The sequence below is a fragment of the Lysinibacillus sp. G1-3 genome (assembly GCF_056322905.1).
The window spans coordinates 1-57671 of sequence record NZ_JBWHYQ010000023.1 but is presented as its reverse complement, the minus strand read 5'-3'; the positions used below and the strand labels follow the sequence as shown (position 1 = coordinate 57671).

Here is a 57671-nt window from a genome sequence, read left to right as displayed (position 1 = left end):
CTTTCGTTTTCGAGCTTTTATCGATGCGATGATATTCTGATATTTGAATGACCCGAACATGTCTTGCATGCAGCTCATGATACATCCCTCTACTATCGGTAAAAGATATATATTGATCTCGTTCACTTCGAACTAATGCCTCTGCTTTTTCTTGTGATTCTATATGGATAAATCTCCGTACATAATGCATTTCATCAAAAAAATAAGTAATTTTAAATTCTTTCATAATAACTCCTCAATTACTGGATATGGTTGTTTACTGCTTATCCTATCCAACTAACTACAATTGCTATTCTCATGAAAAAATATAAAGGTATTTTCTATATCTACGGCATAACCTGTAGTAAAGCAACCACTTTATAGGAGGTGATGATTTTGATCCATACAGTTAAAGTAGGAGAAACCTTGTCCCAAATAGCTAGAAATTATCGTACACCGTTATCGTCCATAATTGCTGCTAATCCAGGGATAGATCCGAATGTACTTTATATAGGACAACAAATTGTTATTCCTGGCTTTCCTAACCCTAATACGATCCCTTATAGAATAGATATTTCTACTAAAAATCGATGGCTACGGTTATATAAGGATAATGCTCTTCAAAAGCAATACCCAATTGCGGTTGGAAGGATGTTACATGATACACCTACTGGCGATTTTATAATCATTAATAAGGCTCCGAATCCCGGTGGACCTTTTGGAACAATGTGGATGAGTTTATCTAAAGAGCACTACGGTATTCATGGAACTAATGATCCTAGCTCTATTGGTCATGCTGTTTCACGTGGCTGTATTCGTATGCATAATAAGGATGTCGAAGAGCTTGCAAGTATTGTCCCAATTGGCACTGGCGTTTTTATTCATCCATAAAAAGCCTCCAGACTAAAAACATTCCTAAAATTTTATCGGAATGTTTTTTAGTTTTATCGGAATGTTTTCCAAGTTTATCGGTACAATATGCTGATTTATCGGAATTCGGAATAAAAAAGCAACCTGAAATCAAACCTAACCTCAGATTGCCATCACTTTTTTTAGTGCAAATTAACCTTCACCTCTAGATTGCGCAAGTTTCGATAAATAGTATTGCTCCTCTCTTAGCATATGATCCGCCATTAGAGCTGTAAACGTTCCTAATACTTCTGCACTTAACTCCATTTCCTCTAACTCGCGTAAAAACGTTTTGAATAATTTCATTTCGAGATCTACATCCTGATTAAAGCGACTTAATGCAGGGAAAGAGTCTATATTTGAACGTAAATATCCTGTAAGCTCAACTGCTTTTAAATAAAACTGTTCAAAATGTTGGGCAAAGGTAGTACTTTTTTGTCTCAATCTTCTTTCTACGCTATCCAAATCGTCATGAATAATACCTGCATGCCCTGAGGCATCTAAAAGCCAGAGTAAGTGATGATGTAGCTCATGAAATATTGGTGGGACTTCTCCCTTCTTCAGATAGCTAAGTACATTTTGATATTCCTCTAGTTCATTCACCATGTGATTAATAAAGGTAGGTGATAAATGGATATTAATATTTCCCGATAATTGCTTTCGAAGGATATAAAATTTAAATTGCTTTAATTGCGTTACAGCTTCATCAACAGTAAGAGAAAATGAAACCGCATTATTGGCATCAATCGAATTTACATAGGCAAGAAGCTGAGAAAATTTTTGAATAAATGAATTTGCTCTTTTTATATCCTCTGTTTCCGATGGATACAATGAATCATGAATAAATTGAGAATGGTCTTTTAATATCCTTAGCCAAAACCTATGTTCAAACATCGAATGCTGTAAGTAATTCGACAACCTGCCACATCCCCTTTATTCTCTACGTTGCTCTATTCTATTCTTCTTGAAAAGCTAATATTATTGCCAAATGTTCTTTTCGTATAGGATGAAACACTTAAAGCTATACTACATAATGCGAAAAAAAATTCATTGACATCCAAGACACTTGAAAATTAGGAGGGGATATACTTGTCCACAAAAGACAATACACTATCGATTTTCGCCTTAGGTGGCATTAATGAGATTGGTAAAAATATGTATGTAGTACAGTATGGGAATGATATTTTAATTATCGACTGTGGTGCTAAATTTCCAGACGAAAGCTTATTAGGCATTGATTTAATCATTCCTGATATTACGTACTTACAGGAAAATAAAGAGAAAATAAAAGCGTTAATTGTGACACATGGTCACGAAGATCATATTGGCGGTATCCCTTATCTGCTAAAAAAAATAAATGTCCCTATTTATGCAACACGCTTTACGCTTGGATTAATCCAGCTAAAGTTGAAAGAGCATAAGCTTTTAAGGGAGACAGAATTAATTGAAATTAATTCCGATTCATCTTTAAATTTTGGACAGGTTGATGTTAGTTTCTTTAGAACAAACCATAGTATACCTGATTGCTTAGGAATCGTTATGAATACACCTGAAGGAAATGTTGTACACACTGGCGATTTTAAATTTGATTTAACGCCTGTCAATGATCAGTTTGCAGATATTCATAAGATGTCCGAGATTGGATCAGAAGGTGTACTATTACTTATTTCTGAAAGTACAAATGCAGAACGACCTGGTCTAACGCCTTCCGAGAAGCTTGTCGGTAATCATATTGAAGATGCTTTTTTACATGCCGACCGTAAAATCGTTATTTCTACTTTCGCTTCTAATGTTAATCGCATACAGCAAATTGTAAATGCAACGATTGCTACAAATAGAAAACTTGCATTGCTCGGCCGTAGTATGGTGAATGTTGTAGATGTCGCACTTGAACGAGGCTATTTAGACGTTCCAGAGGATTTGTTACTTGATGCACGCGAGGTGAAATATCTCCCCCCTGAAGAAGTTGTTGTGCTATGTACGGGAAGTCAGGGAGAGCCATTAGCTGCACTCTCTCGCTTAGCAAGTGGCAATCATCGCGAAGTGAAAATTTTACCTGATGACACAGTTATTTTAGCTTCATCCCCTATTCCAGGGAATGAGAAAGGTGTTTCACGGATCGTTGATAATTTATTCCAGCTAGGTGCGAAAGTTATTTATGGTTCTTCTAGTCATACAGGTATGCACGTTTCAGGTCATGGTCATCAGGAAGATTTAAAACTAATGCTGACATTAATGAAACCTAAATTTTTCATACCAATTCATGGTGAATTCCGTATGTTACATCAGCATCGTTTACTAGCTGAATCCGTTGGTGTCAAAAGAGGGCATACGTTTATTATGAAAAACGGGGATGTTGTTGATATTGAAAACTCCACGGCTAGACAAACACGTAAAATCCCTTCAGGGGATACGTATGTCGACGGTATCGGTATCGGTGAAGTCGAAGGTATAGTTTTACGCGATCGTAAACAGCTTTCTGAAGACGGCATGCTTGTTATCGTAATCACACTTAATAAAGTAGATGGAGCCTTTATTTCAGAACCAGATACAATTTCTCGAGGCTTTGTTTATGCCAAAGACTTTGAGGAGCTTTTAACGAAAGTAAATATTCTCGTTGAAGAAACGGTAAATGAGCTTCAAGAAGAAAATAAGCAGCAAATACATGTTTTAAAAAGAGAAATCAAAAGAGCTGTCGGCCAGTATCTATTTTCACAAACAAAAAGGAAACCAATGATTTTACCTATAATCATTGAAATTTAAAAAAGTCGGTGTAAAGGCACAAGCCCAAACACCGACTTTTCTTATCCCGTAAATTAAGGCTGTAATGGATTTATTTATGCTCACTATTAAAAATTTTATATAACATATGATTGTAAAGATACTGAGCCTGTTGAAACCCCTGATGTAAACTTTTTGAGTGATGTTCAATTTGCACAGAAACATTGTCAAAATGCCGCGGTAGCCCCTCTACTACTGTCAGCAATGGCTCTTTACTTTTTAATAAAAGCTGAATCGTTTTTAAAGTTTGCACCATTTTATGTTGAATATCTATCATCGGAATATCTATCGGTATATGGTACAAATGCTGCCATTCTCTATTCATTTTATACACTCTAAGAAAATGTAATAAATAATCACTTAAAATAATTGTTTCATTTGGAATAATTGCAACGACATCGCTTGCAATATATAGTTCAGTTTCACTCTGATATATATATTTATTAGAGTCCTTCAAATTAGCCTTAGTAAGAATGATGGTTTTAGCTGGTACTGGTGCACATTTACAATGTTTTTCAAAGGTAATATTAACTTTTGGTAATTGCTCAATATCACCGTCGAGCATTAACTTTTTTAAATTATCTGCTGTAATGAGAGGGACACCGATGTTTGTAAAATACTTTTTGCTCGGAATTATTTTTCCCTCTTCTATTTTAGCAACCTCATCTAATCGATAACGCTTTACCATGCCTGAATCCTCCAATCCTTCACTTAATTAGGTATACTCTAAAACAAGCTACTGAAGAATCATCCACACTGTTTTACACAAGTCTTTTCTCATAATAAAAATCCCTACTAACCATTGTACCATTTTACTATAACATTTTGTCTATTATACCACTATAATGGTATAGGCATTTTTAATGTTTTTCACTAGCTTTTTACATAGAGGTGAATCATATGTCAGACTTTTTAAAGCTAGTAGGTGAACAACTCCGTATTATTAGAGTTTCCAAGGGGCTTAGTCAGGAAGAAGTAGCAGAAAAAACGGGGAAACTAGGTTTTAGTAAAGGACGAATCTCAAACATTGAACACGGACAATCTAATATCACATTAAGCACTTTAGAAACGCTAATGAAAGCATTAGATATTGCACCTGAGGAGCTTTTTAATTTTCAAAAATTATCTGGTGTCACTGATATTGAAGAAAAGAACATTGTGCTTGACATACATCGATCAGTTTTAAGGGAGCGCAATTTAGACGAAGTGAAATATGTAGTACGTATTACGAATGATTTTTTAAATACTATTGATTCACAATCAAAGAAAAATAGCTCCAATAATCAATAACGTTGGAGCTATTTTAGCGAACTATAATTTAATTGCTGTGGAATCACTCGTTTTCTATTTGCTTGAATAGAGTAAAATCCACTATACAAAAAAATCCATTTAGTCTGAAACCAAATGGATCTATTTATTACATTCCAAATTTTTGGCGATAGCCGCATTTTCTACATAGCTCTTCAACTGCTTCTCTACGTGAAAATCCTTCGACAATATTATTTGCACGTTCTCCTTGAACAATGTCTGTGAAGGATTTCTCGTTCACATTCCCCAAATTAATGACACCCTCACCGTCAAGACAGCAAGGCACTACTGTACCATCCACTAAAATAGCAGCTTGACTTCTAAGCGCATGGCAAAAGCCTTTTCCTTCATCCTCAGACTCCAATAAGCTTGGCCACTTAAATTCATGATCCTGATTTAAATAAATATTATTAGCAATCTTTACACCTTTACCAGGCTGTACTTTTTCTTCGATGCGATAATCCAGATTATATTCATTTTCTAGAATTTCGAGTGTTTCTCGATTTCTTCGTGCCGCAATATCTGTCACATTATCCTTTTGTAAATTCCATAAACGATATGAAATAATCGTATTATAGTCTTTTGAATCACGCACAAAGTCTAATATATCCCCTAAGTATTTCTCACGATTTTCCGATCCCTCATGACCGTCGAAACTATGCAATGAAAAATTGATTTGGCGTAATGCTGGTTTCCCCAATATCTTTTCACGATTCTTTTTAATCAGTGTACCGTTCGTTGTAATATTAACTTTAAAACCTTTCTCATGCGCTGCGTCAAGCAACTGATCAATACGCGGGTGTAAAAGCGGCTCTCCTTTTACGTGCAAATAAATATATTTCGTATGAGGTCGTATTTCATCTAATATTTTATTAAATTGTTCTACTTTAATAAGTCCCTTTGCACGAGCAGTTGGAGGACAAAAGCTACATGCTAAATTACAGACACTCGTTATTTCTATATAAACCTTTTTAAATGTTCTCAACGTTGATTCACCGTTCCAGTTCTTCATATATTCAAATCCTATTCATTTTAACAAATTTTACGATAAGGAACAGTTTTTCAGTCTCCATCCCCTCACATTAAAGTAAACTTGAGAAAAATTAATAACTAATAGTAATGATGAAATAATAGAGGTGAAGGCTATGTCTAACTATAAAGGTGATAATAAACGTTTAAAAGATCCTTCAAAAAATCATATTACTATTAACATTGACAATACAGATATCCATGTTGAGCAAAGGGCTGAAGAATCATAGTGAATGTGGTGAAGATGAAAATGAATCCCCTCCATTGTTAGATGAAGATAAAAACGAATAAAGTTTATTAGGGCAAAGCACCATAATTGTTATAAGTTGATCTTCGTTACGGCTGGGCGACTCCTTGGGGATCAGCGCCAAAACTTCTGTCGCCCCCTGGGAAGCGCTCTGTCAAAAATTAAAACTTCTATCCGCTGGAATATTTTATACCAACAGATAGAAGTTTTTTGTTACACATTACGCTTATAATTTTTTGTTCCATCATATGAGTAAAGCATTGGCTTTCCATCCACATATGTTTCTAAATGAACAGGACGACCCCATAGCTGATAAATATATGGCAAAACGTTCTCTAAATAGTGCGGATCAAGCTCTATTCCCTCAAAACCATGCGATAAATAGAGTTCTCCATTGCGAAGGTAATCGCCATTTTTAACGACGATATACGGGAATCCCCCGTTTACACGCATCGATACGAGCTGATCACGTACCATTTCATGATCCTTATCAGTAATACGGTATTCATTCCCCTTTTTCTGGAACAAATAAAGATCCTCTCGCTTTGCTAAATCCTTCGTTAAATAGTTTCGTATAAAGGATATGTCCGACTCTATCTCTCTTACCTCAAACATTTTCTCTCGACCTGAGTTAGGTTGAACGCCTAGTTTTCTCATCTCTTCTGTCGGATTATTATAGCGGTTTTCAATATCCTCGAAAATTTTCACACCAAGGTAATAAGGATTAATCGTTGTTTTTGAAGGCTGTACAACACCTGCATTTAATTTCGCATACTCAATTGTTTCAGCTGTTGTTAGCTTGAGCTCACGCATTATACGTTGATGCCAAAAGGAAGCCCAACCCTCATTCATAATTTTTGTCTCTAATTGTGGCCAAAAATAAAGCATTTCCTCACGCATCATCGTTAATATATCTCGCTGCCAGTCCTCGAGCTCTCGACTATGCTCCTCTAAAAATAGCAATAAATCTTTTTCTGGTTTTGGGGGGAAGTGCTTTATTTTTCGCCTGATTGATTTATACTCTTTTTCCTTGTCATCTAAATTCCATAAATCATCATACGGCGATTTTGATTGAGAAATCTCCTCTTCAAATTCATCATCCGTATTCCAAGCCAATTTTGGTCGTAAAAGGGATGGGTCGATATGCTCCTGAATCGCTAAAATCGCATCTAAAAACTGCTCGACTTCCTCCTTTCCATATTCTCTTTCATAACCAGCTATCCTTTCAGCTGTTGCCGTCATGCTCTCCACCATATCTCTTCTAGTATTGGAGAAGCGTACATTATTTTTAAAGAAATCGCAGTGCGCCAATACATGCGCAATAATTAATTTATTTTGTGTTAACGTATTTGTATCAAGTAAAAATGCATAACATGGGTTTGAGTTAATCACTAGCTCATAGATTTGACTTAGCCCTAAATCATATTGAAGCTTCATTTTATGGAATTGTTTACCGAAGCTCCAATGTGAAAATCGAGTAGGCATACCATATGCGCCAAACGTATAAATAATATCTGCCGGACAAATTTCATAACGCATCGGAAAGAAATCTAAGCCAAAGCTTGAGGCAATTTCTGTAATTTCATCAATCGCTCGTTCAAGCTCTTTCATCTCCACTTTTTAGTCCCCTCCTTTGAACATGGTTTATGATTCACTTTTTTTGAAAAAGCTCTTTAGGGCATCGTATACATCGCCTTTTTTTCTCAAAATATGATACCTAAACTTAGGATCATCTACTTTTTTATAGGTGTACATAAGTGTAGAGAAGCGATTATGCTGATTGACTTCCCCATATCCAAACATGCTCGATACTTCCATCAACTCTCCCACTAGCTTCAAGCACTTTTCATTATCCATTGATATATTTTCACCATCTGAAAAATGTACTGGATAAATATTGTAGCGAGAAGGATTATACTTTTCCCGAATTAACTCCAATGCCTTTATATAAGCAGATGAACAAATCGTTCCTCCACTTTCTCCCTTTGTGAAAAATTCTTCCTCTGTCACAACTTTTGCCTCTGTATGATGTGCAATAAACTCAATTTCCACGGTTTCATACTTGGAGCGCAAAAATTTTGTCATCCAAAAGAAGAAGCTCCTAGCACAATATTTTTCAAAGGAACCCATCGAGCCACTTGTATCCATCATGGCAAGAACTACTGCCTTCGATTCAGGTTTTTCCAATTCATCCCACGTTTTAAAACGCAAATCATCATTATGAATCGGCGTAATTTCTGGTTTTCCTTTCATCGCATTACGCTTTAGCGCATTAAGGATTGTGCGCTTTTTATCGACATTTCCCATTAAACCTTTTTTTCGAATATCGTTAAACTCGATTTTTTCCGTTTTAATATCCGCTTTTTCTTTTTGCTGTAGGTTCGGTAGCTCAAGCTCGTTAAATAACACATTTTGAACCTCTTCAATACTTACTTCAGCTTCATAATAATCATGGCCTGGCTTGTCACCAGCTTCTTTTCCTTTACCATTAGCCTGATTGCCTTTGCTAGCATCACGCGCAACCACATCACCTACATTACTGTCTCCTTGCCCTTGCCCAACATGCTTGGAGTTATCATAGTTATATCGAATTTTATATTCATCAAGTGAGCGTATAGGGATTTTTATAACTTCGCGACCATTGGACATGACAATACTTTCTTCACTAACTAAATCAGGTAAATTATTTTTAATAGCATCTTTTACTTTTTCCATATGCCGTTGCTGGTCCTGGTGCCCTTTACGATGGAGGGACCAATTTTCCTGAGAAATGGCAAAACGTTTATTTTCGTTTTCAGTCATTTTTATCCTCACCCATCTATCAAATTCGGTTTTTCTATACTATGCTAGTGATTCACTTTCTTGAACTTTTTTAGAAAAATCAATTACACTTCGTGGTTACTTCACCTATGGCAAAAACTAAGTGAATGAAGATCAATTTCGCCTTGACGTAATTGTTGTTGTCGCTGTCGCACAGATAAAACCTTGTTGTTGCTGTCGCTTCGCTTTCGCACAGATAAACTCGTTGTTGCTGCCGCTTCGCTTTCGCACAGATAAACTTGTTACCGTCGCACAGAAATTTGCCACAGGACATGGCGAGTTCCTCTATTTCAGTAGTATTTGGACACCCACTGAATGAAGATAAAAGGAGTGCCCTTAAATGGACACTCCTATTCACTCCTATCAATAGTCTTATGATTTCCTCTGAATAGGTCAAAATTATTAACGATTTAACAGACTTCCTACATACTGCAATAATTCATTAGCAGATGTTGGATTATAGCCATGTTCATCAACAAGTCTCGCTACAACTTCATTAATCTTCTTCAGCTGTGATTCATCTGGCATTTTTGAAGATGTTGTAATTTTCACGACATCCTTGAGATCCGCAAATAGTTTCTTCTGTATTGCCTCTCGTAATCTTTCATGAGAATTATAGTCAAAACGCTTACCTTTTCGAGCATAAGCAGAAATACGAATGAGTATCTCCTCACGGAATGCTTTTTTCGCATTTTCCGAAATACCAATTTGCTCCTCGATAGAGCGCATTAATTTTTCATCTGGATTCATTTCCTCACCAGTCAATGGATCTAAAATTTTATTTTTATTACAAAACGCTTCTACATTATCAAGATAATTATTCATTAATGTTTTTGCAGACTCTTCATATGAATAAACGAAAGCTTTTTGCACTTCGTTCTTCGCAATTTCATCATACTCTCTTCGAGCAACGGCAATATAGTTCATATATTTTTCTCGATCTTCCTGAGAAATCGAAGCATGCTGGTCAAGCCCATCTTTTAGTGCACGCAGAACATCTAACGCATTAATGGATGGTACCTCTTTTCGGATAATAGCAGAAGAAATACGATTAATAATATACCGTGGATCAATACCGTTCATGCCTTCGTTAGGAAACTCTTTTTTAAGTTCCTCTAAGTCAACGGAATTAAATCCCTCCACATTTTCTCCGTCGTACAGTCGCATTTTTTTAATAAGATCCACACCTTGTTTTTTCGGTACTTCCAGTCTTGTTAGAACCGAAAAGATTGCTGCGGCCTTTAATGCATGTGGTGCAATATGAACATGGGACATATCACTTTCTTTAATCATTTTTTCGTAAATCAATTCTTCCTGACTAACTTTTAAGTTATACGGAATCGGCATCACAATAATACGTGAATGTAATGCTTCATTCTTTTTATTTGAAATAAATGAGCGATACTCCGTCTCGTTTGTATGCGCAACAATTAACTCATCTGCACTAATTAACGCAAATCGACCTGCTTTAAAATTACCCTCCTGCGTTAAAGATAATAAATTCCACAAGAATTTTTCATCAAGCTTTAACATTTCTTGGAATTCCATCATACCTCTATTTGCCTTATTCAGCTCACCATCAAAACGATAAGCACGAGGGTCAGATTCTGAACCAAATTCGCCAATTGTTGAAAAATCGATACTACCTGTTAAATCAGCAATATCTTGCGATTTAGGATCTGATGGTGTAAATGTTCCTATGCCTACACGTTTGTCTTCTGAAAAAGTAATACGTTCAATCATCACATTTTCAATGCGTCCATCATATTCCTTTTCAAGACGCATCGTATTTAAAGGCGATAAACTTCCTTCAATTCGTATACCATACTCCTCGTAAAATTCATTACGCAAATGATGTGGAATTAAATGTAGAGGATCTTCATGCATTGGACATCCTTTAATTGCGAAAACCGCGCCTTCATCTGTTCGCGAAAATTGCTCAAGTCCGCGTTTCAACAAGGTCACTATTGTTGATTTACCACCACTTACTGGTCCCATTAATAACAAAATACGTTTTCTAACATCCAATCTTCGTGCTGCTGGATGGAAATATTCCTCCACCAGTCTTTCAATTGCTGTTTCAAGCCCAAAAATTTCTTGCCCAAAAAATTCGTACATTTTTTGCCCATCGCGTTCCTCTACACCACTATTCTTTATCATATTGTAGACGCGTGAATGGGCTGTTTGAGCGACTTCAGGTCTTTCCTTGATGATGTTTAAGTAATCTGCAAATGTACCTTCCCACTTTAGCCGATTTTCTTCTTCGCGATAGCTTTTCACTTTATCTAAAATGTTAATAGCCTTCCCTCCATTCAGGGCTTGATTTATAACATAGTATGAAGGAAATGACATTATGATACCCAATACTTTTTTGCATTCTTTAAAGATTTCTATGTAAAATGCCTAATTACACCATTTACTAAGGGGTTTTAAAAGGGCTTTACTTTGAAAAATCAACTTATTGCCCAGAATGAAGATAAAAAAATCCACCTACATTATATCCAGTAGATGGATTAAAATTATTTAGTTTTAACGCTTTCTCCTAATTCGTTCTAATAATAATCCATCCGACTGATTATTTTCGCCTATGACAAAATCCTTCATATAATAAGTTAAATAATTACCAAACTGATTTGTTGTGTTTTTCAATAGTTCATCAACATAATAAGCACCTTTTTCAATTTCATCCATTAGTACGACAGCTAAAGATGCATAGACACCACATGCAACTTGAAAATACGTAGCATTCGTTTGATACTGAGAAAAGATCTCTTCGTTTTTCATAACATTGTACATAAATTTCTCACGATCTTTATAGACAAGCAGAACACCGCATAAATCCTCTCCTTCTAATGGAGCATTATGTGGATCAAGCACCTCCATTTTAAAATCCCATAAATTATCTAAATCATCGATATTAGATACTATTAACTCTGTCGTATGGTCATTGACTTTATATAGGAACCCACTTTCCACATTCAACATTTTCCCTAAGCTATACACCTCTTCATGAGGCATTAAACAGCCAAAAAATTGTTTATCCCCTAGATTCACCTTAAATTCTAAATCATATACTTTTTCATAAAGAAAAAGTGGAGTTCTTTGACTCATGAACATAGGATAGCTCATTATGGCTTCATCTAAGAAACATTCAGGTGACCAAGTTGTATAAATAACATTTTTCTTGGCTTTGCTTTTATCCTTAAAGAAAGAAGTATCATGCTCAACAATATAGCAGGCCAATAATGAATCATCGTTTACTTCCTTTTGTAATTCAAATGTCATCCATTGTACAACACCAGGATTCATGCCAGAGCAAACTATTGCAACAGCATTTGAAATTTCATCTTTGTATTTTTCTAAATGCCTAATCCTTTCAATTAAACCAAAGCCCTCATACAATTCCTCATTTTCATCTATAAATGGATTTTCTAAAGCTGTATTTATATAATTAATACCCAGATTATTACAACATTGCATCATTTCCACTGTATCCGCCCAAGAAACGTCAATGACAACAGTAGTATTTGTTTTTTTCAGATGTTCCATTAATATCGGTTGATCAATTAAATCAAATTGATGAACGACAAGCTGATTTCTTAAATTTGGATATAGATGCGCAAGAGACTTCTGATCAATTTCCCTCTTGTCTACTAAATGAATTAAGCTTTTTTCGATGATTGGATTAATAGAATCAGACTTGTCTTGAACTGTTTTATTTAATATCGTAAGTACTGCTTTTGCAACACCTCCACAACTACCTAGAATCGTAATAGAGTTGTTATATACTACCATTCTATAACCTCGCTTTCGTATAAATAGCATATGTATTAGAAAGCATTTGCCTTAGGTAGTAATCTATTAAATAAGCGTTAATAGATTGACATTTTATGATTATTTACAGTGTACAAACTGACTTATGAAAAAATTTTTTTCGGTTATTCTAACTGTAGAAAGGAGGTCCACTATTGAATCGCCATTTTATATTCCTTTTATCATGGATGTTATTATGGAGTTTTACTCTCCCCACTGTTGCGTTCGCAAAAGAAGAGCCCACACAAGAAGAAATTGTGCAGCAACGTATGGCCCATTACGTACAATTTGACGAATTACTTATCCCGTGGCATTTCTTAGCAGCAATTGACCAATATGAACGCAATTTGCAATCAGTTCGTAAAGATATTCCGAAACGGGATGGTATTATTTCCATTCAATTTTCTGATGAATATTGGTCAGGTGCTTTAAATCCCGTCAGAGATGATACTCGTCCAGAAACCATTAGTTACTTTGGTGGGATGGGGCTAGATGGCAACGGTGATGGAGTTGCCAGTCCAAAGGATGATATCGATACAATATTCTCCATGGCTACTTTTTTAAGCAAATTTGGAACAACTGATGAAGACTTTAAATTAGCTTTATGGGAGTATTACGGAAGCGAACAGGCCGTAAATCAAATCTTTACCATTTCCAAAATGTATAGTCATTTCAAAACAACAGAGCTTGACGATCACACTTTCCCACTCCCTACTAATTACGATTACAGCTATCGAAGTACATGGGGTGACAATAGGGGCTGGGGTGGACGCCGTATTCATGAAGGCACAGATGTTTTCGCTAGCTATGGTACTCCAGTGCTATCTACCTCTTATGGAGTAGTGGAAATAAAGGGCTGGAACCAATTCGGTGGTTGGCGTATAGGAATTCGAGATAATCATAACTCCTATCATTATTATGCCCATCTCGGTAGTTATAATAAGAAAATTAAAGTAGGAGACCTTGTCGAACCTGGAACTGTTCTCGGTACTGTTGGTAGTTCTGGTTACGGTAAAGAAGGAACGTCTGGAAAATTCCCGCCTCATCTTCACTACGGCATCTATAAATTCAACGGACGTACAGAATGGGCATTTGATCCATATCCATCATTACTACAATGGGAAAGACAAGCAAAAAAAGCAAAGCAAAAACAGTAATTAAAAAAAGAAGGATAGATAAAATTGACTTTATCCATCCTTCTTTTAGTTACATATATCCGATAATTTCTAAAGCTTCTGTGAGCTTCAGTCGCTAATTTACCACAATCTTTCTACCTCTGATCCGTTCGTTTCTCCCCTTCAATTTGTAGAACTAGGTTGTAGCTATTATCCGGATGGATTTTTCCCAGCTCCGTATCTTTGCCCTGAGCGTCTACAATTCCATAAGTGAATAAGCCAGCCATATACTCGTTCAAGAAATAAACATAGCTTTTAAAGGCTGGTTTCGCTCCCCACTCTCGTTCAGCCACATCATCCTTCTGCCATTTAATGACTGCCAGACCTTCATTATTCACTTCATAATAAGCATCGCTATAGCCGGCGAGATTCAGCGTGAAACGCAATGCTTCTCCTTCTGGAAACGTGTAATAAGAGTAATTATACCCTTCTCCAGCATGTAAAGGCGGCGCTTCATCTGTTAGTTTTTCTAGTCCGAGCACAATATGACGCGCCTTCGTGAGATCCCCGCGCATCAGTGTCTCGTATTCTTCCTGACCCGCAGGTGTACGGACAATGACCCGTTTATCTTTATTATTGTAATAAACATAACCGCCAAGTGTCTCGCTAATGAAACGAATTGGCACATAAGTGCTACCGTTTTTATTTACTACTGCAGCATCTAATTTTATTGTTTTCCCATTAACTGTAGCTGTCTTTTTTCCTGCCACAAGCTGTACTTTCTTACTCTTATCTTTATTTTGAATCGTGACGACACCGGTCTTAGGATTATAAGCGAGCACAGGCCATGATGGGTCGCTCAGAGACCTTAGTTTAACCATTGTTCTTCCTTCAAGCGTAATAAAGTCATACTCAGCTTTACCGTTGACAAAAAGAGAAGTAGAGGAAGTTGCATATGCTGAAGTATTGCCAATACAGCTCACAAATATCACGAAGCCTATTATTTTGAACCATTTGTTCATACCATATCCCTCCTATAATCGCATTGTTTTTCGGAACAATTATACCATTCAAACTAAAATATGGATAATAATAACAGCGATTTAAAAGAAGCTCCTCAGTTAGGTATAAATACATAAAAGCATTAAAAAAACATCAGAATTTCTATTTAGACGTATATATTTAACTATCTATCATTCATAACTAGGATTTGTTATTGTACTAAAAAACCATTTTTAAATTTTTCCATTAAAAGGGCTTATGTATATATCTAATTAGTTATAAAATATATTTGTACTATAACAATTATTATTTCAATTTTTTACAGTTCTACATTGAAAATGAACAATAAAGGGATGGGAAAAGATGAAGGGAATTTATCAGTTTAAAACACTTAAAGCACGAATTTTAAGTGCATTTCTTCTTTTGATCGTATTAGTTGTTTGTTTTACAGCCTATACGTATATTTCTAATAATAAGATGGAAAAACAAGCAGAAGGTTTAGTAAAAGAAGATTTACAAGTCTTAACGGCAAGTAAAGATTTAGCAATGTCTATGAGTGTTCGTCTCTCTGCAGCTTTAAGTTATGTTGTAACTGGTGATGAAAAATACATAGAAATGTTTAATGAATATCGTAAAATCGCAGAGGAAAATAACGAGATTGTAGAGAAATACGAAAATACACATGAGCGTGAGGCTCTAGTAGAAATGGCACGTACATGGAGCAATCGCGTAAATACCGAAGTATTCGACGTTTATAAAAAAGGGGATAGAGAATTAGCATTAAAAAATTTAACAGCTATCAATAATCTTGTAATCGATGTTCGTGTTGGTTATGAAGAATTGGCCGATAAACGCTCAGTCGCCATTACTAAGGTAGGGGATGACGTAGTATCAACAAGTTTAAGCAATAAAACAGTTGGACTAATTGTTAGCATTGTATTGACAATCGCGGGTATCCTAGTCGCCATTGTTACTGCTAGCAATATTTCTAAACCTATTACAACTGTCTCAAAACGCATGAGCGAATTAGCAGATGGCAATCTACAACATGAACCACTTCCAATAACTCATCGAGATGAGATTGGTCAATTAATGCTTTCCGCAAATAATATGAATGAAAAGTTAAAGCAAACGATAAGCTCCATCCATACTGTTTCCGAAACTGTAGCAGCTAGTAGCGAAGAGCTGGCCCAATCGGCTAATGAAGTACAATCAGGTACAGAGCAAATTACCGTAACAATGCAGGAGCTAGCCTCTGGCACTGAAACACAAGCATCTACTGCCGGTGATTTAGCCGAAACAATGACTTCTTTCCAACGTAGTATTCATGAAACAACACAAGAAGGCATTGAATTAAAAACGCATTCAAATCATGTACAAGAACTAACAACTACAGGTAAAGGCTTAATGGTACAATCAACACAACAAATGACAACCATTAATGAAATTGTTTTAGATTCAGTGAAAAAAGTTGAAGGCTTAAATGTGCAGTCTGCGGAAATTTCCAAGCTTGTTTCTGTCATTGATGATATTTCAAATCAAACAAATTTACTGGCCTTAAACGCTGCCATCGAAGCAGCTCGCGCAGGTGAGCACGGAAAAGGTTTTGCAGTTGTAGCCGATGAAGTTCGGAAGCTTGCAGAAGAAGTACAGTTCTCTGTCACAGATATTTCAACAATCGTCAACCGAATACAAGGTGAAACTGGCAATGTAACAACCGCTCTACAATCCGGCTACGAGGAAGTAAAAAGAGGAACCGTACAACTAAATCAAACAAATGAAACATTTGAACAAATTTCGGAAGCTGTTGAGGAAATGATTCTTAACATAAATACTATTTCAAGCAATTTAAATAAAGTCGCTCAAAATTCCGAATCCATCAATGTCTCCATCGATGAAATGGCTTCTATTTCACAAGAGTCTGCAGCTGGTGTAGAACAAACAACAGCTACTGTAGAGGAAACAGCTGCTACTATGGAGGAAATTTCAAGGGGTGCAAATCATCTCGCTAATATGGCTGAAGAACTAAATAGCCAATTACAGCAATTTAAAATTTAAGGTTCAAGGTGATACCTGATCACTTCAGGGCGATTCCACTTAAAAAAGCTATCTCGACATTACGGTCGAGATAGCTTTTTTTACATTAATACTAATGCCTAATTGGTACCCTCTCCAGCTCATAGCGATTAATTATCACGCTAATCTTCTGAAACCATTCCTCACATAGCTCCAGCACTTCTTGATACTCATCCTCTTCTCTTGATAGAGGTTCACTGTTATCCATAAAAACAAATTCTAAAATGGGGTCAGATAAATTATCTGCTACAATTTTCAACGTCAGCGAAGACATAGTGTCAGACTCAGAGTCCTCTTCGCCTAATTCCTCTTCTTCTATATCCATATCTTCACCAAGTAATAAACCACTTATGAAGTTATTGCTCGTCCTAGCAATGTACATGTCGTCCTCTACTATAGCTACTTCATATATTTTTCCGAATGGAATTTCTTTTTTTATCAAATCTTCTTCTAAATCTTCTCTACTTGCTAGGATAAGTGTATTTGTAGGTTCATTTAATAATAAAGCACTTAAACAATCATTTGAGATGATGCACTGTGTATGAGGGATAGCCATAAGCTCCTCCTCACTCGCCTCTTTCATTTCATTTAATGTATTGATATAAATAAATCGTTCTTTCACATACCGAAAAATTCCCGCTATTACTAACCCTAAGCCAATTAAAAAATATACCTTACTAAAGGTATCCGTTTCGACTGAATTTGCTAGTAATATATAGATCATCCCAAGAAATAAAATAAAAAAGGTTTTCATCCATCTCCCACCCTCAAAAAGATAATCGATAGGATTATTTCATCCATATTAATAGAAATTTTATTCTAACGATTATCTTTTCATTCTTAATTTCTATAGGAATTATTTGCGCTACTATCATGAAACGGATTTTTCATCCATGCTTTCGTGTCAGCTTGTCGACATAAAAATAAAGATAAAATAATGTAAATCAATAAGCAAAGGTTGATTTCTACTCCGAGGCGACGCATTGCTTTCGCTACAAAAGATATTTCCTTAAAAAGTTAAAACAGCTACAACATAATATTGTAGCTGTTACTATAATTTAAAATAATCAATTACCCCTAAATGATTATTCATATTAAAAATACTTATCCGTTTAGTGTCATGACTAAAACTGCCGGTATAAATGACACCGCAAACATACTCGCATACCACATCGATGTACGGCGTAATGAAAAACGAACTTGTTTCTTTTCTGCATAAAAAATGTCTATCATAATTGCAGCAACAACAAGTGGGATAGTAACACATGCGATAGCAACTAATAAAATTTTTAAACTGAACATAAAAGCACCCCTCTGTTCGTGAACATTTATTTTCCATCTTTGTGACAACTTTATGTCAATTTCAGTGTACACAATTCCGCCACAAATTGTCAACTACATTCGACTAAGAAAAACGTGCTTTTTACAGAAATTTTTAGCCTTATTATAGATATTTGCGTAAAAACCTCATAAATAAAGCAGCTACAAAATTGCAGCTGCATTGTTCATGAATAATTCATTGGCTATTCACTTAAATTTCCACTTGACTAAAATCAATAGAGCGTTGCGAACTTCACGCTTCTTTTTAATCAACAATATATTTTAGTTCGAGCCATTTCAGTCTCTATATTTATATGTTAACCCTCTTAAAAAATTCCTTACAAAGCGATCGCCACATTCTTTATAGTTACGATGGCTTGGATTTCTTAAAATGGCGCCTAATTCGCCTTTCGAGACGTTAACGCCACCATCATATAAAATATCGAGCATCTCCTCACTCGTTAAGGCTAACGCTATCTTCACTTTCTTTAATAGCATATTATTAGGGCTTTCTTTTCCTGAAACAGGCGGTGGTCCTTCTGGCTGACCAGATTTAGGCTTTTGCGGACCTCGTTTAAATGTAATAAATCCATTTAAAAAAGCCTCTACCATTTTATTATTACATTTGATGTATTCTTCTGGTGCTTCTTCCTCATCATTAACTTTAATAAGCATGTTCAATACTTCTTCCTTCGTAAAGTCCATACCACCTAGCTTAAAAATTTCAACCATATCTTTATTTTTGATATCTAATGCATATCTTAAACGAATTAAAATATCATTGTTCGTCATTTAAAAAACCTCCATTTTAACTGTAAAGCGCTTCTAACAATCGTATATTCAAGATTGAAGCATTACTTTATTATAGCAGAGACATTCACAATTTTAGTTAGCTTTCCAAAAGTTACTTTACTATAGTATTTAGAATGCGCATTTTACTTTTTTAAATGTATGATTAGCCAACTCTCGACCATTCTAATCACAAGGAGGTGAGAAAAATGGCTAATCGTAGTTCAAATAAACTTCTAGTTCCTGGTGTACATGAAGCTGTTACTCAATTGAAGTATGAAATCGCACAAGAATTTAATGTACAATTAGGGCCAGAAGCCTCTTCTCGTGCAAACGGTTCAGTCGGAGGAGAAATTACAAAACGCCTTGTAGAAATGGCTGAAAAACGTTCAAAAGGTTTATTATAATAATAATTTCAAAAAGAACGAATCCCTTTTATTTAATTGGAATTCGTTCTTTCATGTTTTTGCTATTACATCAGTCTACCCTTACATCTCAATCAACATTGTTTGATTCAAAATTATCAAGCAATGCACGCACTTCATCTGTTGATTTCGTGTTCATCAATTGATTTCTTAATTCACCAGCTCCACGGAATCCTTTTACGTAAATTTTGAAAAATCGATGAAGCCCAGAGATTGAACGTGGTAGTACTTCTGCATATTGATCTTGAAGATCCAGCTGCAGTCTTAAAAGATCAAGGTACTCTTTACTACTATGCTCTTTCGGCTCTTTTTCAAAAGCAAAAGGATTTTTAAAAATACCTCGCCCGATCATAACGCCATCAATGCCATATTGTTCAGCAAGCTGCAGCCCAGTTTGACGGTCAGGAATGTCTCCATTGATTGTTAGCAACGTATTTGGTGCGATACGGTCACGTAATTTTTTGATTTCCGGAATTAGCTCCCAATGTGCATCTACTTGGCTCATTTCCTTTCTTGTACGTAAATGAATAGAAAGGTTCGCAATATCTTGTTTTAAAATATGCGTCAGCCACTCCTCCCACTCATTTACCTCTTTAAAGCCAAGTCGTGTTTTCACGCTGACAGGTAGTCCTCCTGCTTTTGCCGCTTGAATAAGCTCTGCCGCAACGTCTGGACGCAAAATAAGGCCACTACCTTTCCCTCTCGATGCTACATTCGGGACAGGACAACCCATATTTATATCGATGCCTTTAAAACCTAGCTCCGCCATACCAATACTCATTTGACGGAAATATTCGGGATTGTCTCCCCAAATATGTGCCACCATTGGCTGTTCATCTTCTGTAAAAATCAAACGGCCTCTCACACTTTTCATGCCCTCTGGATGACAATAGCTATCCGAGTTTGTAAACTCTGTGAAAAATACGTCCGGTTTACCGGCTTCACTTACTACATGACGAAAAACAACATCCGTCACATCTTCCATTGGTGCAAGTACAAAAAATGGTCGTGGTAAATCACGCCAAAAATTATCTATCATTTCAAACTCAATTCCTCTCAATATGGATACAACTTTAAACTCTCGGTCATAAAATATAAAGCCGAATGTTCCACTTCTTTTACACTTATATCATGCTCAATAACTGATTATCAAACACAAATACATATGACATTTATAATTTGTAAAAATCAGCTATGTTTATTTTAACGAAAATCGGTCCTTATAAACAAAAAGGCAGATGGCATAGTTTTTTGAACTGAACCCCGAATAGTGGACACTTTATTCCAAAAACATAAAAAAGCAATTCAAGAAAACGGTTAATTTATCATAAAGCAATCGAATTATAACCCTTTGATATCAAACCCACGTTCTTGAACTGCCTATTATAATGTTCTGATACCAATTATGAGGTGTATAATTTTCATCACATATATCAAAAGTAACCTCTTCTATTCAAGCATAAGATTCAACCAAAACCCTTCCATGCTTACACAAAAAGGATGGAATATTCACTCCATCCTTTCAGAGTTCTATCATTCACTAATCAATTACCCGAGCAACATCCCTACCACAAGTCTTGCACTTCCCCTTCAATACAGGGGCATATTCCCCCTCTTGTATCGTGTACTTCACAATTGTCGTTACACCACAATTGCCACAAAATACGTTTTTCACGAGCATTTCTCTGATATCTTTCGGGATAGAGAGCCATTTTTTTGCTGCGTCCATTATGATCGCTCCTTTAGAGTTAGTTTCGTAACAACCTCCACATGCGTCGAATGCGGGAACATATCCACAGGTTGAATCTCCTGTGTTTGATAGCCCCCATCCTCCAAAATTCGAAGGTCACGTGCAAGTGTAGCTGGATTACAGGACACATAAACAACACGCTTAGGACGTTGCTCTAAAATCGTCTGAAGAAGCGCCTCATCGCAGCCTTTGCGTGGTGGATCAACTACTAAAACATCCGCTTCTTTGCCTTCCTTATACCAACGTGGAATGACTTCTTCTGCTGGCCCAGCCTCGAAATACGTATTTGTAAACCCATTTAGTGCTGCATTGCGTTTTGCATCTTCAATCGCTTGTGGGACAATTTCTACACCCATAACAGCCTTTGCTTGTTGTGCAAGGAATAATGAAATTGTGCCGATACCACAGTAAGCATCAATTACTCGTTCATCGCCTTGTAAGTTAGCGTAGTCTAATGCTTGTTTGTATAGAACTTCCGTTTGCTCAGGGTTTACTTGATAAAATGAACGGGCTGAAATTTCAAAGCGAACATCGCCAATTGTATCAATAATAACGTCCTTGCCCCACAAATTTACGGTTTCATCACCGAAAATAACGTTCGTTTTGTCGCTATTAACGTTTTGCATAATCGATGTGACATTCGGGACAAGCTTCTGAATTGTCGCAACAGCAGCATCTTTTTGCGGGAATTTTTTCTTTTTAGTTACGAGAACAACCATCACTTCACCAGTTGCTCGTGCCTTACGAACAACTACGTGGCGCAGCATTCCCTCATGCGATAATTCGTTGTATGGTCGAACTCCGATTGCCGCTAGTTCCTTTTTCAAACCTGCAAGAATAGCATCGGCTTCCCCAGTCTGAATTAAGCATCGCTCCATATCCACAATGCTATGAGACTTCGTTTTGTAGAAACCAGCAATTGCTTGTCCTGCTTCATTTGAGGAGAAAGGTATTTGCGCTTTATTACGGTAATGCCAAGGCTCTTCCATGCCCTTCACTGGTAGAACAGGCGCATCAATTTTTCCAATGCGCTGCATAACATTACGCACCATGTTTTCTTTCCATTTTAACTGTCCTTCATAAGACAGGTGCTGTAATTGGCAGCCACCACATTGTTTAAAATATTCACAAGGCGCATCTACACGATCTGATGATGGTTCGAGAATTTCTACGACCTTTGCAAAGCCATAGTTTTTTAACGTTTTTACAACATGTACTTCCGCCGTTTCACTAGGAAGTGCACCTTGGATAAATAATGGATAGCCATCGACCTTTGCGACGCCATTGCCATCATGTGTTAAATCTTCTATATAAACTGTTAGTCGGTCATTCTTTTTCACGGGTGCTGACATTCGTACATCCTCCATTTCAATCTCTTTATTGTAGCATGTTGAGGCGGATGAAAAAAGAACTTGGCTTCATATTAGGCTCAAATGTGGTCGGCTCTCCTTCTAGACTGATCAGGTAAGACAAGCTCTCTTCAAACTGATCACCTTTACATGAGTAGAAAAAAGAGCCGCTATTCGCGACTCTTCCCCTCTTTCCTTACTGTATGGTAATCTCTAGGTGCCCACCAGAAAGCAGCAACTACACCTAGAATGACGACTATAAATGGTGCATAAAAAATCAAAAAACTTGTCATAGTTGTATCCCTCCTATGCGTGATTGTCTTCTTTTCCTGTCACATAATTTTTGTTGAAAAGGAATAATTTCAACAATAAGAACAGTGATGGAATAAGCAGACATAGTCCCAAAACAAATGCAATAACGAGCGCAATCGCCATTTGTGTACTTGTAAAGCTATCGTAAATTGTTAAATACGGATACAGTAAATATGGATATTGGGCAATTCCATATGCAAAGAATGCCACTGCAAATTGGGCAATTAATAGACTAACCGCTAGACCGTAATTTTTTCGCATCCATATTAACACTACAGTAATAATAAACAGCACGGCAGATATGGCAAACATCCACCATAAATTAACCATGTTATTGTAACTTTCACGGTTAATAAATTTCATTTCGTACATAATACCGAGCGCACTCACCATTAACGGTATTGCCCAAGCAAGTGCGTATTTTCGCATTAAATTTGTAGCTTCTCGATCCTTTGCTTTATGTGCATACCAAGTTAAAAACACGGCTGAAATATAAAGTACAGCTGCAATGCTCAACACGACAATACTCCAAGCAAACGGGCTCTTATACAACGTCCAATAATTCAAGACTGGTTGCCCGTCAACAAGATCAACATAGCCACCAGCAGCAATCGCGAATACAACAGAGAGTGAGGCAGGAATGAGTAATCCTGATATACCATACGTTAACGTGTAACCGATATGTCCACGCGCGCCATATGATTCAAATGCATAGTAGGAGCCTCGTATCGCAAGAAGCACTAGCGAAATACTAACTGGAACAAGTAAAATCGTTCCATAATAGAAAGCTGTTTGTGGGAAAAATCCAACAATCCCAACAAAGAAGAATACTAAAAAGACATTAGTAACTTCCCAAACTGGTGATAAATAGCGTTTAATAATATTCGTTAAAATGTGATTTTTTCCGATGAGTAAGCTGTAGGCATTAAAAAAGCCTGCACCAAAATCGATTGAAGCTACGATGACATAACCAAATAGGAAAATCCATAGAACTGAAATACCTAAAATTTCTAATGTCATAAGATGTCACCGCCTTTTTCTTCATGGCGATCTTCTATTTCACGCTCAATTGGATTCTTTTTGAACATACGAACTAAAACTACAATACTTCCTATTCCCAATACAATATACACACCTGCAAACAACACCAGCATTAAATCCACATGGTTACTCGTTGTGGCTCCTTCTGGTGTTCGCATTAATCCACGTAATATCCAAGGCTGCCGTCCCACTTCTGCAAGCCACCACCCTGCTTCAATTGCAATAATGGAAAGTGGTCCACCTGCCACAACAATCCATCTAAACCAACGCGTATGAATAAACTGCCAATCACGTGCTTTCCCGGTTACGTAAAGCAGTGAAACGAGTGCCATGAACATGCCAATAAACACCATGATATTGAAGAGGTAATGAATATATAGTGGTGGTCGATCTTCTTTTGCAAATTGATCTAATCCAATTACCTCTGCATTTGGATTATTATGTGCTAAAACACTCAAAGCATAAGGTACTTTAATAGCATATTTTACTTCTTCACCATTTAATACACCAAAGAGTATAAGGGAAGCTTTGTCTCCCGTTTCAAAATGCCACTCAGCTGCAGCTAATTTCTCAGGCTGATATTCAGCTAAATATTTTCCTGAAAAGTCTCCAATAATCGCCGCTGCAATAGAGAAAATCAAACCAATCTTCATAAGTAGTAGTAAAGATTTTTTATGGTATATATGCTTAGAACCTCTAAGTAGACGGTATCCTGCAATAGATGCTAATACGAACGCGGACGTCATGTAGGCTGTAACGAGAACATGTGCTACCTTTGTCGGCATCGCTGGATTAAACATCGCTAAAAAAGGTTGAATATTTACAAGCTGTCCGTCTACAATGTCAAATCCTTGTGGTGCATTCATAAACGCATTGACAATTGTAATAAACACAGCTGACATCGATGCACCAACAGCAACCGGAATTAATAGTAGCATATGCTTTTTCTGACTATCGAAGCGATCCCAAGTATATAAGTAGATGCCTAGGAAGATGGCTTCAAAGAAAAATGCGAACGTTTCCATGAAAAGTGGTAATGCAATCGTTTGGCCAGCAAGCTGCATAAAATTCGGCCATAGTAAAGACAACTGTAAGCCAATTGCTGTCCCTGTTACAACTCCGACGGCAACTGTAATAACAAAGCCGCGCGCCCAACGTCTTGCCATTAAAATATAGTGCTCATCATTCTTTTTATACCCAGTCCATTGTGCGATCATAATCATTAATGGGACACCAACACCAATCGTTGCATAAATAATATGGAACGATAAAGTTAGCTCCGTTAATGCTCTACTCCAAAAGACTGCTGATTCATTCACCATTTCATTGCCCCCTAACCTCCAAATATTCTTCCAAGTATGGAAAGTAGCATGATAATTGCAACACCAAAGCTTAGCCAAATGAGCTTTCTTTCCTGTGACTTATACAACGGCAACACTTCCTTTCCCTTATCCTTACCCCCATTTTCCACTATTGCAACGAAAAAAACCTTTATAATGGACCGGATTTTCGGCCTATTATAAAGGTTTCAAATTTTGTTCAAGTATTATACTCACATTTGCCAAACATTTTTCTTAATTCATTCACAATACCATTTAAAGGATAATAATGTTCATATATATGAATTTTAACCCATTAATATGAATCATCACCAAAACATGTAATTGATTTCCGTTCCGACTTGGCGCTTTATAGCTGCCGCTTCGCTTTCGCGCAGAGCTTCCTGAGGGCGTCCAGCCGTAACGAAGATCAACTTATTTACATAGTAAACGTTTTATCAAAAGTTACTCACAACTTTAAGTGATGAACCATTAATCTCCACAAAAATTCGATTAAACAGGACTCTACCTAAAATTAAGCAGAGTCCTTTTTATGTTTATTGGATACGGTCTTCCTCACGCATATCTGCTAGTGGAACAAAAATTTCAATATGACGCTTTAAGTTTTCAAATGTTGCAGGCGCGTCCCCACCATACTCACCATCTAGGTTTAAATGAATTTCATCTTCAGTAGATACTTTGACGACACTTGCCTTTTTATAAATTACACGATCATCATTTAAATGCTCGCCTCTTAATGCCATCGCAGCAAGCTGAATAAATTCAGGCAGGTTTACTTTTTTCAATACGATTAAAGTAAAGTAGCCATCATTAATACTTGCATCTGGTGCAAGTTTTTCAAAGCCGCCCACCGAATTTGTTAAACCACATAAAAACATCATGGCATCCCCATCAAACACTTCGCCATCGTATTCAATACGCATGTGAGAAGCTTTAATCGATGGGATCATTTCCACTGCTTTTAAGTAATAAGCTAACTGTCCTAGCATTGTTTTCATTTTACTCGGCACTTCATAAGTTAATTCTGTAATACGTCCGCCAGCAGCAATATTGATGAAATAGCGTTCCCCATTTAATAAACCAACATCTACTGGTAACGATTCCCCTTTAATAATAATGTCAACGGCAGCTTCGATATTTCGAGGAATGTGCACAGCACGGGCAAAGTCATTCGTTGTGCCCATCGGAATTAAACCTACTTTCGGCCGGTTCTCAAATGGACTTACACCTGCAACAACTTCGTTTAATGTGCCATCTCCACCAACTGCAATAATTATATCAAAGCCACGTTCTACTGCATTTTTTGCAGCAATGGTCGCATCGCCTTCACAGGTTGTTGCGTGACAAGATGTCTCATAGCCTGCTACCTCTAATTTTGCCAATACTTCTGGTAGATGCTTTTTAAACACTTCACGCCCAGATGTAGGATTATAAATGATTCTTGCTCGTTTCATAACATACCTTCCTGCTTCATAAGATTCTATTTCTTCCAACGAATTATTCTTTTAATTGTTGCATTGAAGTCAACAATAGCAAGGCATGTCCTCATTTTTCTGACATGCAGCCTTGTGATTTACAATTATTGCAATGCAGCTTTTACTTGCTTTTTAAAATCCTCGTAAACATATGTCCAATATGATTTATTCGTCATATTCTCTTCACGAATTTCTGCATATAGCGCTTTTTGTGCATCTTCAAATGTAGGATCTTCTTTATCAGGCAAAGTAGCTCGTTTACTAACTACTAGTTCCTGTAATTCTGGTGCTCGTGGTCCCCATTTTCCAGCGACCTGACCAGCATCATCTAATAAAATATAAACTGGAATTGCACGGCCACCGTTTGTTAAATAACGATCAATCAAATCTGTATCCGCATCACGTAATACTGCGCGCATGTCTAGTTCTGCTGCCTCTGCAACTCGGCGAATGATTGGATTGTTTAACATTGCGTCCCCGCACCAGTCCTCAGTAATTGTTAATATTTTTGGTTGCTTATTCTTCAATAGTTCGATAAAGCCATCGTTTAATGGCACTTCGAAACCATCATAAATAAGGAAGCTTTCCTCTTTTAACGTCGTCATATGATCCATATATTGTTGAATTGAAATCGCATCATTGAAATATTGTTGTTCAGTTTTCATTGATAGACCTCCTTAAGTTTTTATCATGTTCTATTCTATATTTTGCTATGAATACTCCATTTAGACAACTATAAAGTGCTAATTTGGTATTTTTTAGTTCTTTTCTCTATAAAATCGAGTTTATTTCCGTTCCTACTGAGCTTTTATCGCCCAGCCTCTACTCAAAAAATATCTAGAATTTTTGTAGACTTGCGCTTTTTTATAAATTAGCATCAAGCCTGTTATACTTTACTCGTAAAGGTCATTTATTGTTATAGATGCCCCTAAAGATTCTTTAGTATGTATTAATTTTTAAATATAAAAGGCCAAGAAAGCAAATTTACTTTCTTGACCTTCCGTTGCAATTGCAATTAACGTTTTGCAATTTCTTGTTGTAATAATTTATTGACCATAGGTGGGTTCGCTTGACCTTTAGTTGCTTTCATAATTTGACCAACTAAGAAGCCGATAGCGCGATCCTTACCGTTTTTGAAGTCTTCGATCGATTGTGCATTGTTGTCTAGAACTTCTGTAACGATAGCAAGTAAAGCACCTTCATCAGAAATTTGAACTAAACCTTTTGCTTTAACGATTTCTCCTGCAGAACCGCCATTTTCTACTAATTCAGCAAATACCTTTTTACCGATTTTAGAAGAAATTGTACCGTCAGTGATTAGTTTCACCATTTCCGCAAGGTTTTCTGGCGTTAATGCAGTATCTTTAAGGTCTTTTTGTTCTGCATTTAAGTATGCAGAAACATCACCCATAAGCCAGTTTGCTGAAAGTTTTGCATCCGCATCTTTAGCTACCATCGCCTCGAAGAAGTCTGAGATTTCTTTTGAAATAACAAGAACTCCTGCGTCGTATGGCGTTAAGCCTAATTCTTCAACATAGCGTTTTTTACGAGCATCTGGAAGCTCTGGAATTTCTGCTTTTACTCGTTCTAACCATTCATCATCGATTGATAGACGAACTAAATCTGGCTCTGGGAAGTAACGATAATCGTCTGTTCCTTCTTTAACACGCATAAGAATTGTTTTACCTGTTTTTTCATCGAAGCGGCGAGTCTCTTGCTCAATTACCCCACCTGAAAGAAGGACATCTGCTTGGCGTAATTCCTCGTGCTCTAAACCACGGCGAACATAGTTGAAAGAGTTAAGGTTTTTAAGCTCTGTCTTTGTACCAAATTCTTCTTGACCATATGGACGAATTGAAATGTTGGCGTCACAACGAAGTGAACCTTCTTCCATTTTACAGTCCGATACATCTGAATATTGGATGATTGATTTTATTTTTTCAAGATACGCATACGCTTCATTTGGCGTGCGAATATCTGGCTCAGAAACGATTTCTACAAGTGGTGTACCTTGACGGTTAAAGTCAACTAAAGAGTGGTCGCCACTGTGAGACAGTTTACCAGCATCTTCTTCCATATGAAGACGTGTAATACCAATACGTTTTGTATAACCATCTACTTCGATATCAACCCAGCCGTTTTTACCGATTGGTTTATCGAATTGGGAAATTTGATAAGCTTTCGGATTATCTGGATAGAAGTAGTTTTTACGGTCAAATTTTGTTTCTTGTTCGATTTCCATGTTTAGTGCAAGTGCCGCACGCATTGCGAAATCTACAACATTTTTATTAAGTACAGGTAGGACACCAGGATAGCCTAGGTCGATAACTGTAGTATTTGTATTTGGTTCAGCACCGAAGTGAGCTGGTGCTGGTGAGAAGATTTTTGAGTTCGTCTTTAACTCAACGTGTACTTCTAAACCAATGACTGTTTCAAAGTTCATGTTATTTTCCCTCCCAAATTTGAGGAACTTGTTTATGGAACTCCGTTGCTTGTTCAAAAGCATGAGCTACACGGTAAATTGTTGCTTCATCGAAATATTTACCGATAATTTGTAAGCCTAGTGGTAGACCATTTTCAATACCACATGGGATTGAGATGGCTGGTACACCAGCTAAGTTCATAGGAATCGTTAAAATATCATTTGCATACATCGTCATTGGATCATCAACGTTTTCACCAATTTTAAATGCTGGTGTAGGAGAAGTTGGTCCAATGATTACGTCAAAGTCTTCGAATACTTTGTCGTAGTCTGCTTTGATAAGTGTACGTGCTTGTTGAGCTTTTTTGTAGTAAGCATCATACGTACCTGCACTTAGCGAGTAAGTACCAAGCATGATACGACGTTTTACTTCATCGCCAAAGCCTTGTGCACGTGTTTCTTTATAAAGGTCCATCAAATTATTAACGTTTTCTGCACGGAAACCATAACGGATACCGTCAAAACGAGAAAGGTTAGAAGACGCTTCAGAAGAAGACAGAATATAGTAAGCTGCAAGTGCATATTTCGAGTGAGGAAGCGATACTTCTTCTACTGTAGCACCTAAGCCTTTTAATACTTCTAATGCATCAAGCACTGATTGACGTGCTGCTTCGCCAACACCTTCACCAAGGAATTCTTTTGGCACAGCGATACGTAATCCTTTTACGTCACCAGTAAGTGCTGCTGCGTAGTTTGGTACTTCTACGTCTGCAGAAGTTGAATCGTTAGCATCTAATCCTGCGATTGCTTCAAGTAAAAGGGCATTGTCTTCAACATTACGTGTAATTGGTCCGATTTGGTCTAAAGAAGATGCAAATGCAACTAGACCAAAACGAGATACACGGCCATATGTAGGCTTCATCCCTACAACACCGCAATAAGCAGCTGGTTGACGGATTGAACCACCTGTATCAGAACCAAGTGAGAATGGTACTTCACCTGCTGCTACTGCTGCTGCAGACGCACCTGAAGATCCACCTGGTACGTGGTTTAAGTTCCATGGATTTTTTGTTGTTTTATAGTATGAGTTTTCATTTGAAGAACCCATTGCAAACTCGTCCATGTTTAATTTACCGATAGTGACCATACCTGCGTCACGTAGCTTTTTAACTACTGTTGCATCGTAAATTGGCATAAAGCCTTCTAAAATTTTAGAAGCACAAGTTGTTTCTAAGCCTTCTGTCACGATGTTGTCTTTAACACCGATAGGAAGACCGAAAAGTGGTCCACGCTCTTCAAATGGTACTTTATCCATTTCAGCTGCTTGTGCAGTTGCTTTTTCTTCATTTGAAGCAAGGAAAGCTTGTACATCGCCGTCAAGCTTCGCCACACGTTCGAATGCTTCTTTTGTTAAATCAGCGATTGTTAAGTTACCCGCTTTAATATCAGCTTGTAGCTCCTTCGCTGAACGTTCAAATAACGTCATGAGGAATCCTCCTATGTTTTAGTATTACATGATAGCTGGTACTTTTACTTGACCATCTTCTTGTTCTTTTACGTTTAACATCATTACTTCACGGTCTAAACCTTTTGTTGCCACATCTTCACGCATTACGTTTACTAGTGGTAAAACGTGAGTCGTTGGTTCAACATTCGTTGTATCTAACTCGTTTAGTTGCTCTGCGAAGTCAGTAATTTTACCAAGCTGTTCAGCAAATTTCTCTGCTTCCTCTTCCGTAATTGCAAGACGTGCTAAGTTTGCCACGTGCTTAACTTCTTCTTTTGTTAATTTTGCCATTTTTCACACCTCCGAATACTCATTCAATTCATTGCTTTTGTCGATAACAATAGGGTTGAATAAAGTTAACCATGCAAATAATCATAACATTTTTCATATTAAAAATCACAACTTTCACCAAAAATAAAGAAACTTTCACTACTATGACGAAGTGTCGTCTTTATGGACTGTTTTTAGAGTCCTCCATTAAGACTTTCCTCTTTGTGAGCAGAGCAACGATCGCGTTGTTGTGCTTTCTTATGTATCCTTGAGGAGTCTATCCATTTTTGCTTTTCTATCCATCATTTCGGGGAGGCTTTCCGTCGTTTCGATTGTTCTTTCCGTCGCTTTTAACCCATATTCATCCCATCAAAAAAATATAGTCAGCACAAGGCTGACTATATTTTTAATAGATATGGACGTATGGTTCTTTTTCGTTGGCATTCTTCACGATTAATGCCTCTGGACCATTCATTGAAGTGACGCTTACTTCAACATGAATGTTATTAAATTGATTGATTAGAACACCTGTTAAATATTGAGTGAATCCAATAATTTCAAGTTTACTGAAAAATTGGATGGGTATTTCAATCGATAACTTTTGAATTTTTTTATTTTGGTAGAAGCCTGTTCCTACTACACTAGTATAGTTTGAAAAATACTTATCTACATCTTGTTTAAAATTCTCAAAGTTTTTACTATCATCACGGTATACATCCTGTGATTCACTCGTAGGGAACAGTACATATTCTTCGTCCATAGCTTTCCAATCCGTTACCTCGTTTTGTCCAGCTTTAGCTACGCCATAGTTAAAATACGTTCCTGGAATAATATCATTACGCGCTTTTTGTTTAAATAAACCTACTACAATCGGTACATCTTTCAATTCATCTTGGGTTCTTAGACGAGACACTATTTCTGAGGCCATCTTCTTCCCTTGCTCAATCAGTTCTGCCTCCGAAATTGGTTTCTCATAGTATTCCCCATACGTTTCTTTTTGATAGTAATAAATAGAGTTTAAGGCAAGTCCTATCGAAATACCGCTTAATTTTACTTTGTTATCACTAGTTTTTGTTAAATAATTTTGCTCAACAATATGTGATAAATAGATTGGGGCCTTTGTTGCACGTTCCTCTGCCGGCATTGAGTCCGTCGTTGGAGGATTTAAGCCGTCCTTCTCTTTTGAACTACGGGCAAGCCAATTTTTTACTGTGTTTTCCGCTAAATATTGTCCTTCTTGGAAGAAATAGTTTTCCGTGTCGAACTCATTTTGAGAAAGACGCATTAAACCTGTTTCAACTTCCTTCATATCATATTTTGTAAAAATATTTGAAACTACTAATCCCCTGCTAGCACTTTCTTTATAGGGTGTTAGCGTTCTATAATATGATTTATCAATCTGTAAGCTTGGAATAATTGTTGTTTCCGCTTTTTCCTGTTGCGTCTCCTGTGTTAGCTCTGTCTCCTTCTTATCCGAAGGCACACAGCCGACTAGCATTGCAGCAGCGATAATTGCTGGAATGAGTCGAAATGACTTCATTATTTTAGTACTCCTTTACTGATGTTCAGATTTTGCTTGACGAATTGTTCATACCTGCCTGTGGACAGAAGGAGACATTTATAAAATGCCTCTACTTTCCATCAAGTAAATAAGTTAATTCATCTTTTTCAATTTTAATAGTATCCATTATTGGACAAGGTTAAATTGTTCGATCAGGCGATCTTCATTCCAAACTTCAATACCTAACTGCTCGGCTTTTGTTAGTTTAGAACCCGCATCTGCTCCTGCAATAACAAGATCAGTTTTTTTGCTGACACTGCCTGTAACAATACCACCTAACTCTTCTATTTTCGCCTTTGCTTCGTTACGTGTCAATTGCTCAAGTTTACCAGTTAATACGATTGTTTTTCCTGCAAGAGGATTATCCCCTACAGCTACCTCTACCTTTTTACCTTTATACGTCATATTGACACCTACTTCAGCAAGGCGCCCGATGACTGCACGTGCATCCTCATTTGAAAAATACTCGACAAGTGATGAAGCCATTTTATCGCCGATTTCATGAATTGCTACTAATTGCTCCTCTGTTGCTGCCATCACCGCTTCCATCGTTTCAAACTCCTCTGAAACAATTTTCGCTGCTTTTTCACCAACATGTCGTATCCCTAATCCAATTAGTAAACGCTCCATCGAATTTTCTTTGGAAGCCTGAATAGCACTGACTAAATTCGTAGCCGATTTTTCTCCCATACGCTCAAGCTCGACAAGCTGTTCTACAGTTAAGTGATACAAATCAGAAATATCATGAATTAAATCTGCACGTAATAATTGCTCAACGACCTTATCACCAAGTCCGTCAATATTCATCGCATTACGCGATACAAAATATTTAATGCTCTCCGCGATTTGTGCAAAACATGCAGGATTTACACAACGTAAGGCCACTTCCCCTTCAATTCGAATAAGTTCGCTATCACAAACAGGACAATTTTCAGGCATTACATACCGAACTGAGTCCTCAGGTCGCTGCTCCAGTATTACACCGACAACTTGTGGAATAATATCTCCGGCTTTTCGGATAATGACTGTATCCCCTAGACGAATATCTTTATCACGAATTAAATCCTCATTGTGTAATGATGCACGTTGAACCGTCGTACCTGCCACTTGAACAGGCGATAATATAGCAGTTGGTGTAACAACCCCTGTTCGCCCAACCGTTAAATCAATATCAAGTAATGTTGTGACTACTTCCTCAGCAGGGAATTTATAAGCAATTGCCCAACGTGGACTCTTTGCTGTATAACCTAGCTCATCCTGCTGGGCATAACGATCCACCTTAATGACAATACCGTCAATTTCATAGGCTAAATTCGGACGGTTTTCAGTCCATTTTCCGATAAATGCTAGTACCTCTTCAATCGTTGAGCAGCGTTGACGCTCTTTGTTTGATGGGAAACCTAGTCCCTCTAAATAATCAAGCATCTCTGCATGACCGTCAATACCATATGCCTCACCATCTCCCCCAATTGCATAAATAAAGGTAGATAGTTGACGACTCGCTGCTATTTTAGGATCTAACTGGCGTAAAGAGCCTGCAGCCGCATTTCTCGGATTTGCAAATAATTCTTCTCCATTTTCAGAACGAAGAGAATTCAATTTTTCAAATGATTTTTTAGGCATATACGCCTCACCACGTACTTCAATTGTAAGTGGCTCCTTCAATCGAAGTGGTATTGCTCGAATCGTTTTTAAATTTGCTGTAATATCTTCCCCTACAACACCGTCTCCTCGTGTTGCTCCTTGTACAAAAACGCCGTTTTCGTATTTTAAAGAAATAGCAAGACCATCGATTTTCAGCTCGCAAACATAGGAGAATTTATCACCGATTGCTTGACGCACTTTACGGTCAAATTCACGTAAGTCTTCTTCATTAAAAGCGTTTGATAGACTTAGCATAGGGTAATCATGTGTCACTTTTTTAAAGCCTTCTACCACCGCTCCGCCAACACGCTGTGTCGGTGAATCTGGATAAATAAGTGACGGATTCGCTTCCTCTAACGCAATAAGTTCATGTAATAATTGATCATAAACACTATCTGCTACGACAGGTTTATCCAACACATAATAGGCATGACCATATTCATGTAACAATTTATTTAATTCAACAACGCGCTGTTCAATTTCGTTCATTTAAGTTCCCCCGGTTACCCTTTATCAATAGGCGCAAATTGTGCTAGTAATCGCTTAATACCAATAGGTTGTGGAAAGGCAATATCTAGCTCTGTACTATCACCCTCACCTTTTACACTAACAACCATACCTGTTCCCCATTTTTTATGGATTGCTTTGTCTCCAGCCTTCCAGCCAAATTGGTCTCCACCAGTTGTTTGTAAACGAGCTGTTGCAGGCTGTGTTTTCTGAATTGCTCCAAGTGTACGCTTTTGATAGCCGCCCGCTGAACGATTGCTAGAGGCAAACGGAACTTCAGGCTTCGCACCACCTTTGGAAATCGATTGTGTAATATCCTCCGAAATTTCACCTAAGAAACGCGAGACATTGTTATAGCTAGAACGACCAAAAATCGTACGACTTTGTGCACTCGTTAAATATAAACGTTCTTCTGCACGTGTTATACCTACGTACGCTAAACGACGTTCCTCCTCCATTTCATCCATATCATCAAGTGAACGAGAATGCGGGAAGATATTTTCCTCCATTCCAATGATAAAGACGATTGGGAATTCTAAGCCCTTTGCAGCATGCATTGTCATTAAAATAATATTGCCCTTCGATGCATCATCTTTATCAAGTGCATCAATATCTGCAATTAGCGCTAAATCTGTTAAAAAGGCAACTAAGCTCTTATCATCACTACGCTCCTCGAAAGCCTTTGTTACAGATAAAAATTCTTCAATGTTTTCTAAGCGGCTTTCTGCTTCAATCGTCTTTTCGTTTTGTAGCATTGCACGATAACCAGATTTGTCAATGACCTGCTCTACAATTTCTGTCACCGATAAATATTCTTGCATCTCTGTAAAACCTTTAATCATCGCATAAAATTGATCAGCTGAGTTAGCAGCCTTCCCTGTAAGCCCCATGAATACAAGATCATTCATGGCATCAAAAATTGAGCGCTCTTGATCAATCGCATAGCGCGCCATTTTTTCAAAGGAAGTTGCACCTATACTACGCTTTGGTTCATTAATAACACGAGCAAGTGATAAATCATCATCATTATTGGCAATAAGACGCAAGTAGGCAAGTAAATCCTTAATCTCTTTACGATCATAGAACTTAGTACCACCAACTATTTGATAAGACATATTAGACTTAACAAGCACTTCCTCCATCACACGAGACTGCGCATTTGTACGATAGAGTATTGCAAAGTCATCAAATGAACGATTTTCTTTTTGAATATGCTGTTGGATTGTTTGTACAACGAATTGTGCTTCCTCTTGCTCGTTATACGCTTTGTACAATACGATTTTTTCACCCTCAGCATTTTCTGTACGCAGTTCTTTTGGATAACGTGTTGTATTATTTTGAATGACGTCATTTGCTGCTTGTAGGATGCGTTTTGTTGAGCGATAATTTTGCTCAAGCATAATGACCTTAGCACTTGGATAATCCTTTTCGAATGAAAGAATATTGCCAATGTCCGCACCACGCCAACGATAAATCGATTGGTCAGAATCACCTACAACACAAATATTTTTAAATTTCTTGGCAAGCATCTGAACAAGTAAATATTGAGATTTATTCGTATCTTGATATTCATCTACATGGATATATTGAAATTTATTTTGATAGTATTCAAGCACTTCTGGTACACGCTTGAATAATGTAATAGTCGTCATAATTAAATCATCAAAATCGAGTGATTGATTGCGGCGTAGTCTTTTTTCATACCCTTTATAAACTCGGGCGATCGTTTGTTCGTAAGGATTATTTTCATTGATTTGACCCGCATAATCGTCTGCAGCTATACATTCGTTTTTTGCCGAACTAATCGCATTTAAAATCGCACGCGGTTCAAAACGTTTCGTGTCAATATTTTCATCCTTCATAACATTTTTAACAACTGATAGCTGATCAGTTGAATCTAAAATTGAAAAGTTACGTGATATCCCTAGCTGATCAATATTGCGTCGTAAAATTCGCACACACATGGAGTGGAAGGTCGATACCCACATACTATCGCCAGTTCCATTACCGAGAATGCCATCTATACGCTCTCGCATTTCACGTGCAGCTTTATTTGTAAATGTGATTGCTAAAATCTTTGATGGATATACCTCTTTTTCGATGACTAGGTATGCAATACGATGTGTCAATACACGTGTTTTCCCTGATCCAGCACCCGCCATAATTAGAAGCGGTCCTTCAGTTGTTTTAACCGCATTTTCCTGCTCAGTGTTCATACCTGCTAATAAGTTTTTCGTTAACTGCTCCATTTCGCACCGCCTTACAAACATTTGTTCTTAGATTATATCGTATTTTTTACAGCCTTAACAGTCGCAAGTGCAGCTTTTAAATCTTCGTAAATAATATTACCAACTACTACTGTATCTGCATATTTTGCCATTTCTGCTGCTTGCTTAGCAGATGTAATGCCGCCACCGTAAAACAGTCGGGTATTTTTCAGTTCATTTTTAACAGCACTTACAACCTCAATATCACCATAAGTACCGCTATACTCTACATAAAATACAGGTAATCTAAAGAAATTTTCAGCCATACGTGCGTAGGCAACAACATCATCAATGGAAATATCGGTTTTCGCCTTCGTTACTTCCGCTACTTTACAAGTCGGGTTTAAAATACAATAACCTTCAGCTACTAGTTCATCCCATACCATAATATCTCCATATTCTTTAATTGCTTCATGGTGTAGATTTTTAATCCACTTTGGATCATCACTATTTAACACGGTTGGAATGAAATAATAGTCATAACCTGGTGTTACCGAATCAATATTAGAAATTTCAAGCGCTATCGGTACTTCAAAGCGTCTTACACGAACAAGCAAATCTAATACGCCATCTAAAGTTACATTGTCTGTTCCGCCAACTATAATAACATCTGTCCCTGATTCACAAATTCTTTCTAGTTCCTCATCTGAGATTTCCTTAGCTGGGTCAAGCTTGAACACATGTCTCCATTCTAAATAATCCATCTATTTTACCACCTATCATTTTCTATCTATTCGTTTACAAGTATAGCTTATGACTGTCTACAAAAAAATGAAAAAGACTGAGCAGAACCTCTACCCAGCCTCTTTACCTACTATTCTTTTGGTGCTTGAAATGGCTTTTCATCTGGATACAAACGACCTAACATTTCATCATATGTATCGTTCCCATAATCAAAGCAACGACGTACACGCGAAATAGTTGCTGTACTTGCACCTGTTTCCTTTTTAATGGATTCGTAGGTTTTCTTTAATCGTAGTAAATGCGCAACCTCAAAGCGTTGTGCTAACGATTGAATTTCACTAATCGTACATAAATCATCAAAAAACTTATAGCATTCTTCGATGTCTTTCAGCTCTAACACTGCTTTAAATAATTGATCTGTTTGATGCCCACGAATTTTTTCGATTTGCATGCAATCTTCCTCCCTTTAAGGCTGCGTTTTCACCATTGCTTTTAACCCTGGTGAGGTTGGTATGAAGTGAACCCAAGACTTCCCTGGTACTAGCTTCACAAGTTCCCCAGACTCTTCTACAGCCATTGGTATTCCATTAATATTAGCCCATTTGACTTCTCTCATATAGCCATTTTGAAATACATACGCATTTCCACCAGAAGTTAAATCAATTTCTTGGCGCCCCTCATTATCAATCGTTCGATGTTTCATTTCAAAAAATAGAACATTTGCAATTGATAATGTGTCGCTTGTTAACATATCCTTTGTGTCTACGCCAGCCGATTGTCGTCCATAACGATTACTTTGATGATCATACAAATACGAATTATGGAAATACTCACTATTTCCGTAGGTAACGTCAACTCGACTTGTTTCAATGCCTATTTTACCACGTTCATCGGGTTCATAAAAAGCCTGACTTACTTTTTCACGGTAACTCATTGAAGCGTTCACTTTTTCCGCTCCATTTACTATATTTTCAGACGTAATATATGAGTTGTGTGGAGCAACACGATCTTTTGAACGTTTAAAAAGTGTCCCATCATAATCCATGCCATTTATATTGTCGACTACATTATTAGTAAGCATCGATTTTGCCTCAGGGCTATAGCCGTGTGCTACATAAAATGCATCAAAGCCTTTTGCAAGATCAATAAAATAAGAACGAGCACTACGAACTGGCCCTACAGTTTCTGGCAGTTCACTTTGATACACTGCTAATAAACGCGTAACATCGCCTTCAGCTAGCATTTCATAAATAATATCCGCCGCTTCAATTCCTGATTGCGGACGTGCTTTCGGATGATTATTAATTGTAACCATAATTGGGCGTTGCGTAATTTCTTCCTTCACAGCTTCACCTGTTAACGGAGCAACCTTATCCCCTTTTTGAGCAGGCTCTTCAATAGCAGTTTCTTCATCAACCTTGTTCGTATCGTCTTCCTTTACTTCCGACGAATCTTTAGAACATCCTCCTATCAACAAAGTACTAAAAGCCATTGCGATAAATAGTTTCTTCGATTTGAACACAAGCATTACTCTCCTTTAATCAATTACAACTAACTGTAATTGTTGTGGCTATACCATAAGGAAGCTTCAACTAGCGCATCACTGCTGGTAATAATAACTTATTCTTCATAACATCAAAAATCCCTTTTGGTGTTATCCGAATATATGGTAAATGTGTAGATTGTAAGAATAATAACGAATAAATTGCGTCCCCTAAGTGATAACCACGTTCCGCTAATGCTTGTTTTAAGACCTTCTCTTTTTCCGATAGTTCCTTAACATCTCCATCATGTAAAAGTCCACCAATCGTTAACGGAATAGTTGCAATTACTTCACCCTTTTCAGCAAGTACAATCCCACCACGCATTGCCTTCATTTCTTCAAAAGCTGTAATCATATCATCTTTATTTTTCCCGATTAGCAAAATATCACCTGTATTCGAATAAGATGAAGCAAAGCCTTGTACACTAGTAGCAAAACCTTTAATCATCGTGTTAACATGCCAATTGCCATCTCTATTAATAAGCATTAAATAACATTCATCATGATCTGCAAGCTGCCCTTCTCTAGTAATTAAGGAGTTATATGGTTTGGTAATAACATCATTTACTAACTCAATTCCAAACGGCATCGAAAATTGAAAATCATGAGACGATAATGAAAAATCTAAGTCAAACGCAGGTAACGCTGAATAGTCAATTGCAGCAAGTCTTTGCACTTGCTCTCCATCGCGTTTTAACCAAACACCCTTCGATAGTACACTCTCAGGAACTGGGTGCCATTCATCTTGTAAAATATTTAGGGAAGCAAATCGACCAGTTGCGATAAAGCCATGTAAGCTCGTCATATTATAATAGCGTGCCACATTATAGGAAGCCATTTGATAAGCATCGATTGGTGCTACACCTGCATCTAAAGCTGCTTGAATACATTTATCCATCACGCCATCTTCATGGAAAGATGGTGTTGAGCCATCTGTTGTCATCATTAAATGATCAAAAATAGGCAGTTCTTTTTCAACAATTCCTTTTAATAGATGTGGTAAGTCAGGACGTATTGAAGAATAACGCAACGTTACAGCATATCCTTGCATAATACGTCGCTCCACTTCTTCCACTGTCATAGCTTCATGATCACCATCTGCACCAAGTAGCTTCATACGTGCTAAAGTTCGTTCTGATGCGCCAGGGAAGTGCCCTTCTATTTTTTTTCCGTAGCCCTTAGCCATTTGCATGCGATAAAGCATTTGGTCATCTCCATGTAACAACCTTGGCCAGCCTGTTAATTCTCCGCCAAGTAAAACGTCATCTCGTTCTAACCATTCTAAAATGGACGTATTAGAAAAAATCTCTTCCTCCTGCTCCATTTCAGTTTGCGAATCAAAACGAGTCCACCAATAAAATGAAAACGGTAACTTTTTCAAATCATCCAAAATTGAAAACGCTTTCTTATTTTCTAAAGATAAAACGAAGCTTAAATTATCTGAAATAAAAGTTGTAGTGCCTAGCTGTCCACAAAAGTCAGCAAAAGATTGTGGATGGTATAACTGGAACGGATGAACATGTGGCTCAATATATCCTGGCACAATTGTTTTATTCGTACAATCGACCACCTCTGTTCCCTCTGATAACGGAGGCATTCTATCACCAGCATAGACAATACGATCTCCTAAAATCCAAATGTTCCCTACTACCCATTGTTTGAGCATGCTATGTAAATAACGCGCATTTTTCAATACAATATCTGGTGCTTTTTTACCATCAATTACAGCTAATTGTTGGCGTAATTCTGTAATTTTCCATACTGGTTCCATTCTATTCGCCCCTTCCTAAATTACGTAAAATTTCATCGTGTAAATCCTATTTGAAATCACATACTACTACTGCATAAACGCTTTCTTTCATAAATTTAGTGCTTTATGCAATCATCTTGTTTCAATCGTAACACAGCACTTTCATAAAGCAAAGTGCCCCCCGCTTTATTTTTTCCACAATGACTAAAGGAGGAAATATGATGATGCAGGAAACGAATTTAAGCGAAAAAAATGCCTTCTGTCGCTTTGCAATGGGTACGAGCTTAACGGCATTTGGTATCGCTAAGGTCTCAAGAAATCCTAACTGTACGGCAGGTCGATTGATGATTGCTTTTGGTGCCATGAAAATGGCTGAGGGTATCTTTAAGTATTGCCCAACTAAATCTTTACTGAGCTCAAGCATGGAGAGTGCTATGAACAACAGCAACAATAATAGCAACTCTTTTATGCAAAGTATGCTCAGTGGCCAAAATTCTATGTCATCTGAACAAATCGAAAAACTCATGAAGGATTTCTCCTCTGTTATAACTGGAAATATGTCAGGATCAACCGCAACTGCGTCAAATCAATCTGACTCCAGCACTTCCAATCAAACTTCCTCAGAAAGTAAAAGTTCCACAAATAATGCACAAAATCCTTCTTAGTCAAAGGAGCCGTCTCAACTATACAGTTGAGACGGCTTTCACCCTTGTAAATCATACGTTTAAAAACAACAAGAAGTTTCACAGTATGATTAAATATTTAATTTAGGTACGATATTAATCATTTTCATTAATTCAAAGGCTCTGATTTCCACGACGGGCTACTCGCTTTCCCGCGGGAGTCGAGTAGCCCTCCGCTACAATCAGTTAAAATAGGAATATATTAGCAAAACATCAACAAAAAATCCTTTTATCACTAAATAAAATAACTATATTTCCCTAATCGACAAGCTTGTTTTATTTCATTAATCATTTAGTAACCCGCAACGCAAACCCGCTTATTCCAATTAGATTTATACTATCAATGTTGGACTACTTTTATTAGAACATATGCTATTTATATAAGTTGATTGGAGTGCAGACTGGGGACTCCTTGGGGATCAGCGTCAGGAGAACGAAGACTAAGAGCATCACATCATTTGATAACGCCTTCGTTATCAGTTACTCAACTGCTACTTAAACGTGCGCCAACCGATATCTTTGCGGTAGAAGAAATTGTCCCATGTTTTAGTTGCAATGCCTGCGTATACTTTTTCTTGTGCTTCCTTTAAAGTGGAGGCTTTTGCTCCAACTAATAAAACTCGGCCACCATTACCAACAAACTTCTCATCTACGAGCTTTGTACCTGCATGGAATACTGCATGTGAAGCTGATAGAGTTTCTAAGTTAGGTAATGTATTTCCTTTTTCAACGTCCCCTGGATAGCCTTCAGCGGCAATAACTACACCAAGCATTGCTTCTTCAGACCATTGCAAATCAAATGGCTTTTCATCCATTAATGCCATCATAAATTCGCCAAAGTCAGATGCCATACGTGGTAAAACTACTTGTGTTTCTGGATCACCGAAGCGTGCATTAAACTCAATCACTTTTGGACCGTTTTTCGTTAAGATCAAACCTGCATATAAAATTCCTGTAAATGATACACCATCTGCCTCCATACCTTTCACGGTCGGTTCGACAATTGTCTTATAAGCTTCATCCACTACGTATTGTGAAATTTGAGGCACCGGCGAATAGGCGCCCATACCACCTGTGTTCGGTCCTTTATCGCCATCATAAGCACGTTTATGATCTTGAGCAATGACCATTGGATATATCTGACCTTTATGGACAAAGGACATAAAGGAGAATTCTTCTCCGTCCAGGAATTCTTCAATGACAACACGTGAAGATGATTCACCAAAACGTTGGTTCCCAATCATATCCTCCACAGCTTCAACTGCTTCATCTTCGGTCATTGCAACAACTACACCTTTACCAGCTGCCAATCCATCTGCTTTGATCACAATTGGTGCACCTTGCTCTTTAATATAAGCGATAGCCTTTGCAGCCTCAGTAAACGTTCCATGGGCCGCAGTTGGGATATTAAACTTATTCATAATATCTTTCGCGTATGATTTACTGCTTTCGATTTGTGCCGCTGCCTTTGCTGGACCAAATACTCGTAAACCTCGAGCAGTAAAGAAATCTACTATACCTTCAGCAAGTGGTTGCTCAGGTCCTACAAATGTTAAATCTATCGCATTTTCTTTTGCAAATTGTGCAAGACCTGCAAAATCCATCGTATCTATTGCAACGATTTCCGCATCATTTTTCATGCCATCATTACCAGGAGCTACAAATACTTTATTCACAGATGGTGAAATACTAAATTGTTTGGCGATAGCATGTTCACGACCGCCGCTTCCAATAACTAATACTTTCATTTCAGGGAATCCTCCTATTTGTAAGTAAGACCGAGATGAACTAACATCTCGGTCTAATTTTTAACGTGTTCTGATTAGTGTTTGAAATGACGTACGCCAGTGAATACCATTGCAATGCCGTATTCATTTGCTTTATCAATTGAATCTTGATCTTTGATAGAGCCGCCTGGTTGAATAATAGCTGTAATACCAGCCGTAGCAGCTGCTTCCACAGTATCGCTCATTGGGAAGAATGCATCTGATGCTAGCGCTGCACCTTTTGCTTTTTCGCCAGCTTGCTCAAATGCGATTTTAGCTGCGCCAACACGGTTCATTTGGCCAGCTCCAACACCCAGTGTCATTTGAGAATCTGTAACGACGATAGCATTAGATTTAACATGCTTCACAACTGCCCAGCCTAGTTGTAATGCTTCCCACTCTTGTGCTGTCGGTTCACGGTCTGTGACAACTTTAATATCTGCATTAGAAAAACCGTAGCGATCTGGTTCTTGTACAAGAAGGCCGCCTTCAACTGAAACAACATTGAATTTGTCTTGTTTTGCTTGCCCGAAAGGAATTGTTAATAAACGAATATTTTTCTTCTTCGTTAAAATATCAAGTGCTTCTTGAGAGAAAGCTGGTGCAATAATAATTTCTAAAAATATATGGCTTAATTTTTCAGCAGTTGCTGCATCAACTTCCATATTTAAAGCAATAATACCACCAAAAATAGACGTTGAATCTGCTTCATATGCTTTATCAAACGCTTCTTCTAATGTTGCGCCTGTTCCAACACCACAAGGATTCATATGCTTTACAGCTACAGCAGCAGGCATTTCAAACTCTTTCACAATTTGCAATGCTGCATTCCCGTCTTGAATATTGTTGTATGATAACTCTTTACCATGCAATTGCGTTGCATAAGCTAATGAAAAATCAGAACCTAGACGTTTTTGATAGAACGCTGCTTTTTGATGAGGATTTTCACCATAGCGTAAGTTTTGTTTTAATTCATATGTCATTGTTAAGCTCTCTGGGAACTCTTCTTCTGTTAAGTGGTTTGATATATATGAATCATAAGCGGCTGTGTGACGGAAAACTTTTGCAGCTAATTTACGACGTGTTTCAATAGTCGTTGCACCATTAGCTTTCAGTTCCTCTAATACGTTCGCATAGTCATTGCTATCCACAATTACTGTTACATATTGATGGTTTTTTGCTGCAGAACGTAACATTGTTGGACCACCGATATCGATATTTTCAATCGCATCATCCCATGTTACATTAGGCTTTGAAATTGTTTCAACAAACGGATAAAGATTGACACAAACAATCTCGATTGGCTCAATTCCATGCTCATTCATTTGTGCTTGATGAGAAGCATCGTCAAATTTTCCTAATAGTCCACCGTGAATCATTGGATTTAAAGTTTTTACACGGCCATCTAAAATTTCAGGGAATTTAGTTACTTCATCTACTGCTGTTACGGCAACATTATTGTCTTGTAACATTTTTTTCGTACCACCAGTTGATAAAATTTCATAACCTAATGCTACTAGTTCTTTTGCAAATTCTAAAATACCATCTTTATTGGAAACACTGATTAATGCACGTTTTGTCACAACGAAATCCTCCTAATTTTTAGGATCATCACCAAATCATGTGGTTGATTTCCGTTCCGGCTGTGCGCTTTCCTAGGGGCATCCGATGAGCCGATCCACTCGCATTGCTCGCTTCAGGGTCTCGGGCCAACACGATGTTGGTCACAGAGGCGTTATCACAGGATGTGATGCTTTTAGCCTCCGTTCCTCTATTGCTAATCCCTAAGGAGTCGCCCAGCCTCCATTCCAATCAACTTATTTACATAGTAGACGTATTAACAAAAGTCATACACAACTTTTGGTGATGAACCAATTTTTATCGTGTTTGCCACGAATATGTCTTGCTATTATTGATAGAGTAGAGTTAGGCTGTATTGTTCCAGAGGACCTAACTCCTCACCACTGAATTACTTTAATAATTGCTGTAAAGCTTTTGTATATAGTCCATGCTCTTCTTTATGAATAGCCATTTCTGTTGCCTCACGGTCACCTTCAATGACTTGAACTGCCGCTTGTGCAATAATAGGCCCTGTATCCATACCTTCATCTACAAAATGGACTGTTACCCCAGTTATCTTGACTCCATGTTCCATCGCTTGACCAATGGCATCTTTACCTGGGAAGGCCGGTAATAGTGAAGGATGAATATTCACAATGCGCTGTGGGTAGGCAGTTAGCAATACTTCACTAATTAAGCGCATATAACCTGCAAGCACAATCCATTCTACATGACGTTCGTTAAGAGCCTCGATAATAGCAGTTTCGTAATCTGCTTTTGATGAATACTCTTTCGGACTTAAAGCTAGCACTGGAATACTATAGTTTTCAGCACGTGTCACTACAAATGCGCTAGGCTTGTCTGTCACAACAAGTTCAATCTTTGCATGTAGTTCGCCACGTTCAATGGCCTCTTGAATAGCTTGAAAGTTACTGCCGCTACCTGATGCAAAAACGGCAATTTTAGTCGGTGCGGTCATTACGCTAAACTCCCATCATGTGAGCCATTGAATACAACACCTTCGCCTTTCACAACGCGACCAATTTTGTATACTTTTTCACCATTTTCCTCTACTGTAGCAAGGACTTTATCTACTTCAGCTGAAGGTACAGCTAACACGAAGCCAATGCCCATGTTAAAGACATTATATAAATCCTTGTCCTCTAACTGTCCTTTTTCTTTTAAAAACTCAAAAATACGTAAGACTGGCCAAGAACCTAAGTCAATTTCAGTTGCTAAACCTTCTGGCATCATACGTGGTAGGTTTTCATAAAAGCCACCGCCCGTTACATGGGCACAGCCATGAACGTCTGCTGCTTTTAAAGCAGCAAGTACAGGTTTCGCATATAATTTTGTCGGCACTAACAAGGCTTCCCCGATAGGACCGAGATCCTCGTAGCCTTCCACAATCGAATCAACAGCGTACTGATTATCTGCAAAGACAATTTTTCGCACTAATGAGTAACCGTTTGAATGCACCCCACTTGAAGCAATACCAACAAGCACGTCACCCTCTACGATGTTCTCACCTGTTACGATGGCTGATTTTTCACAAGCTCCTACTGCAAAACCAGCTAAATCATACTCATCTTCTTCGTAAAGACCTGGCATCTCTGCAGTTTCTCCACCGATTAATGCTGCGCCAGATTGCACACAGCCATCTGCAACGCCTTTTACAATTTGCTCAATTTTCGCTGGCTCTGCCTTGCCAAGGGCTACATAATCTAAAAAGTACAATGGTTCTGCACCTTGCGCTACGATATCATTGACACACATCGCTACACAGTCCACACCAATTGTGTCGTGCTTGTCCACCATAAACGCTAGCTTTAGCTTTGTCCCAACACCATCTGTACCTGAAATAAGAACAGGTTCCTTAAGATTTAGTTCTGACAAGTCAAACATACCACCAAAACCACCGAACGTGCCCATCACACCTAGACGGTTTGTACGTTCAACGTGAGACTTCATTCGTTTTACAGCTTCGTAGCCTGCTTCAATATTTACACCTGCTTGTTCATATGCTTTTGACACGCAGAGTTCCTCCTTATCATCCAAATCTAGATCTGTCATCATGGCTAGATGTATTTAGATGTTTTTCTTAACGTAATAGTTCTTTTTCATGCGGTAAGATTGTATCTGGGAAAATTTCTGTTGGATATTTACCTGTAAAGCATGCTAGGCATAATCCTCGGTTTTCATCTTCATAAGGTCTTGCAATCGTCTCCACCATGCCCTCAACGGAAAGGAATGTTAGTGAATCGGCTCCGATAGTTTCACGGATTGCATCTACATTGTGGCTAGAGGCAATCAATTCTTCATGTGTTGAAGTATCGATGCCATAATAGCAAGGATCCGTCATCGGTGGCGAAGAAATCACAACATGAACTTCTGCTGCCCCTGCATCTTTTAACATTTTTACAATACGTCGTGAAGTTGTACCTCGAACAATCGAATCGTCCACCATCACTACTCGTTTACCTTTTACAACTTGAACAACTGGAGAAAGCTTCATTTTCACACCACGTTCACGTAATTCCTGTGTCGGTTGGATAAATGTACGGCCTACATAACGATTTTTAATAAGACCTAGTTCATACGGAATTCCACTTTCCTCTGCAAAGCCGATTGCTGCTGAAATACTTGAATCAGGAACACCTGTAACAACATCAGCTTCAATATGTGCACATTCACGAGCAAGCTGTTTTCCCATACGTTTACGAGCCATGTGGACGTTAATACCATCAATATCAGAATCAGGACGCGCTAAATATACGTACTCCATCGCGCACATTGCACGTTTATCCATCTCTACAAAACGATCAGATTTTACACCTTCATCGTTAATAATTAATAACTCACCAGGTTCAACAGAGCGAACAAATTCTGCACCTATTAAATCAAATGCACAAGTTTCAGAGGCTACAACCCAACCATCTCCTAGCTTCCCAAGAGATAATGGACGTAAACCATGTGGATCACGTGCGACAAGCATTTCATCTTTAGTCATAATTAAGAACGAGTAAGCACCCTTCAATAATGAAAGGGCATTTTTCACCTTTGCACGGAATGGTGAAAGCGAGCTTTTCTTAATAAGATGCCCAAGCACTTCAGTATCGGAGCTAGAATGAAAAATACTCCCTTGGCGCTCTAAATACTGTTTTAAGTGTGTTGCATTGACTAAATTACCGTTATGAGCAATTGAAAGGCTACCAGTTGACGAGTGGAATAATAACGGCTGTACATTTTCAATACCGCCACCTCCAGCAGTCGTATAACGGACATGGGCAATTGCTGCTTTTCCGTCCACTGCCTTTAATTTGTCCTCGTTGAAAACATCATTAACTAGTCCTTCGCCTTTCACCGCGCGAAGATGCTGACCGTCAGAAACGACGATTCCAGCGCCTTCTTGGCCACGATGTTGAAGAGCATGAAGCCCGTAATAACTAAGGTGTGCTGGATTCGGGTTACCCCAAATACCAAACACCCCACATTCTTCGTTTAAGCCTCTGAGTTCAGCAAGCATGGGATTGCTCCTTTCCAATTAGAACGGAATTCCTCCACTGTACCTTCTACAAGCACACCGTTGTCACCGTTGATTTTAACAAGCACATCGTTTGTTACGACACCGATTTTCTTTGCGTCTTTTACAATTTCTACAAATGCAGATGCATTTTCTTCTTTCACTGTTACAACGAAACGAGATTGTGTTTCACTGAATAATGCTGTTGTAGCAGAGCCTGTTAATGTCACATCAAGACCTAAGTCATTAGCGCCAAATGTTGTTTCAGCTAGCGCCACCGCAAGACCACCTTCTGCTACATCATGTGCAGATTGTACGATTCCTGCTTTAATTGCTTTAAGTAATGCTTGTTGACGTGCAGCTTCAATCTGTAGGTTAATCGCTGGTGCTTTCCCTGAAATAACCCCATTATTGAATAACTTTTGAAGCTCCGAACCACCGAATTCAGTTTTTGTATCGCCGATCACAAATACTACATCACCAGCAGCTTTTACTTCTTGAGTTGTTACATGTGCTAAATCTTCAATTAGTCCAACCATACCGATTGTTGGTGTTGGGTAAACCGCTTCACCAGAACGTTCGTTATAAAGAGACACGTTACCACCGATTACTGGTGAATTCAGTGCTGTACAAGCCGCTGAAATACCATCAGCTGATTTTTCAATTTGCCAGAAGATTTCTGGTTTCTCAGGATTGCCGAAGTTCAAGCAGTCAGTAATCGCTAATGGCGTACCACCAGTTGCTACGATATTACGAGCTGCCTCAGCTACTGCAATGGCACCGCCTACTTCTGGATCTAGGAAAATATAACGAGAGTTACAGTCTGTAGTCATCGCTAATCCTTTGTTCGTACCGCGCACACGGATAACGGCTGCATCAGAACCTGGAGCAACGACTGTTGATGTACGAACTTGATAATCATATTGATCATAAACCCACTCTTTTGAAGCAACTGTTGGTGCTTTTAAAAGTGCATTTAATGTTTCTTTGTAATCTGTTACCGCTGGTTCTGTGTTTTCCATCGCTTGGAACTCTGCATAGTAAGCAGGCTCTGCAGATGGCTTATGATAAACTGGTGCATCTTCTGCAAGTGCATCAGCAGGTACTTCCGCTACAACTTCACCATTATGTAAAAGGCGAAGCATTTTATCATCAGTCACGCGACCAATTGCCACAGCATCTAAATCATATTTATCGAAAATCGCTTTAATTTCATCTTCGCGGCCTTTTTTCACAACAAGTAGCATACGCTCCTGAGATTCAGATAGCATCATTTCATATGCTGTCATACCTGTTTCACGTTGAGGTACTAAGTCTAAGTTCATTTCTACACCAGAGCCAGCCTTAGAAGCCATTTCTGCTGATGAAGAAGTAAGACCAGCAGCACCCATGTCTTGAATACCTACTAGAGCGTCAGATTTTACAACTTCTAAACATGCTTCAAGTAAAAGTTTCTCCATAAATGGATCTCCTACTTGTACTGCAGGACGTTGGTTCTCAGATTCTTCAGTTAACTCCTCAGAGGCAAATGTTGCACCATGGATACCGTCACGACCTGTTTTCGCACCAACATACATGACTGTATTCCCTACACCAGCTGCGATTCCACGTTGAATATCTTTGTGGTCAATTAAACCTACACACATTGCATTAACTAATGGATTGCCTTCATAGCAAGGATCGAATTGAATCTCGCCACCTACTGTAGGAATTCCGATACAGTTACCGTAACCTGCGATACCAGCAACAACTTCTTCGAATAAATATTTACCACGCGCTGACTTTAATTCGCCAAAGCGTAGTGAGTTCAGCATAGCAATTGGACGTGCACCCATTGAGAAAACGTCACGGATAATACCACCAACACCTGTGGCAGCACCTTGATAAGGCTCGATTGCTGAAGGATGGTTATGCGATTCCATTTTAAATACAACTGCTTGTTCATCACCAATGTCTACGATACCAGCACCTTCACCTGGACCTTGTAAAACTTGTGGACCCTTCGTAGGGAATTTACGTAACACTGGTTTTGAATTTTTGTATGAGCAGTGCTCAGACCACATTACTGAGAAAAGACCTGTCTCTGTCCAGTTTGGTAGACGTCCTAAAATACCTTCTACCATTGCAAATTCTTCGTCTGACATTCCCATACCAGCATATAGCTTTTGTTCTTTAATCTGCTGTGCTGTTGGCTCAAACTTAGTTGTTGACATGATTTTCCCTCCACTGCTTCACAATTGATTTAAATACTGCTAGACCGTCTGCTCCGCCCACCAGTGCATCAACAGCTCGCTCTGGGTGAGGCATCATACCTAGGACATTGCCGCGCTCGTTTATAATCCCAGCGATATCTTCTAAAGAACCGTTTGGATTTTCGCCTGAGTACGTAAACACGATTTGATTGTTATCTTTTAATGCTTGTAAAGTCTCCTCGTCACAGTAGTAGTTACCTTCACCATGTGCAATTGGAATATTAATTACTTGACCTTGCTCATATTGGTTTGTGAATAATGTATTATTGTTTTCAACTTTAAGCTGAATTGTGCGGCACATGAATTTCAAATTTTTGTTTCGAAGTAATGCACCTGGTAATAAACCTGCTTCAGTTAGGATTTGGAATCCATTACATACTCCTAATACCGGCTTACCAGCATCTGCTGCCTTTTTGACCTCTGCCATAATATTAGATTGATTGGCCATCGCACCACAGCGAAGGTAATCTCCATAAGAGAAGCCTCCCGGTACTAAAATACCATCAAAGCCGCTTAAATCAGTTGCTGTATGCCATACATATTCTACTTCTTCACCTAGCTCGTCTTTAATCGCATGATACATATCAATATCACAGTTTGACCCAGGGAACACGAGTACTGCGAATTTCATGATTAGTTAGCCTCCTCGACTTCGTAACGGTAGTCTTCGATCACAACGTTAGTTAAAACCTTTTCACACATTTCTTTTACTAGAGTATCAATATCACGTTCTGTATCTTTAATTGCTAGTTCAAGATATTTACCAATACGTAAATCTTCTACTTCAGCGTAACCCATTTTCACTAAAGAACCTTGTACAGCTGAACCTTGTGGATCAAGAATGCTCTCACGTAATGTTACGTAAATTTTAACTTTTTTCATTGTTATTTGCCTCCGAGTCTAGAAAGTATAATAGTATAAACTTCAGTTAAATTACCAAGGTCTCTACGAAAGACATCTTTGTCTAACTTTTGCTTTGTAGTTGCATCCCATAGTCTGCATGTATCTGGTGATATTTCATCTGCCAGCAGTACATTTCCATCATTGTCACGTCCAAACTCTAATTTAAAGTCAATTAGTGTAACATTGACATCTGCAAATATAGGTTGCATAACTTCGTTAACTGCAAGTGCTCCATCATAAATGGCTGTCACTTCCTCAGGTGTTGCAAGATCAAGTACGTCAATATGCTCCGTCGTAATGAGCGGATCGCCTAGTTCGTCGTCTTTATAATAAAACTCAACGATTGGGCGTTTTAATGGTGTGCCTTCCTCCAAACCGAGACGTTTCGCTAAGCTACCTGCTGCTATATTGCGAACTACGACCTCTATTGGAATAATATCTACCTTTTTTACAAGCTGCTGCGTATCAGATAATTGTTTTACGAAATGTGACGCAATTCCGTTAGCTTGCAATTTTTCGAAAATTAGAGAGGTAATGCGATTATTTAATACGCCTTTACCTTCAATTTCTTCTTTTTTCTCACCATTAAATGCTGTTGCACTATTCTTGTATTCAACGAGTAACACATCTGGCTCCTCTGTTGTATACAATTTTTTTGCTTTACCTTCATACAAAAGTTGACCTGTAGTCATTTCGTTACTCCCCCTGATATTATGAAATACACGCGTATTGTTCAGAATTGAATCGCACGTATACGATTCAATCCTGTAACATCCGCTAGTGGCTTACTCTATCAATTTCGCCTTGGCGTAATTGCGTCCGGATTTTGAATTGTGCTGGCACTATTCATTCCTTTCAAAATCCGTGACATCCGCCGGAGGCTTTAGGCCAACAAATGTTTTCTGTGCGAAAGCGCAGTGCTAACGTAGCGTCAGCAACATGATGTTGGTCACTCAGTCGTTGCCACAGGACGTGGCGTTTTTAGACTGAGTTCTTCTATTTCAGTAAGTGTTTGGTTACCTACTGAAATAGAAGATCATTAGTTAAGTCCAAGACGCTCAAAAATCATATCTACATGCTGTAAATGGTAGTTGTAGTCGAAGCACTCATCTAGCTCTTCTTTCGTTAAATACGATGTAATTTTTTCACTTGCATCGACTAACGTACGGAACTGAACTTGCTCATCCCACGCCTGCATCGCTAAAGGTTGTACTGTATCATACGCTTCCTCACGCACTAACCCTTTATCGATAAGTGCTAATAAGATGCGTTGAGAGTAAATTAGACCAAAAGTGCGACCCATATTACGTTTCATGTTTTCAGGGAATACTGTTAAGTTTTTCACAATGTTACCGAAGCGATTTAACATATAGTTAAGTGTAATTGTTGCATCCGGTAAAATAATACGCTCTGCAGATGAATGTGAAATATCACGCTCATGCCATAATGCTACGTTTTCATAAGCCGTTAGCATATAGCCACGCATTAAACGTGACATACCAACCATGTTTTCAGATCCGATTGGATTACGTTTATGAGGCATCGCTGACGAGCCTTTTTGTCCTTTTGCAAATCCTTCCTCAACTTCACGTGTTTCAGATTTTTGCAAGCCGCGAATCTCTGTTGCAAATTTCTCTATTGATGTTGCGATTAATGCCAACGCCCCAAAATACTGTGCATGGCGATCACGTTGTAATGTTTGTGTTGAAATAGGTGATGCTGCAAGTCCTAATTTATCGCATACATATTGCTCAACTCGAGGATCGATATTGGCATATGTTCCAACTGCACCAGACATTTTTCCTGTTTCAATTACTTTTGCTGCTGCTTCAAAGCGTTCTAAGTTACGCTTCATTTCTTCATACCATAAAGCTAATTTTAAACCGAAAGTTGTTGGCTCAGCATGAACACCGTGTGTACGTCCCATCATGACCGTATGCTTATACTCTTTCGCTTTCGCTGCGATAATGTCAATGAAATTCATGATGTCTTTACGTAAAATATCATTCGCTTGTTTAATTAAAAAAGAAAGGGCTGTATCAACTACGTCCGTTGAAGTTAAACCATAGTGCACCCATTTTCGCTCTTCACCAAGTGTTTCAGATACGGCACGAGTGAATGCTACAACATCATGACGTGTTTCTTTTTCTATCTCTAAAATACGATCCACATCAAATGAAGCATTTTCACGGATTTTAGCTACATCTTCTTTTGGAATGTCGCCTAATTCTGCCCAAGCCTCACATGCTAAAATTTCAACCTCTAGCCAAGCTTGATATTTATTTTGTTCTGTCCAAATTGCGCCCATTTCGGGTCTTGTGTAACGTTCGATCATTGCGTTTCTCCTTCTATTCTGGCCAAATACCAGAACTCTCGATTTGTTGTAGTGTTTCTTCTAAATTTTTCGTCATAATCGTTACGTGGCCCATCTTACGGTTAACCTTAGCTTCAGCTTTCCCATAAAGATGTATAGACCATTCAGGATATTTAGCAATTGAGTTACTAAGTGGCATGACATGCTGCCCTAAAACATTTATCATAATTGATGGTGCCCATAGTTGTGGTTTACGTAATGGCCAACCACAAATAGCGCGTATATGCTGATGGAACTGTGAAACATTACATGCTTCTATTGAATAGTGACCTGAATTATGAGGTCTTGGTGCTAATTCATTAATAACAATTCCACCATCTTCTAATACAAACATTTCTACTGCTAATGTGCCCACTAAATTTAAGTAATCAGCAATTTTCAAAGCTTCGCGCTCTGCAACCTGTGCTGTTTCCTCTTTTATACGAGCTGGCACAATCGTTTCATGTAAAATATGATGAACATGAATATTTTCTCCAACTGGCTGACAATATGATTCACCATTACCGTTTCTTTGAACAATGACAGACACCTCTTTAACGAAAGGTACAAATCCCTCAACAATACATTGTGAATGAGTGAAAAGCCCCTTTGCTAACGTTAGGTCTTCTGCAGATCTTAAAAGCTGCTGCCCCTTGCCATCGTAACCACCTCTTGCTGTTTTGACTATACAAGGATAACTAATCCTATCGATATTGGCTAGTAATTCTTCATATGTATTTACAACCAAATAAGGGGCTACCGGACAACCTGCGTTCATAATCGCTTCTTTCTCAGTCACACGGTTTTGTGTAATGCGTACTAGCTCTGCTCCTTGTGGTACGTAAGCCATTTGTGTTAAACGTTTTAAGCCATCATAATCGATGTTTTCAAACTCATACGTTATAACGTCACTTACCTCAGCAAGTTCTTCTAAAGCTGCCTCATCATCATATGGTGCTACAATACGAACATCCGCAACCTGTCCACATGGTGAATCCATTAATGGTTCAAGAACAGCAACTTTAAAGCCGGCCTCTTTTGCAGCAAGTGCCATCATACGTCCAAGTTGCCCTCCTCCGATAATGCCTATCGTCTGCCCTGGATAAATTATCTTTGTCACACTAAGTCACCTGTGCTTTCCAGTACTTGTTGCTTCGTGGCTTCACGTCTAGTATCTAGTTTATTAGCAAGCTGTGCATCTGTTGTCGATAAAATTTGTGCTGCAAGCAAGCCTGCATTCGTCGCTCCTGCTTTGCCAATCGCTACTGTTGCTACAGGTACACCTCCAGGCATTTGAACGATTGATAATAGTGAATCAAGACCGTTAAGAGCCCGAGATTGCACAGGTACTCCGATTACCGGTAACGTTGTTTTAGCTGCTACCATTCCTGGTAAATGTGCAGCTCCACCTGCACCAGCGATAATTACTTGAATTCCTCGCTCACGTGCTGATTCTGCATACTCAAACATTAAGTCAGGAGTACGATGTGCAGACACTACCTTTTTCTCGTACGGTACTTGTAATTCATCTAAAATATCACATGCATGTTTCATTGTTTCCCAGTCACTTGAACTCCCCATAATGACACCGATTTTCGGATTCATGATTGTCGCTCCTTTTTAACGTTAGAAAAATGATCAAATATATAAAAGCTACTACAATTCTTTACTTTTTCTTTCTATAACAAAGAAAATCCTCAAATAAACTACTCCCTACCATACACGTGAAAGCAGCTTACTTGAGGACTTATTATAAAAGAATATGCAAATGTACATTTCTGTACACACACCCTTCCGTAACATGCCAAAAGTGCTTTCCCGCATAGTCCGGCATTTACGGTGCCGGGTAGAGACACTAGAGCCAATCCTCTAGCATATATGTGGGATTTATTTGTTTTTCCTTCTCACATTTTAACAAGTCATTCCACTATCGTCAATGCAAAAATGCGAACAATTTATTTTAGTCATTTATAAACGTTCGGATTTTAGTCAAAATCACTCGAAATCTTGGCAATTCATCGCTTTGAATTGTATTTTTTGACGTAAATATGTTGGTTCTCCATTGACTAAGTGAAAAATAGGTTCTTCTTTTCTTCCCACTGCCATATAGCCATCTTGACGCATTCTTTCCAAACAATCTTCAATTGACTCATTTTCTTCTACTTCATACCAAATTTGTTTTTTTCCCAAATCTTTCTTCCTTTCGATCTTGTATCCAATAATTTTTTCCTCTTATGAGTTTCATTATACCTTTAGTTTGCCCCATTAGTATGTTTGATTTGTTAATAAAATGCTCTCCACCCTAACGTTAGGTTGATTTCCATTCTGTTGGGCACTTTCCTGTGGGTTTCCGTTGAAGCGCTAGTGCCAGTAGTTTCGCGAAGCATCAGCAACGACCCGATGTTGGTCACGAAGGGCGTTCTCACAGGTTGTGATAGGTTTAACTTTCATTCCCTTTCTAGCTCTCTACAGGGACTCGTCTGTAACGCTATTTCGCAAGGAGTCGAACACTACCACTAATCGATAATGGTATACGTTAAACAAATGTCATTCTTAACTTTTGGTGATCTGTGCTTTACAGTTACTATTTCAAGGAAAATTAAAAGAACTGCCGAGACAGAATCTGCAGTTCTTTATTAAGGTTTTGAAATCCCATTACGTATACACATAAGAAAAGGAACAATAAAAAAATTAAGCACAATAAGAACTCTATAAATATCAGCTTTAAAGCTAAAAATTGCACTAATTATTCCCAGTACTCCTAAATATGTGTATAGATCTAAACAATAAAATTACATAATTTGCCAGTAAAACTCGCCCTATTTCATTGCTTTGAGCAATAAGTGATGGATATATTTTATATATTGAGGCGATGCACACTGTGAAGCTTCCGTCCGAAACGTCCTGGCGGACCACCTATGCGTATCTTCAAGCTTCTCAGCAAGTTGTACAGCGTTCTATCCGCCTACTCGTTAGATTCCTATCGGTTGCCTTTGTTTCTATAGACAGACACAATGAGTAGCTTCCTCCAGAAACACTACACAGACAGTCCGCAATGACAGTTTTCTCGTCAGGAGTGTCACTCCAGCATAGTCATTTCTCAACGTATAGTATACAACCTAATTCAATATGTGAAATTTTAACTTTAAATAATTTTATCTTCTTATAAAACAAAAAAGCCGAGGAATAAATCCTCGACTTTTTAAGGTGCCTAGCGACGTCCTACTCTCACAGGGGGAAGCCCCCAACTACCATCGGCGCTAAAGAGCTTAACTTCCGTGTTCGGTATGGGAACGGGTGTGACCTCTTTGCCATCATCACTAGACTATTGTCGACCTCCAATACACGGCGTATTACTGCGTCAGCTTCAGTCGTTCAGTCAGTCACGTACTTGAGTACGCTCCTTCCCTCTCTCCATCGCTTCCTCGAACTACTCGTATCTTGAAACCCTTGATGAAAGAATGAATTGTTCTTTCAAAACTGGATAAACGGTGCATTGAATGTTTCAAACATTTTGGTTAAGTCCTCGATCGATTAGTATTCGTCAGCTCCATGTGTCACCACACTTCCACCTCGAACCTATCTACCTCATCGTC

Annotated in this window: 50 protein-coding genes, 2 rRNA genes and 1 riboswitch (1 of these 53 running past the window's edge); of the genes, 7 read left to right on the top strand and 45 right to left on the bottom strand. The window is 38.1% G+C overall.

The annotated features are described in order from the left end of the window. On the bottom strand, positions 1–226 hold the 5' portion of the coding sequence (locus ACVYAD_RS21375) for a hypothetical protein (protein ID WP_349661061.1). The gene continues 8 nt to the left of window position 1, outside the view; 226 of the gene's 234 nt are visible here — the first part of the coding sequence; its start codon is at positions 224–226; the stop codon falls past the left edge of the window. 149 nt (positions 227–375) lie between these two features. Here ACVYAD_RS21375 and ACVYAD_RS21370 point away from each other — a divergent pair, with 149 nt between their 5' ends. Further along, positions 376–870 carry a L,D-transpeptidase family protein gene (locus ACVYAD_RS21370; protein WP_476427881.1) on the top strand — a complete coding sequence of 165 codons (495 nt, stop codon included), beginning with the start codon at positions 376–378 and terminating at the stop codon, positions 868–870. Between the two features lie 171 nt (positions 871–1041). Here the strand turns inward: ACVYAD_RS21370 and ACVYAD_RS21365 are convergent, their stop codons facing one another. Continuing rightward, positions 1042–1782 carry a DUF2935 domain-containing protein gene (locus ACVYAD_RS21365; protein ID WP_476427889.1) on the bottom strand — a complete coding sequence of 247 codons (741 nt, stop codon included), beginning with the start codon at positions 1780–1782 and terminating at the stop codon, positions 1042–1044. Positions 1783–1977: 195 nt separating this feature from the next. On the opposite strand from ACVYAD_RS21365, the gene ACVYAD_RS21360 reads away from it, so the two are divergent. Then, positions 1978–3651 (top strand): ribonuclease J, encoded by a 1674-nt coding sequence (locus ACVYAD_RS21360; protein WP_386829807.1) that lies wholly within the window; start codon positions 1978–1980, stop codon positions 3649–3651. 70 nt (positions 3652–3721) lie between these two features. Here the strand turns inward: ACVYAD_RS21360 and ACVYAD_RS21355 are convergent, their stop codons facing one another. Continuing rightward, the gene (locus tag ACVYAD_RS21355; protein WP_476427880.1) at positions 3722–4357 is read right to left on the bottom strand and encodes a restriction endonuclease subunit S; all 636 of its coding nucleotides are present in this window, start codon (positions 4355–4357) and stop codon (positions 3722–3724) included. Between the two features lie 212 nt (positions 4358–4569). Here ACVYAD_RS21355 and ACVYAD_RS21350 point away from each other — a divergent pair, with 212 nt between their 5' ends. After that, on the top strand, positions 4570–4959 hold the full coding sequence (locus ACVYAD_RS21350) for a helix-turn-helix domain-containing protein (RefSeq protein ID WP_349661056.1): 390 nt from the start codon (positions 4570–4572) through the stop codon (positions 4957–4959). 127 nt (positions 4960–5086) lie between these two features. Here the strand turns inward: ACVYAD_RS21350 and ACVYAD_RS21345 are convergent, their stop codons facing one another. From ACVYAD_RS21345 to ACVYAD_RS21325, 5 genes are all read right to left on the bottom strand, one after another. Next, positions 5087–5962, bottom strand: a complete 876-nt coding sequence (locus ACVYAD_RS21345; RefSeq protein WP_349661110.1) for a radical SAM/SPASM domain-containing protein — start codon at positions 5960–5962, stop codon at positions 5087–5089. A gap of 504 nt (positions 5963–6466) precedes the next feature. Continuing rightward, the gene (locus tag ACVYAD_RS21340; RefSeq protein ID WP_349661109.1) at positions 6467–7864 is read right to left on the bottom strand and encodes a SpoVR family protein; all 1398 of its coding nucleotides are present in this window, start codon (positions 7862–7864) and stop codon (positions 6467–6469) included. 33 nt (positions 7865–7897) lie between these two features. Next, complete coding sequence (gene yhbH, locus ACVYAD_RS21335; RefSeq protein WP_476427879.1) at positions 7898–9055, bottom strand: sporulation protein YhbH; 1158 nt, start codon at positions 9053–9055, stop codon at positions 7898–7900. A gap of 420 nt (positions 9056–9475) precedes the next feature. Further along, positions 9476–11371 (bottom strand): PrkA family serine protein kinase, encoded by a 1896-nt coding sequence (locus ACVYAD_RS21330; RefSeq protein WP_349661108.1) that lies wholly within the window; start codon positions 11369–11371, stop codon positions 9476–9478. A 231-nt stretch (positions 11372–11602) separates the two neighbouring features. Further along, complete coding sequence (locus ACVYAD_RS21325; protein ID WP_476427878.1) at positions 11603–12868, bottom strand: saccharopine dehydrogenase NADP-binding domain-containing protein; 1266 nt, start codon at positions 12866–12868, stop codon at positions 11603–11605. A 173-nt stretch (positions 12869–13041) separates the two neighbouring features. Between ACVYAD_RS21325 and ACVYAD_RS21320 the strand changes: the two genes are divergently transcribed. Then, positions 13042–14043: a M23 family metallopeptidase gene (locus tag ACVYAD_RS21320; RefSeq protein ID WP_476427877.1), complete on the top strand. Its 1002-nt coding sequence runs from the start codon at positions 13042–13044 to the stop codon at positions 14041–14043. Between the two features lie 113 nt (positions 14044–14156). On the opposite strand, the gene ACVYAD_RS21315 is transcribed toward ACVYAD_RS21320, so the two are convergent. Next, a complete protein-coding gene (locus tag ACVYAD_RS21315; RefSeq protein WP_476427876.1) occupies positions 14157–15023 on the bottom strand; it encodes a copper amine oxidase N-terminal domain-containing protein in 867 nt (288 codons plus the stop codon). Positions 15024–15366: 343 nt separating this feature from the next. Between ACVYAD_RS21315 and ACVYAD_RS21310 the strand changes: the two genes are divergently transcribed. After that, positions 15367–17061, top strand: a complete 1695-nt coding sequence (locus ACVYAD_RS21310; RefSeq protein ID WP_476427875.1) for a methyl-accepting chemotaxis protein — start codon at positions 15367–15369, stop codon at positions 17059–17061. Positions 17062–17152: 91 nt separating this feature from the next. On the opposite strand, the gene ACVYAD_RS21305 is transcribed toward ACVYAD_RS21310, so the two are convergent. The 3 genes from ACVYAD_RS21305 to ACVYAD_RS21295 form a co-directional block, all read right to left on the bottom strand. Next, positions 17153–17833 (bottom strand): hypothetical protein, encoded by a 681-nt coding sequence (locus ACVYAD_RS21305; RefSeq protein ID WP_476427874.1) that lies wholly within the window; start codon positions 17831–17833, stop codon positions 17153–17155. 350 nt (positions 17834–18183) lie between these two features. Next, positions 18184–18381, bottom strand: a complete 198-nt coding sequence (locus tag ACVYAD_RS21300) for a hypothetical protein (RefSeq protein WP_079562675.1) — start codon at positions 18379–18381, stop codon at positions 18184–18186. 315 nt (positions 18382–18696) lie between these two features. After that, positions 18697–19191, bottom strand: a complete 495-nt coding sequence (locus ACVYAD_RS21295) for a YehS family protein (RefSeq protein WP_079562674.1) — start codon at positions 19189–19191, stop codon at positions 18697–18699. A 206-nt stretch (positions 19192–19397) separates the two neighbouring features. On the opposite strand from ACVYAD_RS21295, the gene ACVYAD_RS21290 reads away from it, so the two are divergent. After that, positions 19398–19595, top strand: a complete 198-nt coding sequence (locus tag ACVYAD_RS21290; protein WP_079562673.1) for an alpha/beta-type small acid-soluble spore protein — start codon at positions 19398–19400, stop codon at positions 19593–19595. Positions 19596–19683: 88 nt separating this feature from the next. Here ACVYAD_RS21290 and ACVYAD_RS21285 read toward each other — a convergent pair whose 3' ends face one another. From ACVYAD_RS21285 to ACVYAD_RS21200, 18 genes are all read right to left on the bottom strand, one after another. Then, the gene (locus ACVYAD_RS21285; protein WP_197143588.1) at positions 19684–20652 is read right to left on the bottom strand and encodes a tRNA dihydrouridine synthase; all 969 of its coding nucleotides are present in this window, start codon (positions 20650–20652) and stop codon (positions 19684–19686) included. Between the two features lie 501 nt (positions 20653–21153). Continuing rightward, positions 21154–21342, bottom strand: coding sequence for a hypothetical protein (locus ACVYAD_RS21280; RefSeq protein WP_132363450.1), 189 nt, complete (start codon positions 21340–21342; stop codon positions 21154–21156). Then, positions 21342–22715: a 23S rRNA (uracil(1939)-C(5))-methyltransferase RlmD gene (gene rlmD, locus ACVYAD_RS21275; RefSeq protein WP_476427873.1), complete on the bottom strand. Its 1374-nt coding sequence runs from the start codon at positions 22713–22715 to the stop codon at positions 21342–21344. Before rlmD ends, ACVYAD_RS21280 begins: the two co-directional genes overlap by 1 nt. A gap of 167 nt (positions 22716–22882) precedes the next feature. Further along, complete coding sequence (gene cydS / locus ACVYAD_RS21270; protein ID WP_256469478.1) at positions 22883–23005, bottom strand: cytochrome bd oxidase small subunit CydS family protein; 123 nt, start codon at positions 23003–23005, stop codon at positions 22883–22885. A gap of 13 nt (positions 23006–23018) precedes the next feature. Beyond that, positions 23019–24044, bottom strand: coding sequence for a cytochrome d ubiquinol oxidase subunit II (locus ACVYAD_RS21265; protein ID WP_476427872.1), 1026 nt, complete (start codon positions 24042–24044; stop codon positions 23019–23021). Next, the gene (locus ACVYAD_RS21260; RefSeq protein WP_476427871.1) at positions 24041–25387 is read right to left on the bottom strand and encodes a cytochrome ubiquinol oxidase subunit I; all 1347 of its coding nucleotides are present in this window, start codon (positions 25385–25387) and stop codon (positions 24041–24043) included. The genes ACVYAD_RS21265 and ACVYAD_RS21260 overlap by 4 nt, the downstream gene beginning before the upstream one ends. Before the next feature lie 554 nt (positions 25388–25941). After that, positions 25942–26859, bottom strand: a complete 918-nt coding sequence (locus ACVYAD_RS21255; RefSeq protein WP_349661044.1) for a diacylglycerol kinase — start codon at positions 26857–26859, stop codon at positions 25942–25944. 125 nt (positions 26860–26984) lie between these two features. Further along, positions 26985–27545, bottom strand: coding sequence for a thioredoxin family protein (locus tag ACVYAD_RS21250; protein WP_476427870.1), 561 nt, complete (start codon positions 27543–27545; stop codon positions 26985–26987). Between the two features lie 350 nt (positions 27546–27895). Further along, complete coding sequence (gene gatB / locus ACVYAD_RS21245) at positions 27896–29323, bottom strand: Asp-tRNA(Asn)/Glu-tRNA(Gln) amidotransferase subunit GatB (protein ID WP_349661042.1); 1428 nt, start codon at positions 29321–29323, stop codon at positions 27896–27898. A gap of 1 nt (position 29324) precedes the next feature. Then, entirely contained in the window at positions 29325–30788 is a 1464-nt protein-coding gene (gene gatA, locus ACVYAD_RS21240) for an Asp-tRNA(Asn)/Glu-tRNA(Gln) amidotransferase subunit GatA (protein ID WP_197143595.1), read from the bottom strand. A 24-nt stretch (positions 30789–30812) separates the two neighbouring features. Next, a complete protein-coding gene (gatC, locus tag ACVYAD_RS21235) occupies positions 30813–31100 on the bottom strand; it encodes an Asp-tRNA(Asn)/Glu-tRNA(Gln) amidotransferase subunit GatC (RefSeq protein WP_010857153.1) in 288 nt (95 codons plus the stop codon). Positions 31101–31485: 385 nt separating this feature from the next. Continuing rightward, positions 31486–32619 (bottom strand): CamS family sex pheromone protein, encoded by a 1134-nt coding sequence (locus ACVYAD_RS21230; protein WP_349661041.1) that lies wholly within the window; start codon positions 32617–32619, stop codon positions 31486–31488. A gap of 147 nt (positions 32620–32766) precedes the next feature. Beyond that, positions 32767–34773 carry an NAD-dependent DNA ligase LigA gene (gene ligA, locus ACVYAD_RS21225; protein ID WP_476427869.1) on the bottom strand — a complete coding sequence of 669 codons (2007 nt, stop codon included), beginning with the start codon at positions 34771–34773 and terminating at the stop codon, positions 32767–32769. A 14-nt stretch (positions 34774–34787) separates the two neighbouring features. Beyond that, the gene (pcrA, locus tag ACVYAD_RS21220; protein ID WP_476427868.1) at positions 34788–37040 is read right to left on the bottom strand and encodes a DNA helicase PcrA; all 2253 of its coding nucleotides are present in this window, start codon (positions 37038–37040) and stop codon (positions 34788–34790) included. A gap of 32 nt (positions 37041–37072) precedes the next feature. After that, entirely contained in the window at positions 37073–37762 is a 690-nt protein-coding gene (gene pcrB / locus ACVYAD_RS21215; protein WP_476427867.1) for a heptaprenylglyceryl phosphate synthase, read from the bottom strand. A 110-nt stretch (positions 37763–37872) separates the two neighbouring features. Beyond that, positions 37873–38193 (bottom strand): YerC/YecD family TrpR-related protein, encoded by a 321-nt coding sequence (locus ACVYAD_RS21210; RefSeq protein WP_004225717.1) that lies wholly within the window; start codon positions 38191–38193, stop codon positions 37873–37875. 15 nt (positions 38194–38208) lie between these two features. Next, positions 38209–39264, bottom strand: a complete 1056-nt coding sequence (locus tag ACVYAD_RS21205; RefSeq protein WP_476427866.1) for a DUF3048 domain-containing protein — start codon at positions 39262–39264, stop codon at positions 38209–38211. 70 nt (positions 39265–39334) lie between these two features. After that, a complete protein-coding gene (locus tag ACVYAD_RS21200) occupies positions 39335–41056 on the bottom strand; it encodes an adenine deaminase C-terminal domain-containing protein (protein ID WP_476427865.1) in 1722 nt (573 codons plus the stop codon). Between the two features lie 200 nt (positions 41057–41256). Between ACVYAD_RS21200 and ACVYAD_RS21195 the strand changes: the two genes are divergently transcribed. Beyond that, positions 41257–41700: a hypothetical protein gene (locus ACVYAD_RS21195; RefSeq protein WP_476427864.1), complete on the top strand. Its 444-nt coding sequence runs from the start codon at positions 41257–41259 to the stop codon at positions 41698–41700. Positions 41701–42209: 509 nt separating this feature from the next. Here ACVYAD_RS21195 and purD read toward each other — a convergent pair. From purD to ACVYAD_RS21120, 15 genes are all read right to left on the bottom strand, one after another. Next, on the bottom strand, positions 42210–43466 hold the full coding sequence (gene purD / locus ACVYAD_RS21190) for a phosphoribosylamine--glycine ligase (RefSeq protein WP_476427863.1): 1257 nt from the start codon (positions 43464–43466) through the stop codon (positions 42210–42212). Positions 43467–43540: 74 nt separating this feature from the next. Then, positions 43541–45067 (bottom strand): bifunctional phosphoribosylaminoimidazolecarboxamide formyltransferase/IMP cyclohydrolase, encoded by a 1527-nt coding sequence (purH, locus tag ACVYAD_RS21185; protein WP_476427862.1) that lies wholly within the window; start codon positions 45065–45067, stop codon positions 43541–43543. Positions 45068–45453: 386 nt separating this feature from the next. Continuing rightward, entirely contained in the window at positions 45454–46023 is a 570-nt protein-coding gene (purN, locus tag ACVYAD_RS21180) for a phosphoribosylglycinamide formyltransferase (protein WP_476427861.1), read from the bottom strand. Next, the gene (gene purM / locus ACVYAD_RS21175; RefSeq protein WP_476427860.1) at positions 46023–47078 is read right to left on the bottom strand and encodes a phosphoribosylformylglycinamidine cyclo-ligase; all 1056 of its coding nucleotides are present in this window, start codon (positions 47076–47078) and stop codon (positions 46023–46025) included. The genes purN and purM overlap by 1 nt, the downstream gene beginning before the upstream one ends. Positions 47079–47145: 67 nt before the next feature. Further along, entirely contained in the window at positions 47146–48570 is a 1425-nt protein-coding gene (gene purF / locus ACVYAD_RS21170) for an amidophosphoribosyltransferase (RefSeq protein ID WP_349661031.1), read from the bottom strand. Continuing rightward, positions 48546–50780: a phosphoribosylformylglycinamidine synthase subunit PurL gene (purL, locus tag ACVYAD_RS21165; protein WP_476427859.1), complete on the bottom strand. Its 2235-nt coding sequence runs from the start codon at positions 50778–50780 to the stop codon at positions 48546–48548. Before purL ends, purF begins: the two co-directional genes overlap by 25 nt. Beyond that, complete coding sequence (purQ, locus tag ACVYAD_RS21160) at positions 50767–51450, bottom strand: phosphoribosylformylglycinamidine synthase subunit PurQ (protein WP_079562649.1); 684 nt, start codon at positions 51448–51450, stop codon at positions 50767–50769. The genes purL and purQ overlap by 14 nt, the downstream gene beginning before the upstream one ends. 2 nt (positions 51451–51452) lie before the next feature. Next, positions 51453–51701 carry a phosphoribosylformylglycinamidine synthase subunit PurS gene (purS, locus tag ACVYAD_RS21155; protein ID WP_079562648.1) on the bottom strand — a complete coding sequence of 83 codons (249 nt, stop codon included), beginning with the start codon at positions 51699–51701 and terminating at the stop codon, positions 51453–51455. Between the two features lie 2 nt (positions 51702–51703). After that, a complete protein-coding gene (gene purC / locus ACVYAD_RS21150) occupies positions 51704–52414 on the bottom strand; it encodes a phosphoribosylaminoimidazolesuccinocarboxamide synthase (protein ID WP_349661029.1) in 711 nt (236 codons plus the stop codon). 347 nt (positions 52415–52761) lie between these two features. After that, complete coding sequence (gene purB, locus ACVYAD_RS21145) at positions 52762–54057, bottom strand: adenylosuccinate lyase (protein WP_476427858.1); 1296 nt, start codon at positions 54055–54057, stop codon at positions 52762–52764. A gap of 13 nt (positions 54058–54070) precedes the next feature. Next, the gene (purK, locus tag ACVYAD_RS21140) at positions 54071–55195 is read right to left on the bottom strand and encodes a 5-(carboxyamino)imidazole ribonucleotide synthase (RefSeq protein ID WP_476427857.1); all 1125 of its coding nucleotides are present in this window, start codon (positions 55193–55195) and stop codon (positions 54071–54073) included. Further along, complete coding sequence (purE, locus tag ACVYAD_RS21135) at positions 55192–55680, bottom strand: 5-(carboxyamino)imidazole ribonucleotide mutase (protein ID WP_349661026.1); 489 nt, start codon at positions 55678–55680, stop codon at positions 55192–55194. Before purE ends, purK begins: the two co-directional genes overlap by 4 nt. 198 nt (positions 55681–55878) lie before the next feature. Further along, a riboswitch (purine riboswitch) is annotated at positions 55879–55977 on the bottom strand. A gap of 93 nt (positions 55978–56070) precedes the next feature. Continuing rightward, positions 56071–56265, bottom strand: coding sequence for an NETI motif-containing protein (locus ACVYAD_RS21130; RefSeq protein WP_476427856.1), 195 nt, complete (start codon positions 56263–56265; stop codon positions 56071–56073). A gap of 1019 nt (positions 56266–57284) precedes the next feature. Continuing rightward, positions 57285–57400: ribosomal RNA gene (gene rrf, locus ACVYAD_RS21125) — 5S ribosomal RNA — on the bottom strand. Between the two features lie 189 nt (positions 57401–57589). Then, positions 57590–57671, bottom strand: a 23S ribosomal RNA gene (locus ACVYAD_RS21120); the annotation flags it as partial.

Excerpts from the sequence above, each read along its gene's own strand:
- ACVYAD_RS21285 (WP_197143588.1), bottom strand. The coding sequence starts at position 20,652 with ATGATAGATAATTTTTGGCGTGATTTACCACGACCATTTTTTGTACTT.
- ACVYAD_RS21255 (WP_349661044.1), bottom strand. The coding sequence starts at position 26,859 with ATGAAACGAGCAAGAATCATTTATAATCCTACATCTGGGCGTGAAGTG.
- purL (WP_476427859.1), bottom strand. The coding sequence starts at position 50,780 with ATGTCAACAACTAAGTTTGAGCCAACAGCACAGCAGATTAAAGAACAA.
- ACVYAD_RS21210 (WP_004225717.1), bottom strand. The coding sequence starts at position 38,193 with ATGCAAATCGAAAAAATTCGTGGGCATCAAACAGATCAATTATTTAAA.
- purQ (WP_079562649.1), bottom strand. The coding sequence starts at position 51,450 with ATGAAATTCGCAGTACTCGTGTTCCCTGGGTCAAACTGTGATATTGAT.
- purE (WP_349661026.1), bottom strand. The coding sequence starts at position 55,680 with ATGAATCCGAAAATCGGTGTCATTATGGGGAGTTCAAGTGACTGGGAA.
- yhbH (WP_476427879.1), bottom strand. The coding sequence starts at position 9,055 with ATGACTGAAAACGAAAATAAACGTTTTGCCATTTCTCAGGAAAATTGG.
- ligA (WP_476427869.1), bottom strand. The coding sequence starts at position 34,773 with ATGAACGAAATTGAACAGCGCGTTGTTGAATTAAATAAATTGTTACAT.
- pcrA (WP_476427868.1), bottom strand. The coding sequence starts at position 37,040 with ATGGAGCAGTTAACGAAAAACTTATTAGCAGGTATGAACACTGAGCAG.
- gatC (WP_010857153.1), bottom strand. The coding sequence starts at position 31,100 with ATGGCAAAATTAACAAAAGAAGAAGTTAAGCACGTGGCAAACTTAGCA.
- ACVYAD_RS21295 (WP_079562674.1), bottom strand. The coding sequence starts at position 19,191 with ATGACGAACAATGATATTTTAATTCGTTTAAGATATGCATTAGATATC.
- ACVYAD_RS21290 (WP_079562673.1), top strand. The coding sequence starts at position 19,398 with ATGGCTAATCGTAGTTCAAATAAACTTCTAGTTCCTGGTGTACATGAA.
- ACVYAD_RS21265 (WP_476427872.1), bottom strand. The coding sequence starts at position 24,044 with ATGACATTAGAAATTTTAGGTATTTCAGTTCTATGGATTTTCCTATTT.
- ACVYAD_RS21195 (WP_476427864.1), top strand. The coding sequence starts at position 41,257 with ATGATGCAGGAAACGAATTTAAGCGAAAAAAATGCCTTCTGTCGCTTT.
- ACVYAD_RS21230 (WP_349661041.1), bottom strand. The coding sequence starts at position 32,619 with ATGAAGTCATTTCGACTCATTCCAGCAATTATCGCTGCTGCAATGCTA.
- purS (WP_079562648.1), bottom strand. The coding sequence starts at position 51,701 with ATGAAAAAAGTTAAAATTTACGTAACATTACGTGAGAGCATTCTTGAT.
- purB (WP_476427858.1), bottom strand. The coding sequence starts at position 54,057 with ATGATCGAACGTTACACAAGACCCGAAATGGGCGCAATTTGGACAGAA.
- purD (WP_476427863.1), bottom strand. The coding sequence starts at position 43,466 with ATGAAAGTATTAGTTATTGGAAGCGGCGGTCGTGAACATGCTATCGCC.
- ACVYAD_RS21325 (WP_476427878.1), bottom strand. The coding sequence starts at position 12,868 with ATGGTAGTATATAACAACTCTATTACGATTCTAGGTAGTTGTGGAGGT.
- ACVYAD_RS21300 (WP_079562675.1), bottom strand. The coding sequence starts at position 18,381 with ATGTTCAGTTTAAAAATTTTATTAGTTGCTATCGCATGTGTTACTATC.
- rlmD (WP_476427873.1), bottom strand. The coding sequence starts at position 22,715 with ATGTCAGCACCCGTGAAAAAGAATGACCGACTAACAGTTTATATAGAA.
- ACVYAD_RS21310 (WP_476427875.1), top strand. The coding sequence starts at position 15,367 with ATGAAGGGAATTTATCAGTTTAAAACACTTAAAGCACGAATTTTAAGT.
- ACVYAD_RS21280 (WP_132363450.1), bottom strand. The coding sequence starts at position 21,342 with ATGGACGCAGCAAAAAAATGGCTCTCTATCCCGAAAGATATCAGAGAA.
- gatA (WP_197143595.1), bottom strand. The coding sequence starts at position 30,788 with ATGACGTTATTTGAACGTTCAGCGAAGGAGCTACAAGCTGATATTAAA.
- purN (WP_476427861.1), bottom strand. The coding sequence starts at position 46,023 with ATGACCGCACCGACTAAAATTGCCGTTTTTGCATCAGGTAGCGGCAGT.
- gatB (WP_349661042.1), bottom strand. The coding sequence starts at position 29,323 with ATGAACTTTGAAACAGTCATTGGTTTAGAAGTACACGTTGAGTTAAAG.
- ACVYAD_RS21365 (WP_476427889.1), bottom strand. The coding sequence starts at position 1,782 with ATGTTTGAACATAGGTTTTGGCTAAGGATATTAAAAGACCATTCTCAA.
- ACVYAD_RS21260 (WP_476427871.1), bottom strand. The coding sequence starts at position 25,387 with ATGGTGAATGAATCAGCAGTCTTTTGGAGTAGAGCATTAACGGAGCTA.
- ACVYAD_RS21250 (WP_476427870.1), bottom strand. The coding sequence starts at position 27,545 with ATGAAAACTGAACAACAATATTTCAATGATGCGATTTCAATTCAACAA.
- ACVYAD_RS21305 (WP_476427874.1), bottom strand. The coding sequence starts at position 17,833 with ATGAAAACCTTTTTTATTTTATTTCTTGGGATGATCTATATATTACTA.
- ACVYAD_RS21355 (WP_476427880.1), bottom strand. The coding sequence starts at position 4,357 with ATGGTAAAGCGTTATCGATTAGATGAGGTTGCTAAAATAGAAGAGGGA.
- ACVYAD_RS21315 (WP_476427876.1), bottom strand. The coding sequence starts at position 15,023 with ATGAACAAATGGTTCAAAATAATAGGCTTCGTGATATTTGTGAGCTGT.
- ACVYAD_RS21200 (WP_476427865.1), bottom strand. The coding sequence starts at position 41,056 with ATGGAACCAGTATGGAAAATTACAGAATTACGCCAACAATTAGCTGTA.
- cydS (WP_256469478.1), bottom strand. The coding sequence starts at position 23,005 with ATGACAAGTTTTTTGATTTTTTATGCACCATTTATAGTCGTCATTCTA.
- purC (WP_349661029.1), bottom strand. The coding sequence starts at position 52,414 with ATGACTACAGGTCAACTTTTGTATGAAGGTAAAGCAAAAAAATTGTAT.
- ACVYAD_RS21340 (WP_349661109.1), bottom strand. The coding sequence starts at position 7,864 with ATGAAAGAGCTTGAACGAGCGATTGATGAAATTACAGAAATTGCCTCA.
- ACVYAD_RS21350 (WP_349661056.1), top strand. The coding sequence starts at position 4,570 with ATGTCAGACTTTTTAAAGCTAGTAGGTGAACAACTCCGTATTATTAGA.
- pcrB (WP_476427867.1), bottom strand. The coding sequence starts at position 37,762 with ATGGATTATTTAGAATGGAGACATGTGTTCAAGCTTGACCCAGCTAAG.
- purF (WP_349661031.1), bottom strand. The coding sequence starts at position 48,570 with ATGCTTGCTGAACTCAGAGGCTTAAACGAAGAATGTGGGGTGTTTGGT.